We start from the raw sequence: 56,321 nt of genomic DNA on the forward strand, positions 1-56,321 counted from the left end.
TGAAGTCAATGACTGATAAAGGAAGCTAGGTTGAATAGAACACAGCTAAAAAAGATCGCAGAGTTTAGCTATAAAACAATGTTTCGTCAGGCACCACAGCTCAGTGAAATTCATGAAACTTTTTATGGTTGGGTGGTTTTCCTCGCATCTGAAAAAGCCAAGGTTGTGGTGAAATTTACCCGTGAGATTGGGCGGCAGGCTAAGGAGATTAAGGGGCTCGAACGTCTGCGACAAGCGTTACCATGCCCAGTACCGGAGGTTTTGTATTTCGGACGGGAAGAGGGTTACGAATTTATCATGCTGGAGTGGTTGGAAGGAATTTCGGCCCATCAAATACCCAATGATCCCATCGCTATAAACCGTTTTTCTCAAAGCTATCTTACGCTTTTGCACACTTTGCATGAGATCAATGCCCCACAGGGATTTGAATCAGAACAGGGACAATTTCACACCAGTTTGCCTACGGCTTTTTCAGATTGGATGGGGTCGGTATACCGATACATTATTAGTGAGGTTTCACCTTTTTCTCCGGCCCAGAAACAAGCTTACCAATCTCTCTGGGCGATGAAGGAAGAAATTCTGTCCACAGCATCGCCGGTATCTTCGTTAATCCATGATGATTGCCATATAGGGAATATTCTGGTTGACCCGAAAAGTTTTGAGGTCAGCGGCGTGCTTGACCCCTGTGATGTTGGGTTTAAGCACCGGGAAATGGATATCTTCCATCTTTATGATGTGAGGCCTGAATTAAGGCTAGCCGAACGCTACCAGCAAGACGTGAGCCTGCCTCCGGGGTTTGAAATTAGGCGCTGGTTCTTCAGCCTGTGGGATGATGCTAAACACAGCAGAAATATGGGCTGGTATGATGAAGCTTGGATACAGAACAAACTGTCTACATTTAATCAGACAGCGAAAGCAGAATATGGCACAGTGTTGTTTTAGTACAGTTGTTAGATTGTGATCAAGCGAATCAATTTTTGGATGATGCCAATGATTGACCGTACTATGTTATAAATAATGTCGAAGTAAGTATCTGGTCGTATTGCGTATCTTGATGTTGTAGGGATGAAGTGAATGAGAAAGTCGGCAGTATATTTTGCGCTAGTATTGCTAGCGGGTTGTGCCCAGCAGTCAGGACAACAGACAGTGCCTACGCCCGTACCAGAAATTGGCGGAGGCGTTACAGAGCAACCAGTCACTCCGCCGGTTGTTGAAACTCAGCCTCCAGTGATCCCTGAGTCGCTCCCTGAGCCAAAACCTGAACCCGAGGTTAAGCCAGACCCCAAACCGCAGCCGGTTGTAACCAAGACTGATGACGGTAAATTAATCTTGGGTAGTGAGGAATGGCTATGGATAGCCCAAGCACAGCAACACATTCGAGCCAAGGTCGATGGTGGTAAGTCACTTTCTTCTATTGGTGTCAGCAATGTTCAGGCATTTGAACGGGACGGCAAGGATTGGGTCAAGTTCAGTGCAGGGGGGCAAGAGGTTGAATTGCCGGTCGAGCGTTGGCTCAAGAAGAAAAGCGATTCGCCTCAGGCTGTTGTTAAATTGAGGGCGAAATTGGGTGAGCTCAATGAGCTAACCGAGTTTGCGCTCACGGCTGGCAAAGGGATTGTGCTGGGGGTGAACTTTATCCGCGATGTTGCTGTGGTAGACAGTAATCGGAAGTATGTTCAACCCAAGGTGAAGTAATTACGAAAACGGCTGAGTTACCTTCAGCCGTTTTGCTTTTTGCCTTATGGCGTTTCAACCGAGACTTCATAGCTGGTGAATTTGCGGATGTTTATGACGCCGGTGTCAAAAATCAGGTACTGGCCTTTGATCCCCAATAATATGCCTTCGACAACTGGCTCTTTGTCGAAGTTGTGCGACGCTATTTTTTTCGGGTACTCAGTGACAGGGTACTGGATCTCTACGATCTCTTCTTCAAGCTGTTCTACCGCATCCTCCCCGTATAACTCAAGCAATTGATTAACCTTTTGGGCTACCTCCGGCAATAGGCGTTGGGCCTCTTCCTTAAGTGCGATAGGTGAATTATCCCCTTTGAGCATTGCCCGCCAATTGGTTTTGTCCGCCACTAGCTCGGCTAGTGCTATTTCGGCAAGGCCGGATATTTGGCGCGTTTTTACCTTCAAAATAGGTAATGCTTGTGTTGCACCCTGGTCAATCCAGCGGGTTGGCAATTGGGTATGACGCGTGATACCGACTTTTAAGCCGGATGTATTCGATAGGTAGACATAATGGGGAACCATACAGTTCTCCTCTCCCCATTCAGGTTCACGGCATGTCCCTTGAGCGAAGTGGCAAGTTTCCGGTTTCATGATACACATGTCACAACGTGCTAATTTCTTCATGCATGGGAAGCAATGGCCTTGAGAGTAGCTTTTTTTGGTTTTCTTTCCGCAGGCATCACAATAGATATTGCCTGTGTGGGTGAGCTTGAGGTGCTTGCCAATCAGTGGGTTGAGTGGAAGTAGTTCATCGCCAACAGGCAGGTGGTATTCAACCACATTGCTGAGTTGGGATTTCATTTTACTGAGTGTTCCTAGCATGACTTTGCTCTTTTTTATGTAATGTAAATAAATGTAATCTTCAATGCCGGGTTGTTTACATGTCTGTAACCCGCTGTATCATTTCACATATGCTACCAAGTATGCAAAACCCAAGGGTGAATGCTTGGTTCGCTATAAATGGAATAATAACAAAGGGGAAGAAGTCATGAAAAAAATTCTTGTTGCAGGAGGTGTTATGCTTGCAGCCAGTGTATCTGCAACGCCTTTTGAAAAGCCCGAAGATGCAATTGAATATCGCCAAGCCGCTTTTACCATGATCGCGACTAACTTTGGTGATTTGGCAGAAATGGTTAAGGGACGCAAAGAGTGGGATCAGCAAACATTTAGCCAACGCGCCCAGTTTATTTCGCAGTTGTCCTATATGCCAGAAGAAGCTTTTAAAGTGGATGGAACGGATAAGGGCCAGACCAAAGCCAAGCCAGAAATTTGGTCTGATTGGGACGGTTTCAGTGTTAAGCTGGACAAGTTTCAAACCGATATGGCGAATTTAGCTAAAGTATCGCTAGACGGTGACGAGCGAGCGACGAAGCGTGCATTTGGTGAAGCGGCTAAAAATTGCAAGTCTTGCCATAGTGATTATAAGTATCGCTAAGCCTTGGCTTCGACGGCGTTAACGCCGGTAAGATAAAATGCAAGGAAGGTAGGTGCCAGACGTATGTCTGGCATTTTTGATCATAGCAGGTAAGCCACGACCTCCTGGCCGAGGGTAAAATAGACAACCGTGCCAATAATGAGGAAGATCCCCCAGGCAAAAAGACCGTTGGTCATCTTCGGTGCACTGTTTGTTCCTATGGCCTTCCTTCCCGTCAACATGGGCGTGACGAGGTTATCTTTGCGTAAAAAATAGAGCATTATCGCAGCAAGGTGTACGCAGATGGCACCAAGGATGAGATTGAAATTTACTGCATGGATCTCGGTGAGAAAGCTGCTTGTTTCACCGCTGATAAGATAGGCAAAGGGGCCTTCAGATATAATATCGTCGTTAGCGAATAAGCCTGTTGCCAGCTGGGCGATGAGCAGCAGCATAAAAGCAACGACCATATAAGCGCCCGCAGGATTGTGGCCTGCTGATGGGGGATTCGTCTGCTTATTGCCCCTAGTGCTAGTTGCCAAATATTGGATCACAGCTCGGGGAGATCGCACGAAGCGATGGAACTGAGCCGTTTCACTGCCGATGATGCCCCATATCAGGCGAGTAGCTAACAGCGCCAACAATAGATAGGCCAGGCTAAAATGCCAGTCCATTAGTCCTTCGGTGCCGGTATACCACAAGCCTCCGACAGTAAAAGCTTGTAACCAGTGATAGCCACGGATAAAACTGTCCCACACCGCGGGCTGGTTGCTGAGCGTCATGACTGATTCCTTTCGTGTAATATGCATGGGGTTTTGCTTTACGTTATTTAAACATATTGGTGGCAATAATTAACTTGTCTTTTCATTTGTTTACAGTTGTGGTTTTTTTCAAGCGCCATAAAAATAGGCCCCTTTCGGGGCCTAAAGTGTAGTCATGAATGCTTGTGTTAGCGGTTTTCTATCCGGTTATAATCAAGTAACCCAGCTTCAATTGGGAACATACGCTGGTTTAGCTCGTTTAACTTATCACTGAAAGACCAGAAATCCGGGCTGGTTCTACGCAAACCATACCGGTCGAGGAACTGGCGGTAATCCTCCTCGCTCTGAATGGTGTTTATCTGATTGGCTGCATCTTTTAGATCCGCCTCTTGCAGATACCAAAATGCCCTTGGATAACTGCCCAGTAGTCCTCTGACCAAAGTGACATTATCTTGCTCGTATAGACGGTTCGACTCCTCATCGAACAGGCTAGAGATATTTTTATGTGCGCTATTGCGGATCAGGGTAAACAGCTCAGCTTGTCGGCCTGATTGGGCGGGCTCTACCATAATGAATGTCACTTCGGGCAATAAGCTCGCTTGAATTCCGCTAAGTCGGTTCAACTGGTATAAGGCTTGCGAGTTGTTTGCGTACATGCTTGATTGGGTGAAATCATAGCGGTCGGGTAATACAACTTGAAGCTTTTGTTGCAACATGCCAAATAGCTCATTCTTCGGCTGAGGTGTATGGAAGCTAATACCTGTTGGTTGTTCAAATGCGTTTATATCACCCTGAAGATAATCACTCAGGTGCTTGCCTGCTCCCTGATACCAGTAGGCCAGTTCTTGTCGGCGAACATCAGCCGGAAGGAGAGAGAGGAAGTTAGACTCGCCTTCCATACGTAAGAAGTCCATATACATACGCGTGACCAGCTGGTGGCCAAAGTTACCGTATACGTCGAAACCCGCCACCAGCAGGTAGTGGATACGCTCGAGTAGGGAATAATCAATAACCCAAGCGGTCTTGGGATGATCTCCCACGAGTCCCTTTGTTACTGTGGCACTGTCAAAATGACGGAACACCGTAAGGCTAGCATTGTCGTTGTAGCCGTCACCATCCCAGATCAAGTCTGTTGTGAGGTGCTCGCCATTCTCGAACGCATCGTTGAGAAAGGCGTTCTTTGCTTTGAGGAACCGCCCTTGTTGCTTGGCGTAAGAAATCCAGTTAGATATGGGCAGGGTGTTACTTTCGTTTTCAGCCGGTAAGCGTAAATTCTCTGCTTGTGATGCGTAAAACTCATCAACCGATGGGGTATTGGCCATTGCAGGATCAACAAAGAAGACCCAGAAGTGATCATTGATAACGTTCAGCGCGAGCTGCCCACGGCATACCGGTCCTTTGATAAAGCCCATGATGGTATTCTGTGCATTGTCGATCATGAAGCGGTATCGGCTATCAACCGGTATTTGCTTAAAAGCAATCAGCGGGTTAGCTGCAATCTCCGGGTCGTAGCTAGGCAGTGAGGTTACTTCATAATCTGGTTCGATAAAGAGCGTATGCAAACGGGCAAGCTTGGCATGGTTCAGTGCGTAAGGCATATGTGTTTTGTCGACAATACTCTCTCTTACCGGCTGGAATCGATAGTAGACACGGTCGACGCCCGGATCATCGTAAGGGCGTCGAGTGGCAATGAGATCAATGGGTGTGCCTGGCGCAGTACGAGAACGAACGAGCTTGAAAAAAGTCGGCTGCCGTTCGTCGGAAAAGTAGAGATGGGAAACAAACAAGTGCTCATAGATGTAGCGGCTAGCCAGTTGTTGCTTAAGGCTACTTCCATTGAGTACAGTCTCCCACTCGGCAACTTTACCGAGGGTTTGTTGACCGGGTGCCGGTGCCGCTGTCATCATGCCACCATTGGCCAGCCAGTCCATCAACACCTGATTCTCTTCATCACTGATTTGGGGTAGGCCGTAGGGCATTCCCCACTCTGGGTAGCTTTGTTCATAGGTAGCCATTTCCTCGATGGTCGGACACTGTTGATCACGATCCAAAGAAAAATCCCACTCATCGTGATTGAGAACTTTCTGATCTGGTAAAGGGTGGGCCTGTTTTAGCTGCAGCATCCTCGCCATAACCCCAGCTTGGGTATTGGCTTCTTCCGATTGCACACGTTCATTCAGCACCGGATTAAAACCTTTCTCGCGCCATTCAGCCGTTGATTGCGCATCAATAAACATCCGGGTGGTATTGGCCGCCAAAAGGCGGGTGCCTTCATAGACTTTTTGCTTGCTGGCTCCTCGGTCGATCCCTTCTGCAGATGACAGTTTCAATTGACAAGGCGCATCGTAGCAGGCGTGGCAAACCACACAGCGATTTTCAATAATGGGCTTGACCTCGTCTAGATAGTGATTGGCAATGGGAGAGTCGGCCGGTGCTAACCTTTCTTGGGGCTGGGGTTTGCCATAAAGCTGATCCAGGGTAAGTCCGGCATAAACAGCGCAACCCGAGAAAAATAGCGTCAGTATCAATAGCAACGAATGTTTTCGGTGTTTGTTTTTTATACTCATTCTGTATTGTTCTTTTGTTCTACACCAGCAAATCGCGCTGGGTTAAAAGCTAATGTTATGGTTAAGTCTACCAAAACACATATCTTGCTTGTAAAAATGATTGGTTTTTATTGAATGGTGGCGGAATGCTTTCAAGAAAGCAGCCCGTTAGAGCTGCATTCAATCTGTAATATGCGGATTATTGATTCAGAAGCTGGCGTTTGTAGTTGAAAATTTTGGCGTTCTTTTCACTGTTGTGAACCCAGTATATTCCCACCTGATCATTGAGGACCAAATCAATGAAAGGTTGCTGGTAAAGTAGGTAACTATAGCCAATCGTTTTGCCTAGAAACTGCTTTTTTACCTTGCTTTCGATGCGTATTGCCGTTGATGTGTCTTCATTGACAAACTCATTGGGTTGGTATGCCCAGTGATACATGATTGGCTTCACTTCAATTGTAGAAATAAACGGGGACTGATTTTCTACCACGGTTAAGGTTGCCGAGCTGATCGACATTGCATGGTGGTAACCCGTATCTTCTTCAGAGATAAAATTCAGGTATGAGAAGTTCAGTTTATTGTCTTCATCCTTGGTGATGTAGTAATACACCACCTGCGAATCGATACCTGAATTATCAAGGAAGTTGAGGAAGACCTGAGAAGTGGGCTCTCGGGCCAGTTCTGTTTGAATTATCGGGTCTTGTCGTGATAGCGGTAGCTCTTGGAGCACGTTCAACTTGAATTTCGACCACCCATCTTCGCTGATTTGGTAGGAAAAATCAGTATGTGGAAGGCAGTAGTTGTTCTCGCCGAGGCGACACCACGCTAGAGAGTAGGAATCATCACCTTTGAAGGCATAGAGTTTCACATTGTCTAATTCTGGTGCATTGTCGATTTGCTTATAAGCATGGTGAAGATCATCAAGTTTAGCTTGGAGTTCGACAATATCTTGTTCGCTGGTTGCTACCAGTGTGACCATGCTGTTGAGTAACATGCTGGTCCGGGTAATGTATTGAGGTTTATCTGGGTATTTATAGCCAGTCAGCCAGAGGTATACGCCCACTAGTATCAGCGCGGACATGAAAGCGGCCATTGCAAGATAAGGTAGGTACGGCGCGGTGTTTTTTATGACTTTTGATGCCGATAGTTCAGAATACTTCTCGGTAGTAATTTGGGTGATCTGGTAGCCGACACGAGGAAGTGTCTCGATGATCTCGCCTTTGGTTTTTTCCTGCAGTTTTACTCGCAGGCTTCTTATGGCTTGGAACAGAGAAGCTTCAGATACAACGCGGTCTGGCCAGCCGGCTTTCAGCAGTTCTTCTTTTGTGACAGCGCGATTAACATGCTCTATAAGGTAAAGCAGAATGTATTGCTCAGAGAGATTGAGCTTTTGGCTGGTTGTGTCTGACTTTATGACCCCAAGAGCAGGGTTGAAAATAAGCTCATTGGTAAATTTGAACTGTTTTTGGCCAGGCATTGATATCTCAGAACCTTTTTGGTCTTATATTTTAGTAGCTTACTGGCGTTAAGTGTTATATCTAATAGATGACGCCTAATTGATTTAAGCCGAACATATTACCATGAAAAAAAATAATTGGTACGCGAAAAATCGCTCCCCAAAAAAAGCAGGGAGAGCACAAAGGCCCTCCCTGAACATTCAGACAAATTGCATTGAAGCGAGTTGCTTATTTCTTGAAGATCTCTTGGAACTCACGCTTCATTGGTGGGTTACGACGAGCTTTTTTCAACTGCTTACACATGTCTTTGACACAGTTGTGCAGTACTTTATCAAGCATTACTGCTTTGTAGTCTGTGTACTCTTCATCCGTCATATCCGAAGGCTTTTCTGTTTCTTGCATTTCGCCAAGAAAATCAACACCTGAGTAGCTCTGGCTTAGTGCGATCAGGGCGTGGAACTGTTCGAAGTTGTCCAGTACGTTTTGAGCACTTGCTGGTAGCTGATCCCAAGCTTCACGTGAAGTTGGCTCAGATGCTTTGTAAACGTTAATTAGCATGTCAAGAAGCTCTTCTGGCACCTCTTCAAACTCAACAACTTGACGGAGTTCTGGTGAACAATCGTCAAGAGTGAATTTTACTTCTTCAATCGTTTGATCTTCTTTTTTCTCAATATCAGACATAGCTAATTCCTAAAGCATGATTTTGGTTAAGGGAGGGAATCCTATAGCCCTGTATCTAAAAGTCAACAGGTATGGCCAATCACCCTGATGACTTTGGCTATAAGATACCGGAACAACACAACAAATCACGTTAATTTGCTCACGAATATCCGCTTTATGCCTGGTGCAGCCATGATTGGACTCGATGCCTGTCCACAGCGGAATTAATCGCCGAATACCTTGAAAGTGGAAGTTGTAACTTAGTTGCATAAACTTATGAACCAAAACCTTAAAGCTATCGCATTGTGTGCTATAAATAGCTTAAGGAAAATCCAATACCTCAATAGGATGCTTAGATGGAAGCGATGCGGATACTACTGGTAGATGATGTGCATCTCGAGAGGATGCAGTTAGCCATGCGGCTACAGCGCCTCGGGCATGTGGTTGAAGCTGTCGCTTCAGGTAAGGAGGCTATCGAGAAATATCCTTTGTTTGATCCAGATTTATTACTGCTGGATGTCAGCATGCCTGACATGAGTGGTACAGAAGTCGCCGAGCAAATCCGAATCAAACATCCTGATTGGGTGCCAATCATCTTCTTGAGTGGTCATGACGAGCCTGAAATGATCGCGAAAGCGATTGATATGGGGGGGGATGACTATATCGTTAAGCCCGTGAATAACATCGTACTGGCGGCAAAACTTAAAGCTATGCAGCGTATTGCTCATATGCGTCATCAGCTCAAAGATACAACCAAGAGCCTAGAGCAAGCCAATGAAAAGCTTTCACAGCAAGTTAACGAGGATGGTTTGACCAAGCTCGCGAACCGGCGTTATCTTGATACAAAATTGACCGAATTTATCTCATGGCATGGCCGTAATAACTTTCCACTCACTTTGATCATGCTGGATGTCGATCATTTTAAACTGTTTAATGATCATTATGGCCACATTGAAGGTGACCGATGCCTACAAATGGTTGCGACGGAGCTGAAGAAAAGCTTCAGCCGAGCCGGTGAGCTGGCAGCCAGATACGGTGGCGAAGAGTTTGTTGTAGCACTGAGTAACTGCGATAAGACTCGAGCGGTTAGAGAGTGCGAACGGTTAAAACAATGCATACAGAAACTTGAAATCCCCCATTCAAAATCGACTACGGCGGATATAGTGACGGTAAGTCAAGGTATGGTGTCCTGGGTTCCAACGGGATTAGAAACGGTCGATAATATGTACCAAATTGTTGACCGTGTACTTTATAAGGCAAAGGAACAAGGACGCAACCGCTTCGTTGCCGCAGAATTTACCTAAGCTCTCTTCTCTTATTCTTTGATCCAGTTAACATTTTATGTCATATCAAGCGTTATTTGGCTGTTTTGCAGCCAAATAACTTGTTGCCTGCTTGCTGTCGCTCACTGCAATGATAATCTGCTATTTAAAGGGTAAGACCCTGGCAGTGTACATTCTCTTGAGTAGAAGCCATCCGATATACAATGACGTTCTTGTTTTCGGCTATGCTCAATGGAATTTGTATTGTAAGAAGAAAAAGGGTGAGGGGAGATCATGGATATTTGCTTTTCGCAGACAGAAGCGCGCGTGTTAGGTTGCTTGCTTGAAAAAGAGGTAACTACACCTGATCAGTACCCATTAACATTGAATGCACTGACAACGGCTTGTAACCAAAAAAGTAATCGCGAGCCTGTGATGTCGCTTGATGAAGCTACGGTGCAAGACACGCTGGAAGCATTAAAAACAAAGCGATTTGTTCAAGAAGTCACCGCGGGTTTCGGGAGTCGAGTGGCTAAATATCAGCACCGATTCTGCAACACGGAATTCAGTACTTTCCAGTTCAGTAAGCAAGAGAAGGCAATTATCTGTGTGATGTTGCTGCGTGGTCCTCAATCGCCTGGAGAGTTGCGTACCCGCACCAATCGATTGTGCAACTTTGCCGATGTCAAAGAAGTGGAAGTCGTACTGAGTACTCTATCAGAGCACCCGAAAGGGCCGTTTGTTATCCAATTGCCTAAAGAGCCGGGCAAGCGCGATTTCCGCTATATGCATCTGTTCAGTGGCGAAGTTGACATTGAAGCGTTGCAACAGCAAAGCGCTGCGGTAGGAAGCCCATCGTCACCGTCTTCTGAGCGGCTGACGGCCTTGGAAGACGAGGTTGCAGAGCTTAAGAAAGAAGTGGAAGAGCTCAAGGCAATGCTTGAATCTTTAACTTCATAAGTGTCCAATAAGCGATCTATGTTGCCAGCCCAGCAATTGCTGGGCTTTTTTGTAAAGGTAGTAACTTAGCATGACGGGGTCTGAAAGCAACCAACCTGCCAATTGCGATAACCAACAAAATAAAATGGGTGAATGGTCGGTCTATTTAATTAGGACAGCTGCCGATCAGCTGTATTGCGGTGTGACGACCGATGTAGAAAGACGGTTCAACGAGCACGTTTCTACCAAGCGGGGAGCCAAATTTTTGAAGGGCAAAGGCCCACTGCAGTTGGTTTGGTCGGAGTGTGTCGGTGATAAACGACTGGCCATGCAGCTTGAATATCGTATCAAGCGCCTATCGAAGTGCAAAAAGGAGCAGTTAGTTGCTCGTGGGCTTAGCGTATTTAGCTTGGTTGAGTCATGAACTATAGTCGCTGAGAACACGTACCAATAGATAATGTTTGTCTTTTTTTAACTTAAATTCAATTGTTGGTTGATTTTTGCGCGTATGTCAGGCAATTGAAATTGAACCTTCTTCTTGTTCAAACTACACTGCGTTTATCATTTTTATATTATTATTTTATTTTCCCAGGATAATTTTATGGCACTTAAAGCCACTATCTACAAAGCCCAGTTCAATGTTGCTGATCTAGATCGCCATGTTTACATCGACCAGCAGCACACCTTGGCGTGCCACCCATCAGAGACCCTACAACGTTTGATGCTTAGACTCATAGCATGGGGGTTTAATGCTGATGAGGAATTGCAGTTCACTAAGGGGCTTTGTGAAGCCGATGAGCCAGCGCTTTGGCAGAAAAACCTTAGTGATGAAATTGAACTATGGATTGATCTGGGCCTGCCAGACGAGAAGCGTTTGAAGAAAGCTGCTCACAAGGCAAAAAAAGTCATTATTGTTGCTTATGGTGACAATGCGGCCCCGGTTTGGTGGAAGCAGCATCAGGCAAAAGTCAGCCAGTACGGTAATATCTCCGTGGTGTTTTTCAATGACGAAACGCTAGCGGAATTAGAAACACTGGTTGAGCGAACTATGAACCTTCAGCTAACCATTGAAGCTGAACAGGGCTGGTTGATGGCCGGTGATAAAAGCTGTACCTTGGCGCCAGAGTGGTGGCTTCGCTAATACCGCTCTATCGCTGTCGAATGTCACGCATCAGTCACAGAATCCTTGCATCATAGCCTTTTAGGGTACGTTTTCGCGATTTCAGCAATAAGGAGTATTGCAATGGCATCAAGTGTGCATGCTTTAGCAACAAAAGTGTGGAATTATCATCATCTTAATCACACGCTCTCGCCAAGCGACTGCATTTTTGTATTATGTAGTAACGACATTCGAGTCGCCGAGCATGCAGCAAGATTGTTTCTCGATGGCTATGCCCCATACATCGTTTTTTCTGGCGGTGAAGGTGAATTGACGCGGGGGATGTTCAAGGGGTCAGAGGCTGAAGCGTTTGCAGAAGTGGCTATGGATATGGGTGTGCCGGAGCATGCCATTCTGATTGAGCCTCAATCCACCAATACCGGTGAAAATGTCCAGTTTACCCGAGCCTTGCTTGAGGTGAAGGGGTTAGATCCTTCCTGTTTTATCATCGTGCAAAAGCCGTTTATGGAACGGCGTGCTTACGCCACATTCCAGCAGAACTGGCCAGGTAAGAAGGTACTTGTATCTTCGCCGCCGATTGGTTTTGACGAATACCCCAACGAGACGTTGTCATACAGTGATGTGATTAATGTCATGCTGGGAGATCTGCAGCGAATAAAGGTATATCCGTCTTATGGCTATTCGGTTGAGCAGGACATTCCTGCTGAAGTTTGGCTGGCTTATCAACAGCTAGTCGAGCTGGGCTTCAAGGAGCACTTGATTGGGTAAGGTAGGACTGATCGTTCTTTGTGTTTGAAAAAGCCCTGTCATTCGACAGGGCTTTTGGTTAGGGATATTGATATCTATTGTGCGGCATTCATGCCCTGTTCCCAGAAAGCAATTTCCATACGTGTTGCAGTTTTGAATATTTCACATAAGCGCTGGCCACGCTTACTTGCAAGCGGAATTTCTTCCAGCATAGCATCCAAGCGGCGAATGGTTTCTGCGACCCCAGATTGATACTCTTCACCCCTGTAGAGTTCAACCCAGCTGCGATATGGGTTGCCTTCAAGTTTGGTTTCAGACCACTTTTCTAGCCGCTGTCCCACAACCGCATAGCCAATAGCGCATGGTGCCAGAGCGGTAAATAGGTCGGTGCGATCGCCAGCCATACCCGTATCTAATACATAACGGGTGTAACAGACGGTGCCGAAATCTTCGGGCTCAGCTTCCATCTCTGTAGCTGACAGACCCCAGGTTTGGCAATACTCAATGTGATGATTCATCTCTGACTCGAGCAATGCACTTAAGCCAGGCAGCGGCTCACGCATTTCTGCCAAGGTCGAGGATTTGAAGATAGCGAGGGCGTATGCTCGGGCATAGTGTTTTAAGAACAAATAATCTTGTTTCAGGTAGTGGAAAAAAGCGTACTTGTTCAAATCTCCTGTCGCCAGCTGATTGACAAACTCGTGCTCGGTGTAATCGACCCAGTCTTGTTGGCAATGGTTGATCAGATCTTGATATTTCATGGTGTGTCCTTGTTCGCGAAATGAATTACGCTCAATACGTCAGCACGTAATCTTTGGCTTTTGGTAGTGTTTTGATGATGTTGTGCTGTTTCATGAACTCGGCGTATTCATCATAGCGCTTTAGCTCCACCGCTCCCGGGCGGAGAGCAAAGCGAGTAAGAGTATCTTCCCACGCTCGACGGTTTAGATCGTTGTTCAGCGTATCAGGCGAGTAGGCAACGAACTCTTTCCATGCCTGTTCCGGATGGTTGATCAGGTATACCGTCGCTTTTTCGATGGCTGTGTTGAACTTGTTAATGGTCTCTGGGTTGTATTTGTGCTTATTGGCAACAAAAATAAGCTCGTCGTAAGGTGGTACACCGTGCTCTTCCGGGTAGAAGGCCGTTGCGTCGTAGCCTTCGATTGCGAGTTGGTTAAGCTCGAAGTTGCGCAGGCCACCCCAAATGGCATCCACTTTTCCGGAAGCCAGCGAAGAAGATAGGGCCCAACCAACGTTGATTATCTTTACGCTATCCATATCCACACCTTCTGAGCGCAGCATGGTACCTACAGTAGCATCTTCGTTGCCGCCAATTGCGACGCCGATGTTTTTACCTTTCAAATCAGCCAGTGATTTAATTCCTGACTTGTCCAGGACGATCATGGAGTTAAGCGGGCCCGAGATCAATGTGGCTGAACGCACCAGAGGCAGGTCTGCGGCTGTGCTAGAGATAAGCGTGCTCTGGTAAGACACTGCAAGATCAATCCGACCTGCGGCCACCAGCTTATCTGGCACACTTGGATCCGCTGGTTCTTGAATTTGAACCTGCAAACCCTGTTCAGCAAACCACCCCTTTTCTTGAGCAAGAATAATCGGGCCGTGGTTTGGGTTGACGAACCAGTCCAGCATGAGAGTGACTTTTTCTTGTGCCGACGTGCTGAAGGATGCCAACATCAGTGCTGCGGCAGCAATAAGATGCGGTTTACCCGCGGTGAAGAAAGTGGTTTTCATTTTATTTCCTTGTTGTTGAGCGAAAAAAGCATTCCGTTAATAAACTATTGGCTCTGCCATGGAATGGCTTTCTTTAATAAAAAGTCGGTGATGAAGTAGAGGCTGATGGAGAAAAAGGCCAAGATAAACAATGCGGCAAACATTTCATCGACAAACATCCTCGCATTGGCTTGGAGCATGAGGTAGCCCAGCCCTTCACTTGAGCCGACCCATTCGCCGATGACTGCCCCAATGGGGGCAACGACAACCGCAACCCGTACCCCTGAAGCTAAAGCAGGCAGGGCTGCGGGCAGGCGGATTTGCCATAGCTGTTGCCAGCGGGTAGCCCCCATGGTCGTTGCTAAGTCAAGGTAACCTTTGGGGGTATGGCGAAGCCCGTCATAGCAGCAGGTGGTGACGGGGAAAAAGATGATCAAAGCTGCCATGACAACTTTTGATGCCATGCCGTATCCAAGCCACAGCATGAGAATGGGCGCAATAGCGAATACCGGAATTGCTTGGCTGGTGATCAATACTGGCAGGAGCCAGCGGCGCAAAGGTTCGAATAGCAGCATTTGCAGGGCGAAGAATAGCCCCATTGCCAAACCAAGGAGAAGGCCAAACAAGACTTCAGTCCCAGTGACAAGCGTGTGATGCCAGAGCACATCGGCACGTTCGACCAGCTTGGACAGCACAGCGACAGGACCAGGCAAGATAAAGGGGGGGAGGTCAAACACAATTACACCGGTTTGCCACAACCCCAAGATGATCGCAAAGCTGGTGACAAAGCGTGCTGTTGGATGAGACAGCAAGGTGTTTTTGCCCTTACGCGATCCTCGCTTAACCGCTTGTTGTTCTAGCAAGGGGTTTGACAGCTTTGACGTTAGTGTTGGCTCAGGCATAGTCATTCTCTAGCTCGTTGATAATTCCCTGCTGGTGGGCGGCAAGTTCACCATCAAATAGCCTTGGTGGGGAACAAGCCGGTACCGGTAAGGCCCGAACCGAAGCCGGTGAGCCTGCCATCATATAGATATGGTGCCCAAGACGAAGTGCCTCTTGCGGATCATGGGTTATCAACAAGACAGTTTTCCCAGCAAGCAGGCTCGCTGACAGTGACTGTAATTTATGGCGGGTTACGGCATCGAGTGCTGAAAAGGGCTCATCCATCAATACCAAGGGCTTGTCTTGCATTAAGGTACGGGCTAAAGCAACGCGCTGGCGCATTCCTCCGGAGAGCTGGTTAGGCATTGCCTCGGCTTTGTCGGCCAGCCCCACGGCATCGAGCAATGCCATGGCTTTAGGTTTATTGGCTTCCTGAACAGAACCAAATCGGGTACTTAAGCACACATTGCTGATGACATTGAGCCATGGCAGCAGCAGATCTTGTTGTGCCATATAGGCAATATTGCCAGCCAGCGGCAGATCATTGCTGGTGGTTATTGAGCCGCTCCAGGCAACATTTTCCTCAAGAAGCCCTGCTAGGTGGCGAAGCAGAGTAGTCTTCCCACAACCACTTTTACCGAGCAGGCAGGTCCATTGTCCAGCCGGAAGCTTAATATCTAGCTGGTTGAACAGGGGAGAATGGCCATCATTGTACCTGAGTGTTAACTGCTCGATACCGACTGTCATTCCCTTGGTCTGAGTCGTCAGAGTCTTATTCATCGTGTGTGCTGTTTCCATGCTTACTCGGGCTTGAAATGGCCGGCAAAGAAATGGTTCACCGGGCCATGACCAGCGCCAATCTGAAGAGCATCAGCATTTTCTATTGCTTTGGTAATGTAGGCCTTGGCATGCCTTACCGCTTGTTCTAGCGGGTAGCCCTGTGCAAGAAAAGAAGCGGTAGCCGCAGACAGGGTACAGCCTGTGCCGTGCGTATTGCGGGTCGCGATTCGCGGCGTACTCATGCGCACGACGTCATTTTCGAGGATCAATAAATCAGTACTGGAGGCGTCATTTTCCAAGTGGCCACCTTTGAGCAGAATCGAACGGGAACCGATTGCTCGTAAAGCAGAGATCATGTCAGCCATTTGATGTTCATTCTGTGGGAGGTCGGCTCCAATCAGCGCAGCAGCCTCAGGAAGATTTGGGGTGATCACATCGGCAAGCGGAAGCAGTTCGGACTTAAGCGTAGAGATGGCATCTTGCTCAAGCAGCAAGTCGCCGCTTGTTGCCACCATAACGGGGTCAATCACCAAAAACCTTGGTTGGTATTGGCGTAGCTTTGTCGCCACCATACGAATAATATTCGCATCACTTAACATGCCAATTTTTACTGCTTTAATGTCTAGATCGGTAAAGACTGCATCAAGCTGTTGCTCTACAAAAGCAGGATCAATGGCTAGGATACCGGAAACACCTTGGGTGTTCTGCGCTGTCAGGGCGGTGATTACCGAGCAGGCGTAACCGCCTGTCGCCGAGATTGCTTTGATATCGGCTTGGATACCGGCTCCACCGCCGCTGTCAGAGCCTGCAATAGTAAGGGTGATCGGAGTATTTGATGAAATTGGCATAGCTACCTCTAACTTTAGACGCAAGGTAGCCGTTGCCATCGCCCCTGGGCCGGGGACGGAATAGGACAGTTCAGCTAGTTCCCTACGCCATTATTAAATGGATCAGGTTCAACGGGTCCCACTACGTGGTCTCAGCGCTTGGCTCCCCGACTAACGGACAAATTTTGTCTACTCGGTCAAAAACAAATATTGACCTTTTAAAATATATTTCTGGCGCATGTGCCTGAAGATGCGAGTAATCTAAACATGTTTTTTACCATAGAGCAAACATGTAAGGAATAAAATGAGGAAGTGATGACGAAAAACAGGAGGGGAGACAGGCAGCCATGAGGTGGCTGCCCATTCAATTACATTTTTTTGCAGTATGCTGCGATGATAACCATGTTAGTACCTGCGGCTTTGCCTGTAATATGCAGTGGGTTATCTGTCAGGCGGATACCACGTACAGCTGTACCTTGTTTGATCACAAGGTTAGATCCTTTAACTGGCAGGTCTTTGATGATCGTTACGTTGTCACCAGCCTCGAGAGCAGTGCCGTTTACATCAACAGTTTTAATCGCATTTAGTTCAGCGAGTGCGATGCCTTTTTCTGCCCATTCGATCATGTCTTCTTCCATGTACATCATATCTAGCAGGTCTTGTGCCCAAGTTTCAGAAGACAGACGTTTAAGTAGGCGGTAAGCCATAACCTGTACCGCTGGCTCCTGGCTCCACATGCTGTCGTTTAGGCAACGCCAGTGGTTCTGATCCAGTGTTTCTGCGTCTTCGATTTCTGTACGGCAAGTACCGCATACCATCACACAGCTACCTGCGGTTTGGTCAGGAGAAGCAGGTACTTCGTAAACGCTCAGACTGTCTTCTGAACCACATAGTTCACACTTAGCGCCAGCGCGCTCTTTAACGATAGATTCAATGCTCATAGGAATATTCCAAGGAAGTGTAATGGTGTTCCTTACCCATACGGGTAATTGTTCGGTTTATTATGCCATTTAATTCTGAGAAGAAAAGGAATGAAGATCAAGATCACAATACTCTCATCTATTTACGGACAAAAAACAGCCGAATTAAAAAGTTAAGTAAAAATAATGCAACAAAATTGTAGGGTGTAATGTTGAAATGAGACTAAGATCTAAGAGCCTATCCAAGTAGTTATAGATAGAACAATAGGAAGCAGTTATGAAAAAGGCATTGTTTTTGTTTTCAGCTTTAGCACTGACTGGATGTGATGATGAGGATGTGGTTAATACGCTTACAGGTAAAGCCGAAGTGTTTGCCGTCACCGGAGCTGAAATTGCGGGAGCGCAAGGGTATACCAGTATTGAAAGCATCGAAAATACGTACCCGATCACTTTACCCGATGAGTTTCCCGCTGGCTCGGAAGCCGATTTGGATAACAAGCTGGGAACGTTAGGTATAGATATAGATGATACTGACTGTGGTGTTATAGATACAAGTGGAGATGTTTGCTTTGGCGCGGGGAGCAATACAGTTTGCGTACCGGATGAAGTGACAAAGCTCGGCATCAAACTCTATACCATTGATATGGGTGAAGTCAGGCGTGCATATGATAATGGGTTTTATCCTAAATTGGCCGCTGACTTTTTAGGTGATACCTACGCAAATTTTGATATTGAGCGAGTAAGCTGTGCAAGCATAGGTATGTAGTTTCCAGTTAGTTCTTAACAAGCAAAGTGAGCTAACCTCAGGCTCGCTTTGCTTTTTTTGTGGCTGTGTAATAAAAAGAATGATTATGTTTCATCCTGATCGCTCTATATCATTAGCTGCCTCGCAATTCGTTATCCCCACAGGTTTTGTATTTGTTTGATTTGTTATTTTTGATAAATAGCTATGGGATTGAATTGGTGGCAGATAATGAAAAGAATATGGCTTGGTGGACTTGCTAGTTTATTGATGAGTATTCCAGTAATAGGATACGGTACAGATATTGAAAGTTATGTTGTTGGCGGTACACCCGTCAGGCCGAAGGATGATTTGACATGGATGGCCTCATTAAGAAATACAACAGCTGACACTTCGCATTTCTGTGGCGGGAGCATAGTCAGCGAAAGATGGGTGCTAACAGCTGCTCACTGTGTGGTTCAGGGAGATATGGGAAGTGAATATACAGTGCCACCAAATAAATTAGCAGTGATGGTTGGCACTCTGGGCAGTGAAGTGACTGATCCATCCGATTTATATCAAGTTAGCCACGTAGTCGTACATCCTGATTATTCGCCTTATGCTGTAATTAGTATTTCCGTTGATGATGAAGGAAAAGAATTAAAAGAGGCCGTTAAATTAGCGCTGGATAATGATGTTGCATTACTTCGGGTTAATCGCTCTTTTCCATTTCCCAGGGTCAGTCCGGTTAAGCTGGCGAATGGTCAAACTGCCCAGAGATTAGAGTCTAAATTAAGTGGAGAATGGAATGAAAAAAGTCGACCAGAGAATGTAATGGTTGCTGGTTGGGGATCCACGAAGAGTGATGGGACAGGAATCTCTGACACCTTAATGTATGCTGATTTATCTTATCTGCCTATAGCTGACTGCTTTAATTTGCTGGAAAGAGGAAATGATGCACATTACGTTATTGATAGCCCAACAAACTTAACCAAAGTATGTGCTTTGCCACCTGATGTCTTGTTCGACCAAACTGGTGCCCCCCTAAACTATGGCCCTGATTCCTGTAAAGGCGATAGTGGCGGCCCCTTGGTGGCAAAGAACTCCGACGGCGATTGGGTTCAACTTGGCATCGTAAGTGGCGGGCCTGTAGGCAGCCCACTTTGCGGAGCGTATTTACGACCTGGGTTTTACGCTCGAGTAGGGAACTACTTCGAGTGGATTGAAAACATTGTGGGTACTATTCCTGAGGCGCCAGTAACTAATCCCGACTTTATTGAAGAAGGCAATAATGAAGGTGAGGGCGGGAGTGGTGCTGAGCCCGGTGATGGAAAAACGGATGAAGGTTGTGACCCTAACGTTTCAGGCATCAGCCCGAATAACTGCGCTCTCGTCGCTGGTGGTGGGGGAGCAGTGAATATTTTCAGTCTTGTCTGTCTGTTGATATTGCTTTGTTGCAAAAAGCGGCACGACTGAGATTTAGTCCAAATGAATCAGCCACCCCAAAGGGTGGCTGATTTCGTTAGCGGCAGAATGTTACTGGCTCTTTCCCTTCTGCTAACTGGATATGTGTGACGGCGGGTTGGGTTTCTGCAATCACCTTGCCGCCACGTACTGAGTAGCGGACAGGGACTTGACGTCGTACTGCATCAAAACCACTTTCAGCTGGAAGGATAAGCAGATTACCCGGCTTACCCAGTTCGATACCGTAACGGTTTTGGATGTTCAGGGTGTGAGCAGAATTTGTGCTAATCAGGTCCAGAGATTGATTGATTTGATCGTAGCCCATTACTTGGCATACATGCAGCCCCATGTGCAGAACTTGCATCATATTGGCTGTACCAAGTGGGTACCATGGATCAAAAACATCATCATGCCCAAAACAGACGTTGATTTCAGATGCCAGCATCTCTTTTACACGGGTGACACCGCGCCGCTTAGGATAGTCATCAAAACGGCCCTGTAGGTGGATGTTCACCAATGGGTTAGCTACGAAGCTGATCCCCGACATCTTCAGCAGACGGAACAGGCGTGAGGCATAAGCACCGTTGTATGAGTGCATCGCCGTCGTGTGGCTAGCAGTGACTTTGTCACCCATTTCAAATTTATGGGCAAGTGCCGCCAGAGTTTCCACGAAGCGTGATTGCTCATCATCGATTTCATCGCAGTGAACGTCGATGAGGCGATCATATTTGCGTGCCAGCTCGAATACATAATGAAGCGACTCTATACCGTACTCACGGGTAAATTCGAAGTGTGGTATTGCGCCAATGACATCGGCACCCAGTTTGACTGCCTCTTCCAGAAGCTCTTTGCCGTTAGGGTAGGATAGGATACCTTCTTGTGGAAATGCCACGATTTGGATATCTACCCATTCTTTCATCTCTTCTCGAACTTCCAGCATCGCTTTTAGGGCGATTAGAGTTGGGTCTGATACATCGACATGGGTACGGACATGCTGAACACCATTGGCGATTTGCCATTTCAGGGTCTGTTTGGCGCGCGCCTTCACATCTTCGATGGAGAGCATCGACTTACGCTCGGCCCAGCGCTCAATTCCTTCGAACAGAGTTCCTGAAATATTCCAGTTAGGCTCCCCGGCAGTTTGAGTGGTGTCAAGGTGAATATGAGGTTCACAGAAAGGTGGTACCGCCATACCGCCTTCACCATCAATAACAGTGCCTGAAAAGTCAATTTGCTCCTCAACTGGCTTGATTGAGTGGAATTTACCTTCATTAATCAGAATCTGATGCAGGCCATCCTTGCCTTTGATAGTGACGTTTTTTATTAGCATATTTGAGGTTTGCATCTTAGTTGTCCTTACGCGTTACTTGCACAGGCTGTGGGTTCGCGATTTAGCACCGGGTTAAGAATAAGGTAACTGATAGCGCCACCTAGTACCGCATTGATTGGTACGACGCCAGGCAAGAAGTGACCGGCAGCAACACCAACCGCAACACCAATAATTGCGGCCCAGTTAACTGTTTTGAATTCGGCATTTGCGAAATCTTTGTAACGATGACGGTTTTTCAAGAAATCTGCAATGATAATGCCGCCAATTGGAGGAATCGCCGCCGATAAGAAGGTTAACCAGCCTACGAAGTTATTGTACAGCCATAGCGCACATAGTGTACCGATTAAACCGTTTGCCATCGAAAGATACTTGCTTGGCAACCCCGTCACGTTTGAGAAGCCTAGGCCAGAAGCGTAAAGGGCATTGTCATTGGTAGTCCAAATATTCAGGCCAAGAACAATGATAGCGGGAATTAACAACCCTTGCGCAATCATTACTTCAGAAATATCGGACTGACCGGTTGCAGCAGCACCCGCCGCGCCAAAGATGAACATTAGCGAGTTACCGATAAAGAAGGCAATCATGGTGACCATGACGGCACCCATAGGTTTTTTGCCGAAGCGGACAAAGTCGGCTGTTAATGTACCTGCCGAAACGAATGAGCCGACAACGAGTGCAAGGGCCGTTGAGAATTCGATTGGGTTTTCAGGAGTAATGGCCTTGAGTCCGTCGACTCCTCCTGTACTGCCTACCGCCTCAAGAACCGAGTATCCGCCCAGCAATGCGATGGCAGGTACTGCTATCGCGGATAAAACCATCAAAGCGGAGATCCCAAAATATACTGTGGCCGTCATCAGCAAGCCAGAAACTAAAATCAGGATATTGGTATCAATGCCAGTGGCTTTTTGAACCGGAATCGCGAACATGGCGACACCAACGCCAAACCAACCGACCTGTGTACCGCCAAGCAGCAAAGATGGGAGCCATGAGCCTTTAGAACCAAAAGAGAATCGAGCAAGAAGATGAGTAGAGAGGCCAGATGAGGCGCCGATGTAGCCGAGGAAAGAAGTGTAGATACCGAGGATGAGGTTACCAATAAGAACAGCGAGGAAGAAGTCATCAAAGGAGAGTCCGGTTCCTAGGGTTCCTCCTGTCCACATACTCGCTGAAAAGAAGGTTAAACCCAGCATTACCATGGTAAGTGAAACCACCCCTTTACGTGCCGATTTTGGCACAGGGCCAAGACTGTAGTTGTTGTCGCCTGCCATTGAAACACCTCAAACGTCTTAAAATAATTGTACTGATTTATAGTTAAACGGCGCGTATTTTAGTGAATAAAAAACTGCTGTCAAATGGGTTTTGTTGATATTTTTGCTTTTATTGTTCAGTCCCAAATAATGTTATTGTAATTCAGCTGTTTATCTTTATTGGTATGGTTGTCTGTAAAAAAAAGAAAACGTTTTTATGGTGATTGTGCGAGTTTTAAATTGCCATAGGTGTATATAGATAAGGAATCTATATCCTACTTCGTGATTATGTCGATTATGTTTAAAGGTGGTGATATGAAAACGATTTCTTTTCGTGTTTTTTGCTCTTTCTGGTCCGGGGCTAAAGATGAATACTCCTTTTTCTATGCTTTTGGTTGTAAAAATGGCGCCTATGTGGTGCTTTTGTGTCGTAGTGGTTATTTTTGGTTGTTTGTTTTGTGGTTTTGAGCCGGTTTCAGGGGAGGGAACTTAAGGTGGTGGCGTGGGAGGAATATTAAGAACTAGGCTGTGGATAACTTTATTATCCACAAAACTTGTGAGTAACTCTGTGGGAAATGGTTGGGGGCTAATAGCCATGCTGGCTTCAGTAAAGTCAAGCCTTAGTTTCATGAAAATAATCTAAAAACTTAATGAAAAATAAAGGTTTTTGACGTAGCTCAATTTTGCTTCCCTCTGCTAAATATCAGGCTGATGGACGTTATGGCTGCGCGCATTTGCTGCGAGTGCCACAATCTTCTTGATTGAGTTGCATATAGATATGATAATGCTGATTGAATGATAATGATTTTGATTAGTGTGGATTTTTGTGTCTAAAATTCTCGTTGTAGATGATGATATTGTTCTTTGTGAACTGCTTCAGGAAGTTCTTGAAGACGAAGGGTATGAAGTCCACTGTGCTCATTGTGGCAAAACTGGCCTTGCTTATTTAGAGCAGCTGCCGGTTGATCTCGTTCTTCTCGATGTTATGCTTCCGTATATTGATGGCATGCAACTCGCGCGCAGGATATGCCAGCGTTTTGCGACACCAATAATTATGTTAACGGCATTAGGTGACGAAGCATCATTACTGGATGGCCTACAAGCTGGTGCTGATCATTATATGGCGAAGCCATTTAAAGTACCTGAATTGCTGGCTAGAATTAAAGCCACAATGCGTCGGGTTGGATTAGAAAAGCAGAGAAGCAGTAATTGCACCGCAGAAGTTGAGATTACTGAGCAACTAAGGCGAATACCTTTAACTGATACAGAAAGTGATTTGTTGGAGTATCTTGTTCGCCATAACGGTATTGTTGTTTCTAAGGCTGAATTACAAAAAGCCGTACTTAAGAAAGAATTGAGTCCATTTGACCGCAATCTTGACATGCATATAAGCAACATTCGTCGCAAAATAGTTCAATCAGGGTTGCCAAAGCAACATATAAAAACAGTAAGAGGCAAAGGGTATAGTTTCTTGGAAGTGATTGGGGCTTGAATAAATAAAAGAGTGGCGCAAGAAGCGCCACTCTTCAGCTTTATTTACTATAGGAACTAGCAATATTGTCAATACGCTGGTTAGCTCGCATTGCTTCTTGGTACGCAGCATCTGATGCTGCACGAGCATCGTTAACTGCACCAGCCATTTGATCTTGCTGGCTTTGTAGTGCGCCTACCTGATCAGAGAGCATATCAACTTTATTGGTTAGTTGCTGCATTTGGTCAACTTCATCTGAGCTAGAACAACCAATAAGTGTTGCACTCAGAATAATACCGGTAAGGATAGATAATGAACGGTTCATTTTTCTTTCTTCTCCTTTGTTTGCCACTACAGACTGAGTGTTAAAAGTTTCAGTCGGCAAGTTCATTATGGCAGAAGTTGCGCAAATTGCTGCTGAAAGTGAAGAAAGAGGCTGTTTTTTTTCTCTCAAAGATGAGAAAACCCGCCTGAGCGGGTTTATTTATGCGGTATTGGAAAATTACACCGGGACGTCTTCCTCGGCGAGAACGCGGTTGATGGCGTCGACCAAAATATTCGGGTTCAAGGTATGTTGTACTTTTTCAACCAATGTGCCATCAGCGCGAAGAAAATAAAAGTATGAGCTGTGATCAACCGCATATTCTAATGCTGACCCTTCCAGCTCCGTACGCATGTATAATACGCCATATTTTTCTGCCAACGCTTTAGTCTGATCGGCACTTCCTGTCATACCTATAATTTTTTTATGGAAGTACTGTGCATATTGGGCACTTTTCTCAGGTGTGTCGCGCTCAGGATCCAAGGTAATAAAAATTGGCCACAGCTTATCAATTTGCTGATTGTCAATTTGCTTGAGGGCCGCTGACAGAACGGCCAAGGAGGTCGGGCAAACATCGGGGCAGTGGGTATAACCGAAATAGATGACCCGAATACGCTGGTCATCAGGGTCATACAAGTCAACACTTTCTTTTCCGCTCTTGAGCAAGTTGATAGGGGCACCAGTTTGAGGTGCAGGTGCTTGTCGATCAACAATGGTGCTGGTAATAAGCCCTGCTGTCAGGGCTAATGCAAGTATTATCCATTGATACTTCACTTAATCATCCTTACAGAAAAATAAACTGGTTGCTGTGAACTACTGGTTGCTGGGGTAATTTGGCCAAGCCAAGTCATCTCGTCTGATACGCAAAATGGTAGCATCAACTCTCCTGAAAACTCATAAGTATCTGATTGACGGTGTAAAGATAGACGATAAACCCCCATCATCATCTCTCTTCCTTCTAAAGTCAGCTCGACCGTTTCGGTACTCATAGGTAAGGAGGGCCAACTCACTTGGATTTTAGCGGGTTTCATTGGCTTGATGATGTCTCGGTCTAGTTGAATGCGCCGACCTTCTATTTCACAGCCCTCTTTATCCAATGAACAGTATTGCGCTGACATGGCTGCTTCTTGTCCTGTTGAAAAAGTCACCCAATAAGCAGAAAGAGCAGGAGCCACATAATGAAAGAAGCCGTAGCTGCTTGAAAAAGCCGCTAGGGCAAAGAAAACATATCTATAACGTTTTGTTCGTACCACTGGCTGTATCATCTGCCTCTATTACAAGTATTTGTGAATTATATCACTGGCTTGGTTAATGATTTCGAACAGATGTTGAATTTTGTGAGGAGGGTAATGGGTGGGTTCGCCTTTGGCTGGTGTTGGTGTTAATCATGTGATGGTATGTTGGCAACTGTTTGTAAGGTTTAGAAAATCAGTTAATGGATTGAGCTTAGTCGCGCAATGTGTAATTGGGATCACTTTTTTAATATTATAAAAGGTGATGTATACCACAAAAGTATTATCTATTTGGAATAGTATCTTATTCATAAGGTTTATGATGAAATAAAAAACTACAAGGTAATGAAAATGAAGAAGAATGCTGTTTCAGTAGGTATGTTCTTAGCTGGTATGTGTTTGAGCTCAATGAGCTTTGCCGGCGATTTGCCTAATATCAAGATATTGGCAACGGGCGGTACCATTGCGGGGGCAGGCCAATCCAGCACCGAGTCAAACTACACATCAGGTAAGGTTGGGGTCGATGCGCTGATTGATGCAGTCCCTGAGATGACCAAGCTAGCAGACATCTCTGGTGAGCAAGTTGTCAGCATCGGTTCACAAGACATGAATGATGAGGTATGGCTGACACTAGCGAAACGTGTTAACGAACTGCTGGCGAAAGATGATGTTGACGGTATTGTGATCACCCACGGTACCGACACTATGGAAGAGACTGCCTACTTCCTAGATCTGACAGTCAAAAGTGAAAAGCCGGTGGTGCTTGTAGGGGCAATGCGACCTTCTACGGCGATGAGTGCTGATGGGCCGGTGAACTTGTACAACGCAGTGGTAACGGCTACGGATACTGAATCGGCTGGCCGCGGCGTATTAGTTGCAATGAATGATACTGTGTTCGATGCTCGCGATGTGACCAAAACCAATACCACATCAGTCAACACATTCCAGTCACCAAATACAGGTGCATTGGGTTACATTCATAATGGCGATGTGAAGTATCAGCGTAGTCCGGAGCGCAAGCACACAACAGAAACCGTATTTGATATTTCAAAAGTTGATAGCTTACCGAAAGTCGGCATTGTGTATAACTACGCCAATGCATCGGCACTGCCGGTGAAAGCCATGATGGAAGCAAACTATGACGGTATCGTCAGTGCTGGGGTAGGTAACGGTAATATGTACCACACCATTTTTGATGAGCTGGCTAAGGCAAGCAAAGACGGCACTATGGTAGTACGTAGTTCACGCACGCCTTCTGGTTCAACAACCTTGGATGCAGAGGTTGACGATGACAAATATGGATTTGTGGCTGCAGGCTCTCTGAACCCGCAGAAAGCCCGTATTCTACTAATGCTTTCTCTGACGCAAACTCAGAACTACCAAGACGTTCAGAAGATGTTCCAGTACTACTAAGAAAGCTCTTCCGAGATAAGATAAAAATGATAAAAAGCCGCCATTTTTTTGGCGGCTTTTCTGTCGCTATTTGTCTGCGATTTTTTCCAGCCCCCAGACTAAGCCGATTCCCAGCAGCATTGCAACGATGGCATAGCCAAGCAGGGCCGGTTGTCCTGTCACATGCTCAAAGCTGAAAGGCGATAGGTTTTGTTCAAGTAGAGGAATTTGTTCACCGCTGGAGTTGGTGCGCCAAGTTAATGTCTCTTTCCATGGCCAAATTTTGCTCAAGGTACCAATCATCAAACCAGTCAGGAAAGTCAGCGCGATATCACGGTAGTTCCGCAATACCCACGATAGAACATGGGAGAAAGTCAGAAGACCAATGGCACAGCCACAGGCAAACAAGCCCAATGTAACAATATCCAGTGATTTTGCCGCACCAAGAATTGGTGCGTACATACCAAGTAGCAGCAGGATAAAGCTACCTGATATTCCCGGTAAAATCATGGCACAAATGGCGATAGAACCGGCCAGTAGGATGTTGAAGTAGGTCGGCTCCAATGTTAGTGGGTGCAAAACGGTAATACCATAGGCAAAAGCCGCTCCGGCGGTAACCGAGAGCAGGCGCGTTAAGCCCCACTGGCTGATCTGCTTGAACATATGGATCACCGAAATAATGATCAGCCCAAAGAAGAATGACCATAGAGGTATCGGATGGGTGTGGAGCATCCAAGTTATAAAACGGGCCAGGGTAAAGATGCTGGTCAGGATCCCCGACAGCAACAAGATCAGGAAGGTGCCGTTAATATGCTCAAAGGCAGCTTTGAACCCCTCTTTACGCCAAATGCCGATCAAGCTTGGGTTTACACGGCGAATGCTTTCAAGAAGTGTGTCGTAAATGCCTGTAATAAATGCGATGGTTCCGCCAGAGACGCCAGGTACGACATCAGCCGCTCCCATTGCCATCCCTTTTAGGAAAGTAAACACTTTGCTCATACTTTTCCGTTTGTTACCGATGAGAAATAAACTGGCGCTATTATACCTACAATGAGTGAAAAAAAAGTCTTTTCCTGCAAGCGCAAAATGAATTTGGACACTTTTTTGACTTTACGGTTGCTATCCTCAACCGATTAATGACGTCATTGGGCTAGATGATTTGAGTTCGTTGAAAAATAAACGCTTTTTAAAGTTTGCCGTGGTTGGTGCGGGTGGCTTCCTGGTTGATGTGATTGCCACATACACGTTATCGAGGTTTGTAGCGGTTGAGTTGGCAAGGGCGATTGCCTTTTGGATTGCAGCGAGTTCAAACTGGTGGTTCAATCGGCACTTCACATTTGACCAAGCGCTGAGTCGCCCTTCTGTTCAGCAATGGTTGCAGTTCTTGAGCGCATCTTGTGTCGGATTTTTACCTAACTGGGGTTGCTACTGGTTGTTGATGAACACTGGTCTTGAGCAGGCCACCACTTCATTGATACCTATAGATAGTGCTATGTGGTGGCCTTACTTGGCGATGGTACCCGGGATAGTGCTTGGTATGGGGGTTAATTTTATTCTGTCTGACCGTTGGGTTTTTCGTTTGGCTGTAATGAGATAGTCGCTGTGCAACCTTGATACTGATTGGTCTCGTGGTGAAGATGCCAGTGATATTTCCGGCAGATATCCGCGGCAATTAATAATCCCAAGCCATACCCTTTATGTCCTGTTTCGTTGCTTTTCAACCCGGTGCCAGTGTCTTCGACCATAATTGCCGATGGAGTCATCCTAATGATGACATGGCCTTGTTCCGTGAAGGCGAAGGCATTTTTAATAAGGTTACCCAGTAAGATCTTAAATGCATTCTCAGGCATTTTGATTTCTATAGGCTGAGGGGCTTCGACATACCAGTCAACATGCTTTCCCGAGAGTAATGAGGTATGAGCACTGGCTATTTCCTCGAGCTCTTTCCTGTCAAGCTGACGGCTGGAAATGTTATCCATATCCTCTTCTCGTGTCAGTGACAGCAAGGTGGTAACGAAATCGTTCATTTCAGAAGTGGCTTGCTCGAGGCGCTTTTGTTGTTTAGCAACGAATGCAGGAGCATTCGATTGCCCCAAAAGTGATGTTGCACCTTTCATGACCATCAGTGGCGTACGTAATTCGTGGCTGGCATAGCGGTTGAAAGATCGTTCACGATTGAGCAATTCATTTATCTGGGTGACATAGAGGTTAAAGCTATCGACCAGTTGCAGGACCTCGCGGGAATTGATCCCAGATGGAGGGGCGATTGGGGATAAATCACCGGCGTTACGTGAATCAATATCATTGGCCAGCTGGGTTAGCGGGTTTGTCAGTCTTGCAGAGGCTTTGAGCACAACCACAAAACTGACGACAAGCAGCAGAATCGAAATGCCAAGTTGCTTTAGTTGATTGAGGAAGACCTGCTCTTCGCTTATTTCGTAGATGTAATCTGAAAATAACAAATAGAGGGTTTTGTCGGTCTTGTTGTCGGTGATACGGGTCTTCATGGCGAAGTATTCGGTGTCATCAGCGCCTTGACTCCTGATTTCAAAAGCTTTGTCCCATGGGGTATTTTCAGGGAAACGGACTTGCGGAGGGAGCTGCTTAGGATCCAGGTAAGCATGGGTAAAAGGGGGGATAGCAAATTGTGTGATGTTGCTCTGCTCCTGCAATACTTCTTCGGCAACGGCTTTAGCATGCTGTAGCCTATTATTGGCGTTAATTTGTTCAAAATCTTCCAAAGTGGCATCAAGCAGGGAAAAGTGCAGGGTGATGATGGCAAAAGCGATGATCGAAAAATAGGTTACCGTCAGCTGCTTGGCACTCTTCACGGTTTTCAATTGTTGCTTCACAGTTAATCCTCATCAACCAATTGGTAGCCCACCTTAGGGACATTTTTGATATATGCACGCTTGAAGGGTTTATCGATTTGGTGGCGTAATTGGTAGATATGGCTTCTCAGTACATTACCTTCAGGCTCATTGTCGCCCCACAAGGCCGCTATTAATTCCTGCTTGCTCACGACCTTAGGTGCCTTGATCATTAGCAACTTGAGGATAGTAAACAGGGTTGGGTTAAGGGCAAAGCTGCAGTTTCCTCGCTCGACCGTATGCGAGCTTAGATCAAGAGTCATTTCGCCAAAACTCAGTTGGGCCAATGCCGTTTCTCCCATGCGACGGCGGGTAAGTGCTTTGATACGGGCTTCTAAAATATCCAGATCAAACGGTTTAACCAGATAATCGTCTGCCCCATGGGAAAAACCTTCTAAGGTATCTTCGCGGGTATCTCGGGCCGTCAGCATTAGGATCGGCGTATCAATGCCACGCTCTCGTAATTTTTGACACACTTGGAAGCCATCCATCTTAGGTAACATAACATCAAGGATAATAAGGTCGTAATGATCGCTGCTACCAAGCTCAAAGCCGTGTTGGCCATTGCTGGCATAATCAAGTGTGTAGCCTTTTAGTTCAAAGAAATCAAAAATGACGCCAGCAATATCTTGATGATCTTCAACCAATAGTAATTTCATGAAGGTACCTAAACAAAATGAAAGAAGCGGTATCCTAGTAGAATGACCCTCTGCGTAACACATTATCATGGACAACAATGAGTGAAAAAAGTGTCAATGACCTTTTTCTGACATGCCTTTTAATACCCTAGTGCTCACTAGTTTTCTTATGCCATTTTGAGGTGAGCGATGTCTTCCATTACGGTTTTGTCCCAGCACAGGGAGCGGCAGTCATTTTTTAGGCAACAAACCCCGTTCATTACAGTCATCATTCCCATGTACAACGAGCAGGAGGTCATCAGCCGTTGCCACCATAGGGTGAGCAAAGCGCTGGATGAATTAGGCAAACACTGCGAAATCATTTATGTCGATGACGGTAGCACTGACAGCAGCTGGAAAAAAGCCAGTCACCTCCGTAGCGCTTACCACAGTGTGAAATCAATTCGCCTTAGCCGAAATTTTGGCAAAGAGGCCGCAATGAGTGCGGGATTAAAGGCGGCGACAGGGGAAGCGGCGGTGTTAATTGATGCCGATTTACAAGATCCTCCTGAGTTGATCCCTGAGATGGTGGCCCAGTGGCAAGCTGGATACGATGTCGTTGATATGCAGCGCGGCAGCCGCCAGGGAGAGGGGTGGCTCAAGCGTTTTACCGCTGCGGCTTTTTATCGGTTAATTAACCGACTCAGTGATATGCCTATACCAGAGAACGTTGGGGACTTTCGCCTGATTAACCGTCGTGTTATTGATGAGATCAACAAACTTCCAGAACGAACTCGGTTCATGAAGGGTTTATTTGCCTGGCCGGGTTTTAAGCGGATAACGCTTCAATTCGACCGTGATCCGCGCTTGGCGGGTGAAACAAAATGGAATTACCGCAAGCTGATGCATCTTGCATTTGAGGGGATTACCTCATTCAGTACCCGGCCATTACGCATTGCAACAGGCGCGGGACTGATTACTTCCTTTTCCGCCATGCTTTTGGCGGTGATTGTTCTGGCAAAAACCTTACTCTGGGGTGATCCCGTTGCCGGTTATCCATCCATGATGATTGTTGTTTTGCTGGTTGGCGGGGTACAGCTGCTGTCCATCGGCTTGATGGGGGAATATGTAGGCCGCTTATTTATTGAGGCCAAGCAGAGACCGCTGTTTGTTGTGATGGAAGAGAAACAGACCGTGCCTTCTGTTGTTCCAGAGGAAGTTCAGGTATGACTCAGTACCCGCAAGCAAAGCTATCTTTGACCCACTATGCCATATTGCTTACCGTTGGAACGGTACTTGTCAGGTTAGCGACCTTGGGTTTTTATCCGCTGATGGATACCACGGAAGCCCGTTATGGTGAAATGGCGCGAATCATGAGTGAGACAGGCAACTGGATCACCCCGATGTTTGACTATAACGTACCTTTCTGGGGAAAGCCGCCGTTGTTTTCCTGGTTGAGTGCCGGTGGATTTGAGCTGATGGGGGTGAATGAGTTCGCGGCTCGGGTGCCTCATCTTGCGGTTGGAATTGCCATATTGATCATCACTTGGCTACTCGCTGTAAAAGCCCGGACAAAGAATGAGGCATGGCTGGCTGTCGCTATTTTATCTACAACCACCGCATTTATTGTCATATCAGGCGCTGTTATGACCGATACTGCCCTGACGTTTGCCGTGACCTTGAGTATGGTCAGCTTTTGGTTGGCCTGGGAAAAAGCCAGTCGATTATGGGGGTATCTGTTCTTTGTTGGCTTGGCCATCGGGATGCTGGCAAAAGGACCGCTGACACTGGTGCTTGTGGGGATAAGCTTGGTGATGTGGCTGGCTCAGGAGCAAAGATGGCGCCGTATCCCTTCATGCTTACCTTGGAAAGGGGGGGTAGTTGTCTTCCTAGTTATTTCCTTGCCATGGTACATCCTGGCTGAATGGAAGACGCCGGGTTTCCTGAACTATTTTATTGTTGGTGAGCATATCAAGCGTTTCGTCGTTAGTGGGTGGGAAGGAGACTTGTACGGTTCAGCCCATGACGAAATAAGAGGGACTATCTGGGTATTCTGGTTTTTAGCAGCCTTGCCATGGGCGCCAGTTTTGCTCTATCAGATCATCCGTTTATTCCGTGAGGGGGGAGAGGTCGTTCAAAGTTCCGAGGGTTATATGGGTTACCTGTGGTGCTGGATGCTGTCCCCAATGCTGCTTTTCACTATGGCGGGTAATATTTTGCCTAGTTACGTGATGCCGGGCTTGCCTGCTCTTGGCTTACTGGTCGCGGGCTACCATGGTCAAAGGCCACTTTCTGACAAGGTCTTCAAGGTCGGTTTGATCACTCCCGGGCTGTTAGTAGTTGCCACAATATTACTGGCTAATAACTTAGCCGGGAAAGAATCAGAGAAAGTATTGCTTTCACAGTGGATAAAGCAGGTGGAAAAAGAAAAGAGTGAATTGATTTATATCGACAAGCGACCTTTTTCCGCGCAGTTCTACTCAGTTGGAAAAGCAAAACTAAACCAAGCCTCTTTGCCGACTTTATTGGCGGAACCTGCGGAAGATGTATTTTTTGTGGTGGAGAAAGGGCGACTCCCACCTGGCTTTTTGTGGGATAAATCGCGATGTGAATTACGGGCCGAGTCGAACAAGCGACAACTGGTGCACTGTAAGGCGGGATAATTTGCGCCACTGAGCAGTCTTTTGTTCGATATTTACGATGAAAAATTGTCTGGGTCGCAGATTACGCAGTCAGGAACTGGCGGTTTTGTAAAATGTGACATGTGAAGAAAAGCCCAAATATAAATTATGGAATGATGACTTCAGTGAAATAAAAATGGAGTCTGGTTATGTACCGTGATTTATTAGAAATCCCTGCGGAGCATCAGTTTATCCGTACTGATATGAAGTGGGATATAGGGAAAAAACAGGATATTGATACTTTTTGGTATGATGAGAAAAACCCTCTAGGAGAAGTAATTGCAAAGTACGTTGTCAAAGTGACCAAGTATATCTATCCACCCAAGCAGTCGGATATTAGTTTTCAGAAGTATTCCGCTGACGCCTTGTCTTTGTTGGCAGAGGGCGAATTGAAGCGGTAAAGGATCTGATGCTGAAGTTATTGAGGAAGTGGCTTATGGCCACTTCTTTTATTTTACAGCATGACTTAGTCAGTGTTTTCGAAATTTCCACTTCAGCATGAAGACAGGTTTGCAATCGACAGTTAGTTTCAATAATTGGTAGAAGGGTGTGACCAATATCAAGGAATGTATGCTGCTGCTATCAACCCGGTTGAATAAGATTTGTCTGAGGAATACACTAGCCTGGTAACAAGTTAAATGGAGTTTAATTTCAAGATGATACCGCTAGATTCCACATTGAGAGTGGTCAGACCAACAGATAATGTATCCCAAATTGCAGCTATGTATCGACAGGCACTAGGCTTTGATTTATTGAAGCAATTTGAAGATTATGATGGTTTCGATGGTGTCGTTCTGGGGCATAAGAAGCATCCATATCATATTGAGTTTGTGCACAAGGTTGGCTCGGCTGCGGGGACTGCCCCAAGTCACGAGCATCTATTGGTTTTCTATGTAGATTGCAGCCAGGCTTGGGAGCGAGCTTGCAGAAATATGATTGATGCGGGCTTTTCAGTGGTCGAGTCAAGTAATCCTTACTGGGAGCAGGTTGGTAAGACCTTTGAAGATATCGATGGCTATCGTGTCGTGCTGCAGAACCGAGATTGGGATTTCTAAGTTTCTGGTATTTTGACCAGTAGCAAAGCTCAAGTTGAAGAACTTGAGCTTTTTTAATTCATGGCGCAGTGCTTAATGATTCCGGCCAGAAAGCGACTGATAGGCGGATTTGAACATCAATGTAAAACCGGCCTGGGTGAGCTCTTTGGCTGAGATCTCTGCTTCTTCAAGTCTACGATAGCACTCATCTAATGCGAGAAGTACTGTATCCACCTGATTATTCTCTAATTGTTGTAGTTGCATAACATCATTCCCATCAAGATAGCTTGCTGATTAGGCATTTCGAAATCCTCAGCATTCCATAAAAGCATACGATTGCGAACATGAATGAAATCTGAATAGAGCATCCCGTTCTTTAGCTGACGCAAAAAGTTTCGACAAAGATCATATATGTCGCCAGTAAGCAATCTGTCATGGGACTGTCAGGCCTTTGTCAGAAATAGGTTGACAGAAGAAGGAGTTGCGCAATTTCAGAGGGGGCGAAATTGCGCGTCTAAATCGAAGGTTGGTTAAGCTCAGTAATTTTTGTCAATTTCTTCTAGCTTGTGAACAAATTCCTGGATCTGAGCTTCGTTATTATTGTGGAATTCAGTCGTTGTTTGGTTGATGACCGATTCGGGATCTTCATTCATGGTATGAAAGTGGTAGGTATTGTGGAAATTGATATCGAGGGTAACTTTATCGTCAGATAGGCTGACGCTGTAGCCATCAGGTGACTCAGTACACTTAATATCTTCAAGTTGGCTGCCAAACTCAATGGTTTTACCTTGGCTCTTAATTTTCTCGTAGACACTGAGCAGGGTGCGTACATCGACTCTGTTTTTCATTTCGACCTCCATCATGCAACTAAGATGCATGTTCATGCAGGTTTTCTGTCAGGCATGAACAAGTATACAAAACGAAGTTTTCCTACCTTAAATTTAGGCGTTCACAGAGAGACTGCAAAAGAAGTCAAAAAAGGATTAATCTAGATCAACGACCGGATACGATGAGCTTCACATTATTGAATTTTAAACAAAATGAAAATGTTGCAAAATCATGATGACGGAAGTGAGTTGAAGTGTTAGCTTGATAGATATGAATGTCAACTAAACGGAATTTTAATCATGTTTAAGCAACTTGCCGAAGCGCAGCTCGATCCCATCCTATCGCTTTCTATTGCTTATCGCGACGATCCCCGAGAGGAAAAGGTTGATCTTGGAATTGGTGTTTACCGCAATAGCCAGGGTGAAACTCCCATTATGCAAGCGGTACAGTTAGCGCAGCAGCAAGTACAAGCTAGCCAGAAAACAAAAGCCTATGTTGGTCTTGCCGGAAACGAGCAGTTTAATCAATCGATGATGGATCTCTTGTTAACCGGGACATCAGCCAAGCCAAGAGCTGCTGCGGTACAAACGCCAGGTGCTAGCGGGGCATTACGGATGCTGGGTGACTTGATCCACCTTGCAGAGCCTGACACCACCGTATGGATTTCCAACCCTAGCTATGTCAATCACAAGCCAGTGATGGAAGCCGCCGGGCTGAAAGTTCGTTATTATCCATACTTTGATACGGCGACAAAGCAGGTTAATAGCGAGGCCATGCTACAGGAGTTGGCGAAAGCTGGGCCTAAGGATGTGGTATTGCTGCACGGCTGCTGCCACAACCCAACTGGTGCCGATATTTCTTTTGCCGACTGGCAGGCCATAACCGCACTGGCCAATAAGAATGGCTTTATGCCTTTCGTTGATATTGCTTATCAAGGCTTTGGTGATGGTTTGGAACAAGATGCTGCTGGCTTGCAGTTTATGGCTGACAACATCGAAGAAATGGTGATTGCCACGTCTTGTTCTAAGAATTTTGGTTTGTATCGAGAGCGTACCGGAGCGGCAATCTTGGTCGGTGAAACTCTGAAGGAAGCACAGAAAGCCAAGGGGCGAATTCTTAACCTTGCTCGTTCAACCTATACTATGCCGCCTGATCACGGGGCAGCGTTGGTTTCGACTATCTTGCACGATGACGCTCTGACTCATATTTGGAAACAAGAACTTAATGAAATGCAACAACGTTTGCTGACGCTGCGTGCTGGCTTGGTGAGTGAGGTGCAGGCGTTGGGCTCAAATCAATTCGACTTTATTCAGCAACACAAAGGGATGTTTTCGGTGACGGGGCTTTCACCAGAGCAGGTTGGTCAATTGCGAGATGATTATGCAATCTATGCAGTAGGCGATGGCCGTATCAATATCGCTGGCTTGCAAGAGCAGCATCTAGGTTACTTGGCACAAGCTCTACTGGCCGTTTCCAATTAAGTGCTGTAATACCCCAACAAAAAAATGGCCAGCTAAAAAGCTGGCCATTTCTGTCTGGGATCGATTTAAAATATGGCTATCGCACTGATTATGCGGCTAGGGTATGTCGCTGGATAAATTCAATTGAGTGGTGGTTGAACTCGTCCGGGCGCTCTACGTTGCAGACGTGGCCGCAGTCTTCAAATTCAGTGAGATAACTGTGCTTATGTTTGTTGACCATCTCTTTAACAGGCTTGATGAACATGTAGTCATTGCCACCCATTAAATAAAGTGTCGGAATTGGTAGCTCTTTTTCTTTGAAGTACTTCATTATTGGATTGACGTCGGCAGCGAGTTTGAACCAGCGTTTAAACTCATTCTGGCAGAGCTTCTTGGCATCATTGACAAACATCAGCCGTGATTCTTTCTGTGTTTTTTGCGGCATCACAATGTAAGCAAATAACTTGTACAACCACATGTAAGGTATGAAGTGTTTGCACATATTTCCCGCGGTGACCAATAACTGTGAACGCGTGTTTAGGCGTGTTACCGCGCCGCCGAGCACCATAGTTTTTACCCTTTCTGGTGCGAGCTCGGCCAAGTTACGAATAATAATTGTACCCAGAGAAATGCCGACGAAATGCGCCGATTGAATTTTGAGGTGATTTAAAACCTGCACGATGTCTGTGGTGACAGACTTGAACGTGTAAGGGTTTTTCATCATGTCCTGGAACATATTGTTGGATCGACCATGGCCTCTGAGATCGAGAAGGAGCAGGTTGAAGTGCTGCTTATAGGCCTTTATCTGCTTGAACCAGATAGAAGAGCTGCCGCCTGCACCATGAACAAATACAACCCAATCTTTGCTGGTTGGGTGACGGTAAGTTTTATGAAACAACAAAGTATCTGACATGTATCGACTCATCTTGATTTTCTGCGGGCAGTATAGCACGGTGCACCCTGAGACTTAGCTCCGATGTGTGACGCTTTGTAAAGTTGAGACTCAGGGAAAGGTTAACTTATGGAGAGTGAGGTTAATGATAAATATCTAACCTTTATTGTTGTGACTAATATCACGAATTTATGCTGTTTTTGATGGGCTATTATACGACAAATAGTCAAAAGTGGCATAACCCAAGGGCTATGCCGGATTGTGCGGTGTTCTGTGGCCTTATAGCAGCTGAATACGATCCACTTCAATTTCTGGCGTATTGCCACCTTCGTATTCGCCATACAGGCGGAGTCTGGTTGTGGCATTAATGGCGGCAGGCATATTGATATCATCATCGATTTCAACTTGGATCTCTTTGGTTCCATCGCTGAAAATAAACGTGTCGGCGTTGATTTGTTTGATCAGGTGCCCTTCGACAATTGTCTCTTTTTCCGTAAACATGCTGGTATCACTTAGCAGATCAGCTACGCTAACTGTTTCTACGGGGCCAGAATAGTTCAATGTCATTTCATTTTTGTTGTGTTCGCTAGCAAGTGCTGCGGTTGGCAGAATGATAGCGGCAGTGGCAATAGCAAAAACAGTATTCTTAATCATGATTCGGTCTCCTTGTGTTGATGGTTCTATTAAACACAAGTTGATCTGAATTAATGATGAGTTGCTTATTCAGAAATGGTTCATATTGGCTATTTGCTCTAATTTGCCAGTGGGTAGGTAAAGAACAAAAGGTGTACCAAGTTAAAGGCAAAATGGATCAAGACAGCGTACAGCAGTCTTCCGGTCCAATGGTAGGTAAAGCCATAGAGCAGACCGGCAAGTGTCGCGATGGCAATGAACCAAACACCGCCAGAAAAGTGAGCAAAACCGAACAGTAAGCTCGCAATACTGATCCCGACGCTAGGGCTAAAGCGTCGGGCCAAGCTGTGCTGAATATAACCACGAAACAAGGCCTCTTCGGCGACGCAAGTAAATATCAAGTTATTGAGAATAAACAGCCAAATCCAATCAGGTACCGATTTTTCAGGATGAACGATCCCGGTACCCCATGCAATCAGAGGCAAGGCTAAAAACAGTACCGCAAGGCTCACTATTTGTGGGCGGGTTATTGACCTATCATGCTTGAGCATCGTCGGGGAAAGCAAAAGCAACCCGAATACGATCAATGGCTTGTCCAAATTTAAATACATGGTAAATGGAATGCTGCCGGAACCTGTGACCGCTTTTTCGACGACCAGCAGGTTATCGAAGCCTGGTATGAGATGCAGAGCGAGAAAGAGCGCCCATGTGATAACGAATATGTGGCACAGAATATTGTATCCGCTTTTCTGGCGATGGCTTAGTTTGGCGACAGCGAGGCCAAGTACAACGATAGTGAGCGCGAGCGGAGAGATACGGGAAAAATATAGTGCTGTTAAGGCTGTAATGCTCAGCATCGCAGGCCAAACCTGTGGCCTAACGAAAAGACTAAGTACAGTGCCAGCAAGTGCCAGCCAAACAAGACCGTCGGGCCATAGGTTATTGAGATGAAACATAGTATTGTAAGCTGAAATGAGCGTTATAATAAAATGTTATGGTAACTAAAAAAATCAGATTTTTCATTGCGATAATGACATATTACATCTGGATTTGGGTGAGCATGGACAAGCATTAGGTGGGGGAGTGTCATTGCTCTCTTGCTTGAGAATGAATACAAGGTTGATGAATGACAATTGAGTTGGTATTGGGTGGGGCTCGTTCGGGGAAAAGCCGATATGCTGAGTCTACAGCCCAAGCGAGTGGCAAGCCGGTTATCTATGTCGCAACGGCGACCGCAGGAGATGCGGAAATGGCTGAGCGTATTGAGCGTCACAGGCAAGACCGTCCCCACCAATGGAGAGTGGTTGAAGAGCCGGTGGCTTTGCCAAAGACCATCGCTGAGCACTCTGTTCCGGGGAGCTGCTTGCTCGTTGACTGCTTGACGTTGTGGCTGACTAACTGCCTGTTCAATCAAGATTACGACGTTGTTTGGCAGCAAAAAAAGGACGAACTTCTTGCCGCTCTAAGTCGTGCTAAAGGAGATATTATCCTTGTCAGCAATGAAGTCGGGCAGGGCATAGTGCCAATGGGAGAGATGTCCCGGCGCTTCGTTGATGAAAGCGGATGGTTACATCAGGCAATAGCCAAACAGGCGGACAGGGTCACATTTGTGACAGCTGGCATCCCGCAGCATTTAAAGGGGGCGTAAATGGCTCGATGTATGAAAACAAGGGTTGATATCTTGCGCCATGGCTTACCGGAGGGGCACGGCTGCTTGCGTGGACACACTGATTTCCCAATTACTCCGGCGGGCCTGGAGCAAATGCGAAGTGCTGTAAAAGGGCTGGATGATATTGAGCAAGTGATCACTTCCCCTCTGCAGCGATGCTGTGACTTTGCCAATTTGTTCGCACAGCAGTTTACTTTACCTTGCCAGCAATTCAGCCACTGGAAAGAGATGGACTTCGGTGAATGGGATGGTCAAAGTCAGGATAGCCTCTGGCAGCAGCACGGTACCATCTTGGAGAAATACTGGCAAAACCCCTGGTTATCGACCCCGCATGGTGGGGAAGACTTGAAAGCATTCGATATACGCATTCAACATGCATGGGAACATTTGCTTGCTAACTTTTCTGGGCAAAATATCTTGCTAGTTACCCATGCTGGGGTGATGAAACAGCTGATGCGGATTTTATTGGAGATGCCTAGAAGCACGAGTTATCTTCATCGTATCGATTTACCCTACGCCGCCCGTTACCGTGTTACGGTAATGACAGATGAAAATGGCATCCACTGGCCGCAAATCCAGTGGCCAGTCACACAGCAGTATTAAGCGAGAAGAAATGCAATCAACAACCAAGGCCCTGATGGTACAAGGCACAACTTCTGATGCAGGAAAAAGTGTTTTGGCTGCAGGCTTGTGCCGGGTATTGGCGCGAAAAAATATCAAAGTTGCCCCTTTCAAATCACAAAACATGGCCCTCAATAGTGCGGTAACTAAAGATGGCGGCGAGATAGGGCGAGCACAGGCCGTCCAGGCTCAGGCGAGTATGATCGAGCCTACGGTACATATGAATCCGGTTTTGCTTAAACCAAATACCGATATCGGTGCTCAGGTTATCGTACAGGGTAAGGCTCTGGCTGATATGGATGCGGTGGGATACCACAACTACAAAAAAGTTGTCTTGGGCCCCATTATGGAGTCTTTCAGTATCCTACAGCAGGAATACCAGACGGTTATTATCGAAGGAGCTGGCAGCCCTGCCGAGATTAATTTACGCGAAAATGATGTTGCCAATATGGGGTTTGCCGAAGAGGCTGATGTTCCGGTGATCATCGTTGCCGATATTGACCGTGGTGGTGTATTTGCTCACTTGTACGGTACATTGGCCTTGTTATCGGACAGCGAACAAGCACGGGTGAAAGGCTTTGTGATTAACCGTTTCCGCGGCGATATCAAACTGCTTGAATCTGGCTTGGATTGGCTTGAGCAGAAAACCGGCAAGCCGGTATTGGGCGTACTGCCCTATTTGCATGGTTTGATGCTGGAGGCTGAAGATGCTATCGATGTTCAGCAGGTAGATGCCGACGGCGATCAGTTGAAAGTTTCGGTGCCGGTATTAACACGAGTGAGCAACCATACTGATTTTGACCCTTTGCGCATGCATCCACAGGTAAATCTGCAATTTATCGGTAAAGGGCAGCAAATTCCGCCATCTGATCTTATCATTATTCCAGGGACTAAAAGTGTTCGCAGTGATTTGGACTACCTTAAGGAACAAGGGTGGGACCAACAAATCGCCCGCCACCTTCGCTTAGGCGGTAAGGTGATGGGGATATGTGGTGGCTATCAGATGCTTGGTGAATCTATTGCAGATCTTGATGGCATTGAAGGTGAGCCCGGAACCAGCCGAGGCTTGGGGTATCTACCGATCGCAACAGTCTTAGCACCTAACAAGCAGCTAAAGCAAGTTAGAGGCAGCCTGACGATGCCAGGGCAGGACAGTGTTCCTGTCAGGGGGTACGAGATCCATGCCGGTGTGACTAATGGCATAGATCATGAGGCGCCGATTCATCTAGCCGATGGCTTTGATGGCAAATTGGGTATCGATAATCAAGTGTTTGGCACTTACTTGCACGGGATCTTTGAGCATAAAGCAGCCTGTGATGCCATTTTAAAATGGGCGGGCCTAGCTGCAACGTGCACACCGGATTTTGATTTGATCCGCGAGCAAGGTATAGACCGAGTTGCTGACATGCTTGAAGCGCATATGGATTTTGACAAGCTATGGCCGGAGTGGTCAGAACAATTGGGTAGGAAGGGGAGCTAGTGTTCCCTTTCGTTAACCAATGGGCCTAGTGCTAAAGTACCGCTAGGCCCTTAGAAGAGGGATGAATATGATTTTAGATGTGTCACCGAGTATTAAAACTCAACGTCTTTACACCAGGCCATGGGATGAAGACGATCTTGCTGGTTTATACCGGATAATGTCCAATCAATCAGTTCATACCTTTACGGAAGAAGAGCCTTGGTCTGAAGAAAAGGCACGGCATGAGTTGAAGAAATACCATGTTGAGTCCTCAATGCTAGATGGGCGCCGTGGCTATTTTAACTGCCCGCTGATCCTATCTGGTTGCGATACCTTGATTGGCCGAGTGGGGTTGCATCCCTATGGCGACAACGATTCAACCGCTGAGATTGAATGGGTGATCTGCGAAGATCATTGGCATCAAGGGTACGCTACAGAGATTGGCCGGGCGATCCTCGAATATGGTTTTCGAGAGGCTGGCTTTCATAGCATTATTGGCTTTACCTGTATTCGCAACATGTCGGCGCGCCAGGTAATGAAAAAAATAGGGATGGAACATATAGGAGACAGGGAGCTTCATAACAGGAAGCTAAGTGTGTTTCAAATCAAGAGGGAGCCATAAACCGGCTCCCTTCATGTTCACCTGTCCCCCAATCTTTAGAAGTATCGCGATGAAGCTATCTTGTTTGATGATGTTTTTGGGTATGTTTTTCAAGTTTGCCAAATAGCACAGACAGGCTGAAACATAGGACAAGGTAGCCCGCCCCCACCAATAACCAAATTTCGAAAATCAATCCTGACGAGTTAGCTATCTCACTACCGACAAAGGTTAATTCCTGAACAGAAATCAGCGAGATAATGGATGAATCTTTGACCAAGGAAATGAACTGGCCAGCGAGAGGGGGGACGATCCCGCTCAAGGCCTGAGGGAAGATGACAAACCTGAACCGATCTAACCGTGTTAAGCCCAAGGAGTCAGCGGCCTCCCATTGCCCTTTGGCAATGGCGTCTATGCCTGAGCGGACGATTTCGGCAATATAGGCGGCGGCAATCAGCCCAACACACAGCACCCCAGAGAATAGGTTCTCCCAAAGCTTGGCTGGTCCGAATAAGAAAGACTGCCAGTAGCCGATATCGCTTGGGGTGTCTCTTAATATACTTTCCAGTCCCAAAACCGGAATTAGTTGGCTGGAAATGAAAAAATAAAAGATAAATACGAAGACTAGAGGCGGGATATTCCTGACCAGTTGGATATAGGCCTGGGCTGGGAACCTAAAGACAAACCAACTGGACCGGCGCGCGAGGCCAAGCAGCAAGCCAAGACTGCCAGCAAACAGCATCCCCCACAAACTGAGGCGCAAAGTGGCAATGAGCCCCTGAAAAAAATAGGGCAGTTCGCCATTTCTGCCTGGCGTCATGATAAGGGTAAACGCCTTGTGCCAATTCCACTGGTAGTGCACCCCGGCAGACGAGCGGTACCAAAGCCAGCCGATAGCCGCAGCGATCAGCAGCATTAACAGCCCATCGAGCTTGCCCAGTTTACATGCTACCGGGCTTTTTTTGCCCGGCATGGCTTGTATGTGTGAATGTTGCAATGGCTATTGTCCTTTTGCGATCTGGTTTTCCCAGTCAAGAGTGGTGAACCAGTAGTCATGGCGCTCTTTCAGCCAACCATCCTCGGTGCGGAGCAAAATCCAGTTGTTGAAGAAATTAAGCAAATCAAATTCGCCATGGCGGATTGCAAAAGCCTCCGAACCACGGCTCAGGCGCTCATCAAATGGAATATACAGCTTGTCCCTGTACTGGATGGCCATGTGTTCAGGCTTGGGGGACGATGCCAAGGCCGCGTGCGCATTGCCGTTGAGGACTTCCTGGAAGGCTTGGGCTTCGTCATCGAATTGGCGCAATTTTGCTTTGGGGAAATACTTCTTCGCGGTTTGCACGGTATAGGCACCACGGCGTACGGCAAGGGTAACGCTGCGTTTGTTGTAGTCCTCGAAACTGGATTTATCCGCCGCAAGCTCCGTGTGTGCGGCCAGTTGAACACCGGAGTGGGCGTATGGGCTGGTAAATAAGACACTCATATTACGCTCGGGGGTAATCGACATACCGCCGATAATCACATCGAACTTACCAGCAAGCAGAGCCGGAATGATGCCGTCCCAAGCGGTCGGGATAAATTCGATTTTCAGCCCTGCGTCTTTAGCCAGCTGCCGTGCCACATCGACCTCGAAGCCAACCAGCTCCCCTTGTTTGTCTCTCATTGCCCACGGGACAAATGTCGAGAGCCCTACACGTAATGTACCGCGTTCCTTGATTTCGACCAGTGTGCTTTTTTCAGCCGCAGTTGATACGGTGGCTATTGTTAAGGCTATAACAGCAACCAATGCTGAGAGTAATCGTTTCATGCTTCCTTTCTCCTTGTGCGGGTTAAACACATACTTTGAGTTAATGAGAGGGGGTATCGAGCCGATATGCTAACCAAGCAGCCAGGCCAGAGAGCGTGAGGGTGACGACAAGATAAATGCCGGCAACGGTAAACCAGACTTCAAATGGCATCGCGGTATCAGCGACGATATTTCGCCCTTCTGTTGTTAAATCGAAAATAGCCATAACACTGACAATCGAAGAGTTTTTGACAAGAGAAACAGCTTCATTGGTCAGCGGGGGTAAAATACGCTTGATGACTTGGGGCAAGATGACAAAGCGGTAGCTATCTAGAGCAGAGAGTCCGAGGCTATTGCTGGCTTCGAACTGCCCCCGATCAACACTGGTTAATCCTGCGCGGAAAATCTCTGCCGTATAAGCCCCCTGGAAAAGCGATAGTGCAAGTACTGCGGTTGTGAATCGCTCGAGGCCGAGTACGGGGCCGAAAACGAAATACAACAGGTATATTTGAACCAGTAAAGGCGTATTGCGGATCAGCTCGACGTATCCCCAGGATAAGCCACGGCCAATGACGGAACCAGACACACGGAGCAGTGCGGTCACCAGCCCGATGGCGAGGGTCAACAACAAACTGACAGCTGAAATCTGCAGGGTCACCCTCAGCCCTTCAAGCAATTCGGCGGGAAACCACTCTCCATCTTCGAAGAACCATAGGTATTGAGGGATCCGGTACCACTGCCAGCGATAGTTCATTGCCTCGGCACCGGTATCGAGCAACCAAAGCAAGAAAACAGCGACTAAAGAGACTTGCAGTAAACCGGTGAAAAAAGGCTTGGAAATACGTCCGATGGTCTTTAGCCCGGGGGATGGGCCAGCGACATTATGAACCATAGTTTATCCCTTAATAGCTGAGGATCTGCTCCAAGAACATTTGTGTTCTTGGGTGCTGTGGCGCATCAAACAATTGTGCTGGAGGAGCGACTTCAACGATTTCGCCTTCATCCATAAAGACCACGCGATCGGCCACTTTTCGGGCAAACCCCATTTCATGAGTGACACAAATCATGGTCATCCCTTCTCTGGCCAGTTCTGTCATTACATCCAGTACTTCGCGGATCATCTCTGGGTCAAGCGCAGATGTTGGTTCGTCAAACAGCAGGATATCAGGTTTCATGCATAGTGAGCGGGCGATCGCAACCCGCTGCTGCTGGCCGCCAGATAACTGCGAAGGGTATTTGTCTGCCTGGTGGGCGATATGAACACGCTCCAGATATTCCATCGCCAATTGTTCGGCATCGGACTTGGTTAGTTTTCGTGTCCGCCGGGGGGCAAGCGTAAGGTTATCCAGTACGGTCATGTGGGGAAATAAATTGAAATGTTGGAAAACCATGCCAACTTGGCCTCGAATGCGTTTTAGATGCTGTGCATCAAGGGGGCGGCCGGCAACGCTAAGTTGTCCTGCATCGAATTGTTCGAGTCCGTTGATGCATCTGATCAGGGTGGATTTCCCCGAACCTGACGGACCGCATATCACAAGCTTTTCGCCGCGAGAAATGTTTAGATTTATATTCTTAAGTGCCTGGAAATCCCCGTACCACTTATTGATGTTCTGAAACGAAATTACAGTTTCCTCGGTCATCCAGACCTCTCCCCAGACAAGCTTTGTATAGCACTATGTTATTGCTTTGTAATATATAATTCAAAGACATGAGTCGAATATAGACCGATAACTGTGAAATAAATGTGGTTTCATGCTGATTACGCATCTGGTTGATTATTATGTCGCCGATTTGAAAAAAAATCACCAAAATTGCTAATTAGCGTTTGCACTGCTCATAAAAGACGGATAAGTTAAAGTCAATTGGATTTGAAATATACTGTCAACTAAGTCTGTAATTATTTATTTACAGCTGGCAGGTGCGCAAACTTAGGAAGTAACAATGCATAAAACCGATGATGTTCGCATTCGCGAAATTAAAGAACTTCTCCCTCCGGTCGCCGTACTGGAGCGTTTTCCTGCAACAGAAAATGCGTCTGAAACGGTATATCAAGCACGTCAGTCAATTCACAAGATCCTAAATGATGAAGATGATCGACTGTTGGTCATTGTTGGCCCGTGTTCGATCCACGACACCAAGGCGGCACTTGAATACGGCCAGAAGCTAAAGGCGCTGCGTGAAGAGCTAAAAGGTGAACTTGAGGTGGTTATGCGGGTTTACTTCGAAAAGCCGCGTACCACTGTGGGTTGGAAAGGACTTATCAACGACCCATACATGGACAACAGCTTCCAGCTCAACGATGGTCTCCGTATGGGGCGAAAGCTGTTGCTTGATCTAACCGATATGGGCGTACCGACAGCGGGTGAGTTCCTAGATATGATCACGCCGCAGTACATGGGAGATCTGATCAGTTGGGGGGCTATCGGTGCCCGTACCACAGAATCTCAGGTACACCGTGAGTTGGCATCGGGCCTTTCTTGTCCTGTAGGCTTCAAAAACGGCACAGACGGTAACATTAAAATTGCCACCGATGCGATAGGTTCATCGAGCTCGCCGCACCACTTCCTATCTGTGACCAAATACGGCCACTCAGCGATTGTCTCAACGGCGGGTAATGAGGACTGCCACATTATTTTACGTGGCGGCAAAGAGCCTAACTACAGCAAGGAGCATGTGAAGGCGATTACCGATCAGCTTGAAAGTGCTGGCCTGCGCCAGAAGGTGATGATTGACTTCAGCCACGCTAACAGCCTCAAGCAGTACCAGCGCCAGATGTTGGTGTCCGAAGATGTCGGTAGCCAGATCGCAGAAGGTAATAAAGCTATTTTCGGGGTAATGATTGAAAGTCACCTTGTCGAAGGTCGTCAGGATATCGTCGAAGGTCAAGAGCCAACTTATGGCCAGAGCATCACCGATGCCTGCATTGGCTTTGGCGATACCGAGAAAGTACTTCGCCAGCTTGCTGCCGATGTGAAAAAACGCCGCGATAAGTAAGAAAGGCTTAATCTAGAAACGACCTAACAAGCCAGCAAGACAGCTGGCTTTTTACTGTAAAAAATACTTGATTGAATTTAAACATTTAACGCATGGGGTTTATAATTATATATAGGATTTGCTCTGTACAAAGGATTGTATATGCGGGAAAAATCAGTTTTATATAATGTTATATTCTATTTTCTTTGTTTCGGGTTAATATACTTTTGCTTTAACCTGCATTTTTCCAAAAAAAACATGTATCTACTTTATGATTCTAAAAGGTTTTATGTCGCCGGTTTAGTATTCTTGATTTGTTTTTTTATTGTGATATCGAACAGTATTAGAATAGGTATCATTACTGCGATACAGGAACTACCTCTGTGGTTAAAGTTAATATTGATTGTACTCGTGCTGAGTATGCTGATGTCTACTTTTAATAGCGATGATGTTGTTTTTTCAGCTCGTTATTTTTTGTACTATCTTGGTTTGTTTTTTCTATGCTGTGCTCTTTATAATACAGTAACAAACCAAGTTTCACAGATGTATAGGTTTTTTGCTGTTATATCTATATTGTTATTTTTATCGGTTGGAATGGCCTTTTGGCTAAGAATATATTTTGAGTTGGAAGTAAATATACATACTATTTTTAGCTTTTCCAACCCAAGATTTTTAAACCAAATCCAAGTTTGGTTGGTTATTCCATTGCTCTATATGTCAATATTAAATATTAAAAGAAATAAAAATATCATAATTTTAAATTTTGCTTTGATGCTTAGTGTCGCAGTAATTATTGCAACAGATGCAAGAGGGATCAGTATTGCGCTATTCTCTGTTGTAATACTGTGGTCTTTGATTGATGGGGCATGGCGGCGAGAAATACTTACTTTAAGCTTCAAAGTTGCAATATTGGGCTACATAATAAAATTGATAATATTGTCGCCGGTACCCGGCTTTATCTTTGGTGATGGGATACTCGATTTTGGAACTATAAGGACTGATTCTCCTGGAAGGTTACAACTATGGAAAGATTCATTATCATTAATTGACTTTTTGGGAGGAGGTGGGGGTTATTTTGTTTGTACTTCTGAATATAACGACTCGCCTAAGTTTGGCCATCCTCATAATTCTATGCTGCAAGCATTAATTGAGTGGGGAGCTTTAGCTGCAATCTCATATTGTTTACTATTAGCTTCATTGTTTTACAAAGTTATTACAACAAATCGAAGGATAGTGAGGGTATCAGGTTTAAGTCTATTAGCTGGTTTTGCATATAGTTTTGTATCTGGGGTTCTAGTTATGCCATTAAGCCAGTTACTTGCTGTTTTGTCTATAGCTATATTTTGGCATCGTCTTAAAGGAAAATCTCCTTCACAGAAAGGTAAATATACAAATAGCTTTTCTAGCTTACTCTTGATTGCTGCCTCTTTGATAGTCTTTTCTTTAATTGATATGGGAGGAGAGAGAATTGAAATGTATCAGTCTGGTTTTTTACAGAATGAACAGATTGAAAATGAAAGGGTAAGAATAGACTTTTGGCTTGGTCATAATTGTAGTTAGTTATGAAAAAGGAAAGCCACCAACTATGGTGGCTTAAATTTATCAATGATTGGTATCGGTAATAGAGTAAACGGTCGTTTGTGATTGGTTATTATATTGGTTGTTGGTCAGTTTTACCGGGGGGGATGTAATTTGTAATTTTTGGGCTCGTTTTAAATTAACTTGTGCTTTTTCATAGAAAGTGGGGCTGGTATTAATCGCTCTTTCAAGATAATTTATGGCAGATTCATAGTCGCCCTCTAACATTGCGAAGTAACCAACATCGTTTAAGGCTTTTTCTCTAGGCATGACATTGGATAGAGCATCGAACGCATCTTCATATCGTTTGGATTTTATGTAGGTTAGCCCTAGATTAGACCAAGCGCGCTTATTCTTTGGATACAAAGTCGTTGTTCGCTTATTGATAATTTCCGACTGAGCCAAGTTTCCATCAAGGTAGTATGAGTAGCCAAGGTTTGTCAGGGTTTTTTCTGAGCGGTTATTAACGTTTAGAGCAGTGAGGTAAATTTGTTGGGCGGATTTATGTTTAGCATCAAGATCAGCAATAATCCCCAAGCCTATATATGCATCTAGCGGCGAGCTACTATCAATGAGCAGCCTCTGGGAATATAAGTTGCGCTCGGGGTCCCAGTCTGATTTTCCTTGTCTTTGTTGATCCAGCTTAATTGCTTTGAGTAGCTGCTTTTTGGCGTTATCGTGTTCACCTAGTTTGAGTTCAACTACGCCGACGGATGCGGCATATTGAATATTGTCTTTATTGATTAGAGCGGCGCGGCTATATGCGAGTTTTGCCAGCTTGTAATTTTGTCTTTGTTGGTGGATATAGCCAATTTTGTAAAAGGCTTGATCGGAATTTTTTTGATCAGGAAAACTCAGTGCTCTGATGTACTGATACAGCGCTAAGTCGTAATCATTTGCTAAGTAGGCTTGATCACCGCGAAGAATAGCTTCTTGTGCATTTTCAGGGGGGAAATCACCGGTAAGCCCCAGCGTTGATTTCCCATCGTAAAGCTCATGATTGAATTCTATGTTACCTGTTGGCACTGTATCATTACTAGCACAGCCTATGATAAGTGATGATACTATAGACAGTACAATAAACTTCTTTTCAAAAAAAATATTAGCGCTCATCATTTTACTTCCTTTTACTTGGCTAACGGCCTGCAAACATATCCAATACTTTTACGATAGCAGGACCTACTGCAACTGCAAAAAAACCAGGCCAAATGCAAGTAACTAATGGAAAAATCATTTTTGTACCTATTTTTGCGGCTTCTTCTTCCGCTTTTTGCATGCGCCTGTCACGAAATTCATCCGCATATTCTCTTAATGTATCTCCCATGCTGGACCCGAGTTTCACCGATTGCGTAATAATACTGATAAGGCCTTGAAGCTCAATGAGTCCAGTTCGTTCAACAAATTGATTGAGCGCAACGGGGATTGAAATTCCAATACGAGCTTTTTGACCAACCAGCTGCAATTCTTGACTGAGTTCGGGCGAGACAGAATCGATTTCCTTTGCCACACGGTTGAGTGCGGCTTGAAATCCGAGTCCAGCCTCAGATGCTACCACTAGTAAATCAAGGGCGTCGGGGAAAGCATTTCTTAATGCTTTTGTTCGATTTTCGGCAAGGTTACGCAGAATAATATTAGGGATAAACGAGGCACTACCCACGGCTATTAGGGTGTAAATAACGACTTTTTGCGAGGTTAGTTCCGGAAAGAAGTTAGTAGCAATGACAGCTCCAATCAAAGCGAATAAAGATAAAATGATTTTTATTGCGTAAAAAGAAGTTAATGCTGAGCTTTTTTCAAAACCGGCATGCATTAGCAGTTCTTTGGTATTAAGTTGTTCAGCTTTAGATTTGGGAGTGACGTATTTTTCGATAGACTCCAGTGTTTTATCAATCTGTTTTGTTCCTGAGGAGGTGTGTCGGTTTTTGTTTGGTGCTGAAATAGTGTTCAAACGCTGTTTGAGTGGGTTAGAGAGGTTGTTGATTAATATCCCGATACTTACCGTTAAGGCAACTGCACTCAAGAATACAAATCCTAGCACAACCCATTTGGTCAGATCTTCATTGTCTAAGTAGGTGTTCAATACGCTGATGATATAGTCCATATCACACCTCGATTCGTAATAGCTTTCTTATCCAAAACAGGCCAAGTGTCATCAGTATTGCCGTGACGGTCAATACTGTCTGACCTCGTTCTGATTCCAGCAGAGGGGCAATGTAGCCTGGATTACTGATGTAAAGCATGAGGAAAAGTACAAATGGGACCATCATAAGTACCCATGCCGACATACGTCCTTCTGCTGAAAGTGTTCTGACTTTTCGCATCAGACGAAACCGGCTTCTGATCACACCTGAAATTTTATCGAGTGTTTCTGCAAGGTTCCCTCCGGTTTCTTTTTGGATTGTAACTGCACTATTAAAGGCCAGCACACTCACGGAGGGGTTTCGTTGCGCCAAGTTAGCGAGCGCGATTTTTAAATCAACGCCATAGTTGAGTTCAACGAAAGTTTTGCCAAACTCAACGGAAATGGGAGGGGACATTTCCTCACTGACTGTCTTCATCACTTCGGTAAATGGATAGCCCACTAATAGGGCTCGTTTCATTACATCTAGCGCCTCAACAAACTGCTCCTCGAAAAGTTGCAGCCGCTGTTCTGACTTTTGACGTAAAAAAAGGAAAAATCCCACAAGAATAATGACTGGAACGGTTGCTGCAAACCTTACGCTCTGTGTTAAAAAAAGCGTGGCAAACATTGAGAGAAACATGCTAACTGTTAACCAAATACCAACTTTGTAAGCTTTCCAATTAAGCCCAGCAAGTTCGAGTTTCTCACCCAGATATTCGCCAAAGGCATTGTTTTCTAGCCAGCGTTCAGTTGGTGACAGCTTGTCCAAATAACTTCTTCTCAACAGTGACTGCTGATGGACTTTGCCCGATTCTGCAATGATTTCGAGTTGCTTTTTTAACAGCCGGTTGCGATTAGCCCGTGTTCCAGATGCTGAAATAAGGATAGTTTGTGAGATAACAACGACCGCAACAAACAAAATGATGAGGTAAAGTTTTAGATTCTGATCCATTAGAAACCTCCGTTACTGTCGGAAGTGAAATATGAGTAAGGAAGTTCGATCCCCATATGCTTGAAGGTATCCATGAATGACGGTACATTACCCGTTGCCTGATATTTGCCGATGACATTACCATTTTCATCAATGCCTTGGCGGGTAAAACAAAACAGCTCTGTTAATGTGATGACATCTCCTTCCATAGCATTTACTTCGACAATGCTGGTAATACGTCGCTTACCATCTTCCATGCGGCGTAATTGGACAATGATATTGAGAGCCGAAGCAATTTGTGAACGAACATTCTTAATCGGCATGTTCCAGCCTGCTATGGCGAACATATTCTCAATTCGGCCAAGAGCATCCCGTGGAGTATTCGCATGTATTGTTGTCATTGAACCGTCATGACCGGTATTCATTGCTGCGAGCATATCGACAGCTTCACCTCCACGAACCTCACCGACAACAATGCGATCCGGTCGCATACGTAGTGAGTTGATAACTAATTCACGCTGAGTGATAGCGCCTCGTCCTTCGATATTGGGTGGACGAGTTTCCAAACGTACAACATGGGGCTGCTGAAGCTGGAGTTCTGCTGAATCTTCGATAGTTACAATACGTTCATTTTTGGGAATAAATGATGAGCATATATTTAGGGTGGTGGTTTTACCTGACCCGGTCCCCCCGGAGATTAGAATGTTTAAACGCCCCTTAACGACTGCTTGTAAAAAATGAGCCATCTCTTCATTGAGTGTTCCGTATTCGAGTAATTGTTCGATCTGGAGCTTTTCAACCGCAAATTTACGGATAGAAAGTGATGGCCCGTCGATAGCGAGCGGCGGAATGATGGCATTAACACGGGAGCCGTCTTTGAGTCGGGCATCAACCATGGGAGAGCTTTCATCGACCCGTCGTCCAACTTGGGAAACAATCCGGTCGATCACATTGAGAAGGTGTTGGTCGTCCCGAAAAAAAGAATTAACCGGTTCAAGTTTACCTTTTCGCTCAACATAAATTTGGCGGCTTGAATTAACGAGTATGTCCGATATGGACTGATCTTTTAACAATGGCTCAAGCGGACCTAGGCCTAATATCTCATCACCTATTTCTTCAATAACTCGTTTGCGCCCTTCTGCATTAAGCGGAACGTCCTTATCGAGTAACAACATACTCGACATTTCAGCGATTTGTTCATGTGCTTGCTCTAGGGGTAAACTTTCCAATAGCGACAAGTCGATAGTTTTGTATAGCTCATCAATGATATCTTCTTTGATTGCCTGTTCCTGTGGATTTGCCGGTTTGGCTTGTCGTGGTTGGTCTTCCAAATCCTGGGTTGGCAATGGTATATGAGTGGTTTGTTCTACCGTATTAACTCCCTTTTTTTTAAACATAGCTAGCTCCTTAGAAACGCAAATAAACGTTTAAAGCCTTTTTCTGGCTGAACTTCATGCCCACTCATCATATTGGCCACATCCTTGAGCACTTTCACGATCGGCTTTTTGTCAAAATGTGTTGCCAGTAGTTCCCCTAAATTTGTTGATGCACTGACTGACAGGTAATCATTGGGAACGAGCACAAGTTCGTCCACATGGAGGGATTTCTTTATGTCATCCGGCTTTATATCAATGTTTTTAGAGTATCGGTTGACGATGACATTTATTTGTTGCTGACTAAAACCGAACATATGTTTCAATTGCTTGATAAGGCCTGACGCCTCCTGAATGGAGGGAATATTTTGTTGAACAACAATAAAGATGTTATCAGCATTCGAGACCGCGGGCAGCGTACTGTTCTCTAGTCCCCTCGATAGATCAATAATAATATGCTCAAAATTATTGGTAACATGCTCTAGGAAGTCACGAAAAGCGTTAGCTTTAAATTCGGGAATGGTATCTATCAATTGCTCGGAGCGATTGGGGATGAATCTCAGCCCAGACTCGTGCTTGGTGAGTATTCCGGAAAGAGCGTATTCATCTAAGCTGTCAACTTGGGAAAGAGCTTCACTCAGTGTGAATTTGGGGTAGGTGGAAAGCAGCCCCGATGAAGACCCAAACTGGGCGTCGGGATCAATCAGTACAACTGACTTGTGTTCCAGTGCAATGATATGAGCAATTGAGGTTGAAAGAATTGATGCGCCCATTCCTCCCTTGGCATTGATGAACACACTGGTTTTTCCTTGCTTTCTATTTGCTGATTTTATCTCAGCGCAATTAACGATCAGTTGATCGAGTTCTGACTCATCAAATGGAATGGAAAGAACGTCTTTTATTTCAACTTTCAATGCATTGCGCAGAACTTCTGTTGTTGATTCCTTGGTGATCAGGATAATTGGAATTGTTTTCGAGATAACTTGCTTTACTCGGTTTGCTATAGCCATCCAATCCGCGTCACCATCAATGATGATCAGATCTGGTTTTTTGACATTTTCATTGTTTTTAACTTTGGCAATAAATTCTAAGTGACTTAAAGATGTGAAATGTACATTGCTCCATTGGGCAAAATAGTCGGTCAATGGCTTTAGAAATTTGTCACTGTCACTTATAAGCCAACCATTTATCGACACCGCCAGAGGCGGCTTCATGGATGAAGATAAGATGTCTGTTTCTGAGAGGTAGCTTGTAGTTTCCATATTCCACCCTAGCAGTCAGTGAATCCGGTCCGTGTAACGCCGAGGCTCTCTCTCGGTAGTAGTGTGCGAAAATCAGGAGCTGTAAATGTAAGATCAAACAGCGGGATCAATAATGAAATTTGATAATTAGTAATCCTCGCCTCGACAAACTCAATTTGATTGAAATTGACGGTTTGGGTGACATCTTCAGTAATTGTTTGGCCTAAGCTATCGAGGTAGTTAACTTCAATATTGTTGATGGTGAAACCGGGCAGGGGAACGTTATCAATGATCGCCGCGAGCAGGGTATCTTGTTGCTCAGTAGCTGACACTTGACAGACTGTTGCTAAACGAGCAGTTCGGCGCGAGGTTTCGTTCAAAGCATGCCAAGTAAAAAGCAAGCGTCCAAATTCGATAATGGCAAATATCAGGAGAAAGAACAGCGAAGCAACGATTGAAAATTCGACTAAGGTACTGCCATGCTGTTTATTATTCTTTAAACTGATCATCACAGAACCCTCATTGAGTAAGAGGAGACCAAGGTAAAATTAAGATCGATATCTTTTCCTGTGAAGTATCCCGGTATGAAGCTCATAACGGGTTGATATGGGTATTTTATCTCAACTTTTACATAATTTCCGGTCAGGGTTACTTCAACTTGGGATGTGCTCAGAGCGGGAATGATAGCTTCCGTCCCTCCGTTGATGGAGCCATACACCGCGAGGTTTTTAGTCAATGTGATATTGCTGTCATCTAACGTATATAAGCCGTCTGTGCCTTTGAATTCGCCTGATAGGAATCTGGCCGAATCTCTACTTATTTTCTCTAATTCGGCGTAAGTGTAAAAAGCTCGCCCTAACTCTACCAGCGACAGCAGCAGCAGCAGGAAAAAAGGTAGCAAGATGGTAAACTCGACCATCGCGACTCCGCTTTGTTGACTTTGAGTTTTCATTATGAGTCCCCGCTGTCAGGGTCGGCAAAAAGCACTATCTTGTAAGGACCTTCTTCATTCGGCTCATTGCTTGCGTTGCCGCTGTTGTTTCTGCAGTCTTTGATGAATTCCCCGATGATCCAAGAGCCATCACCGTTGCCTGAATTATCATCGATCGTGGTGGTTTCGCTTACTGGTTGTGAGATGAAAAAACACCCGAGTCCTTTAAGCTCAACTTCCATCCTGCCGCCATTCTTTGAGGCGGTACTGCAGTCTAAAATAGGAACGGTTACTATTCGGCGGAAATAACCTTTTTCTTGGCAAGAAGATGAATTGAGGCAGGACTCATAATTCTGTGATTCATATTTTCCCATGTAATCCGAATAACTGTAGAGATCACCGGCTGTTTTGTTAGGCTCATATTTGTTAGTTTCGGGGTTCAGCATTACCGCTGCTATGTTGTCTTTATCATACTCGGAATTGATATCTGGTATATAGTCCTCATCTTTCAGGCCGGGCACTTTAAAGCCTTCAAACCGTGAATCTAAGGCTAGGGTGGGGCCGACCATATTACCGGTTTCTGTAGTGATTTGTTCGCCTTCTTTAAGGGTAAGGCAACTGTCGTATTTGCCAGCTAAAGCCTCGCGGTACGCATCGGCACCGGTTTGGGGATTGCCGTCAGCATCGGTGAGGGTGATAGGCATAAAATTACCTGGGCCTAAGTCCGATGGATTTGTTGACGAAGCCTTGAGCACGTGGAGAGTCTCAGTGGAATACCCAGCGATGTTGTTTTCGCTGGAATCATCTCCAGCACAGATACTCAAGGGGACAATATTGCATGAGCGGCCCAGACTAGAACTTGGCCCAGCGACCGCAGAAGCTCTGGTGCTTAAGTCAATTTTCATTATCGAGACTAAGAAGTCCGGAATATCGACATTTTCGATGCGAACTCTGACATAGGGTGAATCTGTTGTCGCGGTACTTGGATCAAAAGGAAGGTTTTCGGAGAACTCGAAAGCTATCGTTGCATTGTCGAGTTCAATAGCCGTGTAACCGTCATAAC

The 56,321-nt window shown here is 45.8% G+C and carries 60 protein-coding genes and 1 riboswitch (1 of these 61 running past the window's edge); of the genes, 24 read left to right on the forward strand and 36 right to left on the reverse strand.

The genetic code is table 11. The annotated features are described in order from the left end of the window. Positions 1-30: 30 nt before the first annotated feature. Both PTW35_RS21065 and PTW35_RS21070 read left to right on the forward strand, forming a co-directional pair. Positions 31-942, forward strand: a complete 912-nt coding sequence (locus PTW35_RS21065; RefSeq protein ID WP_281028835.1) for a phosphotransferase — start codon at positions 31-33, stop codon at positions 940-942. A 132-nt stretch (positions 943-1,074) separates the two neighbouring features. Next, positions 1,075-1,695: a RimK/LysX family protein gene (locus PTW35_RS21070; RefSeq protein ID WP_281028836.1), complete on the forward strand. Its 621-nt coding sequence runs from the start codon at positions 1,075-1,077 to the stop codon at positions 1,693-1,695. Between the two features lie 44 nt (positions 1,696-1,739). On the opposite strand, the gene PTW35_RS21075 is transcribed toward PTW35_RS21070, so the two are convergent. After that, positions 1,740-2,555: a DUF2797 domain-containing protein gene (locus tag PTW35_RS21075; protein WP_044621215.1), complete on the reverse strand. Its 816-nt coding sequence runs from the start codon at positions 2,553-2,555 to the stop codon at positions 1,740-1,742. A gap of 166 nt (positions 2,556-2,721) precedes the next feature. Between PTW35_RS21075 and PTW35_RS21080 the strand changes: the two genes are divergently transcribed. Beyond that, on the forward strand, positions 2,722-3,168 hold the full coding sequence (locus PTW35_RS21080) for a cytochrome c (protein WP_044621927.1): 447 nt from the start codon (positions 2,722-2,724) through the stop codon (positions 3,166-3,168). A gap of 80 nt (positions 3,169-3,248) precedes the next feature. Here the strand turns inward: PTW35_RS21080 and PTW35_RS21085 are convergent, their stop codons facing one another. The 4 genes from PTW35_RS21085 to PTW35_RS21100 form a co-directional block, all read right to left on the reverse strand. Next, positions 3,249-3,929 (reverse strand): cytochrome b/b6 domain-containing protein, encoded by a 681-nt coding sequence (locus PTW35_RS21085; protein WP_281028837.1) that lies wholly within the window; start codon positions 3,927-3,929, stop codon positions 3,249-3,251. 167 nt (positions 3,930-4,096) lie between these two features. Beyond that, complete coding sequence (locus PTW35_RS21090) at positions 4,097-6,475, reverse strand: fatty acid cis/trans isomerase (RefSeq protein ID WP_281028838.1); 2,379 nt, start codon at positions 6,473-6,475, stop codon at positions 4,097-4,099. Between the two features lie 178 nt (positions 6,476-6,653). Continuing rightward, positions 6,654-7,931, reverse strand: a complete 1,278-nt coding sequence (locus tag PTW35_RS21095) for a winged helix-turn-helix domain-containing protein (RefSeq protein WP_281028839.1) — start codon at positions 7,929-7,931, stop codon at positions 6,654-6,656. Positions 7,932-8,139: 208 nt separating this feature from the next. Then, positions 8,140-8,592 (reverse strand): DUF3069 domain-containing protein, encoded by a 453-nt coding sequence (locus tag PTW35_RS21100; protein ID WP_039466580.1) that lies wholly within the window; start codon positions 8,590-8,592, stop codon positions 8,140-8,142. A gap of 335 nt (positions 8,593-8,927) precedes the next feature. Between PTW35_RS21100 and PTW35_RS21105 the strand changes: the two genes are divergently transcribed. The 5 genes from PTW35_RS21105 to PTW35_RS21125 all read left to right on the forward strand — a co-directional run bounded on the left by PTW35_RS21105 (position 8,928) and on the right by PTW35_RS21125 (position 12,660). Then, entirely contained in the window at positions 8,928-9,875 is a 948-nt protein-coding gene (locus PTW35_RS21105; RefSeq protein ID WP_281028840.1) for a diguanylate cyclase, read from the forward strand. Between the two features lie 252 nt (positions 9,876-10,127). Continuing rightward, a complete protein-coding gene (locus tag PTW35_RS21110) occupies positions 10,128-10,793 on the forward strand; it encodes a DUF480 domain-containing protein (RefSeq protein ID WP_281028841.1) in 666 nt (221 codons plus the stop codon). A 124-nt stretch (positions 10,794-10,917) separates the two neighbouring features. Further along, on the forward strand, positions 10,918-11,196 hold the full coding sequence (locus tag PTW35_RS21115; protein WP_281029116.1) for a GIY-YIG nuclease family protein: 279 nt from the start codon (positions 10,918-10,920) through the stop codon (positions 11,194-11,196). Between the two features lie 177 nt (positions 11,197-11,373). Further along, positions 11,374-11,913, forward strand: coding sequence for a YaeQ family protein (locus tag PTW35_RS21120; RefSeq protein ID WP_044621209.1), 540 nt, complete (start codon positions 11,374-11,376; stop codon positions 11,911-11,913). Positions 11,914-12,015: 102 nt separating this feature from the next. Further along, on the forward strand, positions 12,016-12,660 hold the full coding sequence (locus PTW35_RS21125; RefSeq protein ID WP_281028842.1) for a YdcF family protein: 645 nt from the start codon (positions 12,016-12,018) through the stop codon (positions 12,658-12,660). A 74-nt stretch (positions 12,661-12,734) separates the two neighbouring features. Here the strand turns inward: PTW35_RS21125 and tenA are convergent, their stop codons facing one another. From tenA to PTW35_RS21155, 6 genes are all read right to left on the reverse strand, one after another. Continuing rightward, a complete protein-coding gene (gene tenA, locus PTW35_RS21130; RefSeq protein ID WP_281028843.1) occupies positions 12,735-13,400 on the reverse strand; it encodes a thiaminase II in 666 nt (221 codons plus the stop codon). 31 nt (positions 13,401-13,431) lie between these two features. Then, a complete protein-coding gene (locus PTW35_RS21135; protein ID WP_281028844.1) occupies positions 13,432-14,391 on the reverse strand; it encodes an ABC transporter substrate-binding protein in 960 nt (319 codons plus the stop codon). A gap of 44 nt (positions 14,392-14,435) precedes the next feature. Continuing rightward, on the reverse strand, positions 14,436-15,278 hold the full coding sequence (locus PTW35_RS21140) for an ABC transporter permease (RefSeq protein ID WP_281028845.1): 843 nt from the start codon (positions 15,276-15,278) through the stop codon (positions 14,436-14,438). Continuing rightward, positions 15,265-16,032 carry an ABC transporter ATP-binding protein gene (locus tag PTW35_RS21145; RefSeq protein ID WP_281028846.1) on the reverse strand — a complete coding sequence of 256 codons (768 nt, stop codon included), beginning with the start codon at positions 16,030-16,032 and terminating at the stop codon, positions 15,265-15,267. The genes PTW35_RS21140 and PTW35_RS21145 overlap by 14 nt, the downstream gene beginning before the upstream one ends. Before the next feature lie 20 nt (positions 16,033-16,052). Then, positions 16,053-16,880: a bifunctional hydroxymethylpyrimidine kinase/phosphomethylpyrimidine kinase gene (gene thiD, locus PTW35_RS21150; RefSeq protein ID WP_281028847.1), complete on the reverse strand. Its 828-nt coding sequence runs from the start codon at positions 16,878-16,880 to the stop codon at positions 16,053-16,055. 62 nt (positions 16,881-16,942) lie between these two features. Continuing rightward, a riboswitch (TPP riboswitch) is annotated at positions 16,943-17,039 on the reverse strand. A 188-nt stretch (positions 17,040-17,227) separates the two neighbouring features. After that, the gene (locus PTW35_RS21155) at positions 17,228-17,800 is read right to left on the reverse strand and encodes a PhnA domain-containing protein (RefSeq protein WP_281028848.1); all 573 of its coding nucleotides are present in this window, start codon (positions 17,798-17,800) and stop codon (positions 17,228-17,230) included. Between the two features lie 256 nt (positions 17,801-18,056). On the opposite strand from PTW35_RS21155, the gene PTW35_RS21160 reads away from it, so the two are divergent. Next, complete coding sequence (locus tag PTW35_RS21160) at positions 18,057-18,545, forward strand: hypothetical protein (protein ID WP_281028849.1); 489 nt, start codon at positions 18,057-18,059, stop codon at positions 18,543-18,545. A 207-nt stretch (positions 18,546-18,752) separates the two neighbouring features. Continuing rightward, positions 18,753-19,976, forward strand: coding sequence for a serine protease (locus tag PTW35_RS21165; RefSeq protein WP_281028850.1), 1,224 nt, complete (start codon positions 18,753-18,755; stop codon positions 19,974-19,976). A gap of 46 nt (positions 19,977-20,022) precedes the next feature. Here the strand turns inward: PTW35_RS21165 and PTW35_RS21170 are convergent, their stop codons facing one another. Then, positions 20,023-21,309, reverse strand: coding sequence for a cytosine deaminase (locus PTW35_RS21170; protein ID WP_281028851.1), 1,287 nt, complete (start codon positions 21,307-21,309; stop codon positions 20,023-20,025). An 11-nt stretch (positions 21,310-21,320) separates the two neighbouring features. Further along, positions 21,321-22,562 (reverse strand): cytosine permease, encoded by a 1,242-nt coding sequence (gene codB, locus PTW35_RS21175; RefSeq protein ID WP_281028852.1) that lies wholly within the window; start codon positions 22,560-22,562, stop codon positions 21,321-21,323. Between the two features lie 805 nt (positions 22,563-23,367). Between codB and PTW35_RS21180 the strand changes: the two genes are divergently transcribed. Beyond that, the gene (locus PTW35_RS21180; RefSeq protein WP_281028853.1) at positions 23,368-24,033 is read left to right on the forward strand and encodes a response regulator transcription factor; all 666 of its coding nucleotides are present in this window, start codon (positions 23,368-23,370) and stop codon (positions 24,031-24,033) included. Positions 24,034-24,073: 40 nt separating this feature from the next. On the opposite strand, the gene PTW35_RS21185 is transcribed toward PTW35_RS21180, so the two are convergent. From PTW35_RS21185 to PTW35_RS21195, 3 genes are all read right to left on the reverse strand, one after another. Further along, positions 24,074-24,337, reverse strand: coding sequence for an Lpp/OprI family alanine-zipper lipoprotein (locus tag PTW35_RS21185; RefSeq protein WP_036821101.1), 264 nt, complete (start codon positions 24,335-24,337; stop codon positions 24,074-24,076). 177 nt (positions 24,338-24,514) lie between these two features. Further along, a complete protein-coding gene (locus tag PTW35_RS21190; RefSeq protein ID WP_281028855.1) occupies positions 24,515-25,108 on the reverse strand; it encodes an SCO family protein in 594 nt (197 codons plus the stop codon). After that, complete coding sequence (locus PTW35_RS21195; protein WP_281028856.1) at positions 25,105-25,599, reverse strand: hypothetical protein; 495 nt, start codon at positions 25,597-25,599, stop codon at positions 25,105-25,107. The genes PTW35_RS21190 and PTW35_RS21195 overlap by 4 nt, the downstream gene beginning before the upstream one ends. 318 nt (positions 25,600-25,917) lie before the next feature. On the opposite strand from PTW35_RS21195, the gene ansB reads away from it, so the two are divergent. Beyond that, positions 25,918-26,979: an L-asparaginase 2 gene (gene ansB / locus PTW35_RS21200; RefSeq protein ID WP_281028857.1), complete on the forward strand. Its 1,062-nt coding sequence runs from the start codon at positions 25,918-25,920 to the stop codon at positions 26,977-26,979. A gap of 66 nt (positions 26,980-27,045) precedes the next feature. Here the strand turns inward: ansB and PTW35_RS21205 are convergent, their stop codons facing one another. Beyond that, complete coding sequence (locus tag PTW35_RS21205; protein ID WP_281028858.1) at positions 27,046-27,957, reverse strand: DUF368 domain-containing protein; 912 nt, start codon at positions 27,955-27,957, stop codon at positions 27,046-27,048. Between the two features lie 229 nt (positions 27,958-28,186). On the opposite strand from PTW35_RS21205, the gene PTW35_RS21210 reads away from it, so the two are divergent. After that, complete coding sequence (locus PTW35_RS21210; protein WP_281029117.1) at positions 28,187-28,555, forward strand: GtrA family protein; 369 nt, start codon at positions 28,187-28,189, stop codon at positions 28,553-28,555. Here PTW35_RS21210 and PTW35_RS21215 read toward each other — a convergent pair. Both PTW35_RS21215 and PTW35_RS21220 read right to left on the reverse strand, forming a co-directional pair. Further along, complete coding sequence (locus PTW35_RS21215) at positions 28,509-29,810, reverse strand: HAMP domain-containing sensor histidine kinase (protein WP_281028859.1); 1,302 nt, start codon at positions 29,808-29,810, stop codon at positions 28,509-28,511. The two genes, PTW35_RS21210 and PTW35_RS21215, sit on opposite strands and share 47 nt — an antisense overlap. Positions 29,811-29,812: 2 nt before the next feature. Then, positions 29,813-30,487 carry a response regulator transcription factor gene (locus PTW35_RS21220; RefSeq protein WP_281028860.1) on the reverse strand — a complete coding sequence of 225 codons (675 nt, stop codon included), beginning with the start codon at positions 30,485-30,487 and terminating at the stop codon, positions 29,813-29,815. Positions 30,488-30,655: 168 nt separating this feature from the next. Here PTW35_RS21220 and PTW35_RS21225 point away from each other — a divergent pair, with 168 nt between their 5' ends. The 4 genes from PTW35_RS21225 (at position 30,656) to PTW35_RS21240 (ending at position 34,181) form a co-directional block, all read left to right on the forward strand. Next, positions 30,656-31,675: a glycosyltransferase family 2 protein gene (locus tag PTW35_RS21225; RefSeq protein ID WP_281028861.1), complete on the forward strand. Its 1,020-nt coding sequence runs from the start codon at positions 30,656-30,658 to the stop codon at positions 31,673-31,675. Continuing rightward, positions 31,672-33,108, forward strand: a complete 1,437-nt coding sequence (locus PTW35_RS21230; protein WP_281028862.1) for a glycosyltransferase family 39 protein — start codon at positions 31,672-31,674, stop codon at positions 33,106-33,108. The genes PTW35_RS21225 and PTW35_RS21230 overlap by 4 nt, the downstream gene beginning before the upstream one ends. A gap of 167 nt (positions 33,109-33,275) precedes the next feature. Beyond that, positions 33,276-33,527 carry a hypothetical protein gene (locus PTW35_RS21235; protein WP_281028863.1) on the forward strand — a complete coding sequence of 84 codons (252 nt, stop codon included), beginning with the start codon at positions 33,276-33,278 and terminating at the stop codon, positions 33,525-33,527. A 255-nt stretch (positions 33,528-33,782) separates the two neighbouring features. Further along, a complete protein-coding gene (locus tag PTW35_RS21240; protein WP_281029118.1) occupies positions 33,783-34,181 on the forward strand; it encodes a VOC family protein in 399 nt (132 codons plus the stop codon). Between the two features lie 72 nt (positions 34,182-34,253). On the opposite strand, the gene PTW35_RS21245 is transcribed toward PTW35_RS21240, so the two are convergent. Together PTW35_RS21245 and PTW35_RS21250 are read right to left on the reverse strand one after the other, a co-directional pair. Next, complete coding sequence (locus PTW35_RS21245) at positions 34,254-34,424, reverse strand: hypothetical protein (RefSeq protein ID WP_162845547.1); 171 nt, start codon at positions 34,422-34,424, stop codon at positions 34,254-34,256. Between the two features lie 272 nt (positions 34,425-34,696). Next, the gene (locus PTW35_RS21250) at positions 34,697-35,008 is read right to left on the reverse strand and encodes a DUF3081 family protein (RefSeq protein ID WP_039460922.1); all 312 of its coding nucleotides are present in this window, start codon (positions 35,006-35,008) and stop codon (positions 34,697-34,699) included. A 279-nt stretch (positions 35,009-35,287) separates the two neighbouring features. On the opposite strand from PTW35_RS21250, the gene PTW35_RS21255 reads away from it, so the two are divergent. Further along, the gene (locus PTW35_RS21255) at positions 35,288-36,469 is read left to right on the forward strand and encodes an amino acid aminotransferase (protein ID WP_281028864.1); all 1,182 of its coding nucleotides are present in this window, start codon (positions 35,288-35,290) and stop codon (positions 36,467-36,469) included. Between the two features lie 88 nt (positions 36,470-36,557). Here the strand turns inward: PTW35_RS21255 and PTW35_RS21260 are convergent, their stop codons facing one another. From PTW35_RS21260 to PTW35_RS21270, 3 genes are all read right to left on the reverse strand, one after another. Next, entirely contained in the window at positions 36,558-37,361 is an 804-nt protein-coding gene (locus tag PTW35_RS21260; protein ID WP_281028865.1) for an alpha/beta hydrolase, read from the reverse strand. A gap of 258 nt (positions 37,362-37,619) precedes the next feature. After that, complete coding sequence (locus tag PTW35_RS21265) at positions 37,620-37,991, reverse strand: NirD/YgiW/YdeI family stress tolerance protein (protein WP_044621920.1); 372 nt, start codon at positions 37,989-37,991, stop codon at positions 37,620-37,622. A 101-nt stretch (positions 37,992-38,092) separates the two neighbouring features. Further along, positions 38,093-38,830, reverse strand: a complete 738-nt coding sequence (locus PTW35_RS21270; RefSeq protein WP_281028866.1) for a type II CAAX endopeptidase family protein — start codon at positions 38,828-38,830, stop codon at positions 38,093-38,095. A 269-nt stretch (positions 38,831-39,099) separates the two neighbouring features. On the opposite strand from PTW35_RS21270, the gene cobU reads away from it, so the two are divergent. The 4 genes from cobU (at position 39,100) to PTW35_RS21290 (ending at position 42,344) form a co-directional block, all read left to right on the forward strand. Further along, the gene (gene cobU / locus PTW35_RS21275) at positions 39,100-39,621 is read left to right on the forward strand and encodes a bifunctional adenosylcobinamide kinase/adenosylcobinamide-phosphate guanylyltransferase (protein WP_281028867.1); all 522 of its coding nucleotides are present in this window, start codon (positions 39,100-39,102) and stop codon (positions 39,619-39,621) included. Positions 39,622-39,633: 12 nt separating this feature from the next. Next, positions 39,634-40,245, forward strand: a complete 612-nt coding sequence (locus PTW35_RS21280) for a histidine phosphatase family protein (protein WP_281028868.1) — start codon at positions 39,634-39,636, stop codon at positions 40,243-40,245. 10 nt (positions 40,246-40,255) lie between these two features. Continuing rightward, the gene (locus PTW35_RS21285; protein WP_281029119.1) at positions 40,256-41,743 is read left to right on the forward strand and encodes a cobyric acid synthase; all 1,488 of its coding nucleotides are present in this window, start codon (positions 40,256-40,258) and stop codon (positions 41,741-41,743) included. A 61-nt stretch (positions 41,744-41,804) separates the two neighbouring features. Further along, on the forward strand, positions 41,805-42,344 hold the full coding sequence (locus PTW35_RS21290) for a GNAT family N-acetyltransferase (RefSeq protein ID WP_281028869.1): 540 nt from the start codon (positions 41,805-41,807) through the stop codon (positions 42,342-42,344). A 55-nt stretch (positions 42,345-42,399) separates the two neighbouring features. On the opposite strand, the gene PTW35_RS21295 is transcribed toward PTW35_RS21290, so the two are convergent. From PTW35_RS21295 to PTW35_RS21310, 4 genes are read right to left on the reverse strand one after another with little or no spacing between them, the layout of a single operon-like run. Beyond that, a complete protein-coding gene (locus PTW35_RS21295) occupies positions 42,400-43,293 on the reverse strand; it encodes an amino acid ABC transporter permease (RefSeq protein ID WP_044621187.1) in 894 nt (297 codons plus the stop codon). Positions 43,294-43,320: 27 nt separating this feature from the next. Beyond that, the gene (locus PTW35_RS21300) at positions 43,321-44,130 is read right to left on the reverse strand and encodes a transporter substrate-binding domain-containing protein (RefSeq protein WP_281028870.1); all 810 of its coding nucleotides are present in this window, start codon (positions 44,128-44,130) and stop codon (positions 43,321-43,323) included. Between the two features lie 40 nt (positions 44,131-44,170). Then, positions 44,171-45,001 carry an amino acid ABC transporter permease gene (locus PTW35_RS21305; protein WP_281028871.1) on the reverse strand — a complete coding sequence of 277 codons (831 nt, stop codon included), beginning with the start codon at positions 44,999-45,001 and terminating at the stop codon, positions 44,171-44,173. 10 nt (positions 45,002-45,011) lie between these two features. Then, on the reverse strand, positions 45,012-45,749 hold the full coding sequence (locus PTW35_RS21310; protein WP_281028872.1) for an amino acid ABC transporter ATP-binding protein: 738 nt from the start codon (positions 45,747-45,749) through the stop codon (positions 45,012-45,014). Positions 45,750-46,050: 301 nt separating this feature from the next. Here PTW35_RS21310 and aroG point away from each other — a divergent pair, with 301 nt between their 5' ends. Both aroG and PTW35_RS21320 read left to right on the forward strand, forming a co-directional pair. Beyond that, positions 46,051-47,103 carry a 3-deoxy-7-phosphoheptulonate synthase AroG gene (gene aroG, locus PTW35_RS21315; RefSeq protein WP_281028873.1) on the forward strand — a complete coding sequence of 351 codons (1,053 nt, stop codon included), beginning with the start codon at positions 46,051-46,053 and terminating at the stop codon, positions 47,101-47,103. A 405-nt stretch (positions 47,104-47,508) separates the two neighbouring features. Beyond that, positions 47,509-48,642, forward strand: coding sequence for an O-antigen ligase family protein (locus PTW35_RS21320; RefSeq protein ID WP_281028874.1), 1,134 nt, complete (start codon positions 47,509-47,511; stop codon positions 48,640-48,642). A gap of 42 nt (positions 48,643-48,684) precedes the next feature. On the opposite strand, the gene PTW35_RS21325 is transcribed toward PTW35_RS21320, so the two are convergent. The 8 genes in view from PTW35_RS21325 to PTW35_RS21360 are tightly spaced (at most 19 nt apart) and all read right to left on the reverse strand, a layout consistent with a single transcriptional unit that may run on beyond the window. Further along, a complete protein-coding gene (locus PTW35_RS21325; RefSeq protein WP_281028875.1) occupies positions 48,685-49,776 on the reverse strand; it encodes a Flp pilus assembly protein TadD in 1,092 nt (363 codons plus the stop codon). Positions 49,777-49,795: 19 nt separating this feature from the next. Next, positions 49,796-50,761 (reverse strand): type II secretion system F family protein, encoded by a 966-nt coding sequence (locus PTW35_RS21330; RefSeq protein WP_281028876.1) that lies wholly within the window; start codon positions 50,759-50,761, stop codon positions 49,796-49,798. A gap of 1 nt (position 50,762) precedes the next feature. Next, the gene (locus PTW35_RS21335; RefSeq protein ID WP_281028877.1) at positions 50,763-51,734 is read right to left on the reverse strand and encodes a type II secretion system F family protein; all 972 of its coding nucleotides are present in this window, start codon (positions 51,732-51,734) and stop codon (positions 50,763-50,765) included. After that, positions 51,734-53,110 carry a CpaF family protein gene (locus tag PTW35_RS21340; RefSeq protein ID WP_281028878.1) on the reverse strand — a complete coding sequence of 459 codons (1,377 nt, stop codon included), beginning with the start codon at positions 53,108-53,110 and terminating at the stop codon, positions 51,734-51,736. The genes PTW35_RS21335 and PTW35_RS21340 overlap by 1 nt, the downstream gene beginning before the upstream one ends. A 2-nt stretch (positions 53,111-53,112) precedes the next feature. Continuing rightward, positions 53,113-54,348: an AAA family ATPase gene (locus PTW35_RS21345; RefSeq protein ID WP_281028879.1), complete on the reverse strand. Its 1,236-nt coding sequence runs from the start codon at positions 54,346-54,348 to the stop codon at positions 53,113-53,115. A gap of 8 nt (positions 54,349-54,356) precedes the next feature. After that, positions 54,357-54,836: a TadE/TadG family type IV pilus assembly protein gene (locus tag PTW35_RS21350; protein ID WP_281029120.1), complete on the reverse strand. Its 480-nt coding sequence runs from the start codon at positions 54,834-54,836 to the stop codon at positions 54,357-54,359. Beyond that, positions 54,836-55,279 (reverse strand): TadE/TadG family type IV pilus assembly protein, encoded by a 444-nt coding sequence (locus PTW35_RS21355; RefSeq protein WP_281028880.1) that lies wholly within the window; start codon positions 55,277-55,279, stop codon positions 54,836-54,838. Before PTW35_RS21355 ends, PTW35_RS21350 begins: the two co-directional genes overlap by 1 nt. Beyond that, positions 55,279-56,321 carry the 3' portion of a Tad domain-containing protein gene (locus PTW35_RS21360; protein ID WP_281028881.1) on the reverse strand. It continues 253 nt past the right edge of the window, so the window shows 1,043 of its 1,296 coding nt (coding positions 254-1,296); the start codon falls outside the window, past its right edge — the gene reads right to left on this strand; its stop codon occupies positions 55,279-55,281. The genes PTW35_RS21355 and PTW35_RS21360 overlap by 1 nt, the downstream gene beginning before the upstream one ends.

Origin of the sequence: Photobacterium sp. DA100 (genome assembly GCF_029223585.1) — a bacterium.
Lineage (GTDB): Bacteria > Pseudomonadota > Gammaproteobacteria > Enterobacterales > Vibrionaceae > Photobacterium.

Bases quoted from the DNA above. Each gene is read 5' to 3' on its own strand.
- PTW35_RS21105 (WP_281028840.1), top strand. From the start codon at position 8,928: ATGGAAGCGATGCGGATACTACTGGTAGATGATGTGCATCTCGAGAGG.
- PTW35_RS21165 (WP_281028850.1), top strand. From the start codon at position 18,753: ATGAAAAGAATATGGCTTGGTGGACTTGCTAGTTTATTGATGAGTATT.
- PTW35_RS21350 (WP_281029120.1), bottom strand. From the start codon at position 54,836: ATGATCAGTTTAAAGAATAATAAACAGCATGGCAGTACCTTAGTCGAA.
- PTW35_RS21075 (WP_044621215.1), bottom strand. From the start codon at position 2,555: ATGCTAGGAACACTCAGTAAAATGAAATCCCAACTCAGCAATGTGGTT.
- PTW35_RS21115 (WP_281029116.1), top strand. From the start codon at position 10,918: ATGGGTGAATGGTCGGTCTATTTAATTAGGACAGCTGCCGATCAGCTG.
- PTW35_RS21080 (WP_044621927.1), top strand. From the start codon at position 2,722: ATGAAAAAAATTCTTGTTGCAGGAGGTGTTATGCTTGCAGCCAGTGTA.
- PTW35_RS21270 (WP_281028866.1), bottom strand. From the start codon at position 38,830: ATGCTGAGCATTACAGCCTTAACAGCACTATATTTTTCCCGTATCTCT.
- PTW35_RS21135 (WP_281028844.1), bottom strand. From the start codon at position 14,391: ATGAAAACCACTTTCTTCACCGCGGGTAAACCGCATCTTATTGCTGCC.
- PTW35_RS21320 (WP_281028874.1), top strand. From the start codon at position 47,509: ATGTCTACTTTTAATAGCGATGATGTTGTTTTTTCAGCTCGTTATTTT.
- PTW35_RS21110 (WP_281028841.1), top strand. From the start codon at position 10,128: ATGGATATTTGCTTTTCGCAGACAGAAGCGCGCGTGTTAGGTTGCTTG.
- PTW35_RS21225 (WP_281028861.1), top strand. From the start codon at position 30,656: ATGTCTTCCATTACGGTTTTGTCCCAGCACAGGGAGCGGCAGTCATTT.
- PTW35_RS21230 (WP_281028862.1), top strand. From the start codon at position 31,672: ATGACTCAGTACCCGCAAGCAAAGCTATCTTTGACCCACTATGCCATA.
- aroG (WP_281028873.1), top strand. From the start codon at position 46,051: ATGCATAAAACCGATGATGTTCGCATTCGCGAAATTAAAGAACTTCTC.
- PTW35_RS21245 (WP_162845547.1), bottom strand. From the start codon at position 34,424: ATGCAACTACAACAATTAGAGAATAATCAGGTGGATACAGTACTTCTC.
- PTW35_RS21085 (WP_281028837.1), bottom strand. From the start codon at position 3,929: ATGACGCTCAGCAACCAGCCCGCGGTGTGGGACAGTTTTATCCGTGGC.
- PTW35_RS21100 (WP_039466580.1), bottom strand. From the start codon at position 8,592: ATGTCTGATATTGAGAAAAAAGAAGATCAAACGATTGAAGAAGTAAAA.
- cobU (WP_281028867.1), top strand. From the start codon at position 39,100: ATGACAATTGAGTTGGTATTGGGTGGGGCTCGTTCGGGGAAAAGCCGA.
- PTW35_RS21290 (WP_281028869.1), top strand. From the start codon at position 41,805: ATGAATATGATTTTAGATGTGTCACCGAGTATTAAAACTCAACGTCTT.
- PTW35_RS21305 (WP_281028871.1), bottom strand. From the start codon at position 45,001: ATGGTTCATAATGTCGCTGGCCCATCCCCCGGGCTAAAGACCATCGGA.
- PTW35_RS21220 (WP_281028860.1), bottom strand. From the start codon at position 30,487: ATGAAATTACTATTGGTTGAAGATCATCAAGATATTGCTGGCGTCATT.
- thiD (WP_281028847.1), bottom strand. From the start codon at position 16,880: ATGCCAATTTCATCAAATACTCCGATCACCCTTACTATTGCAGGCTCT.
- PTW35_RS21095 (WP_281028839.1), bottom strand. From the start codon at position 7,931: ATGCCTGGCCAAAAACAGTTCAAATTTACCAATGAGCTTATTTTCAAC.
- PTW35_RS21240 (WP_281029118.1), top strand. From the start codon at position 33,783: ATGATACCGCTAGATTCCACATTGAGAGTGGTCAGACCAACAGATAAT.
- PTW35_RS21300 (WP_281028870.1), bottom strand. From the start codon at position 44,130: ATGAAACGATTACTCTCAGCATTGGTTGCTGTTATAGCCTTAACAATA.
- PTW35_RS21260 (WP_281028865.1), bottom strand. From the start codon at position 37,361: ATGTCAGATACTTTGTTGTTTCATAAAACTTACCGTCACCCAACCAGC.
- tenA (WP_281028843.1), bottom strand. From the start codon at position 13,400: ATGAAATATCAAGATCTGATCAACCATTGCCAACAAGACTGGGTCGAT.
- PTW35_RS21310 (WP_281028872.1), bottom strand. From the start codon at position 45,749: ATGACCGAGGAAACTGTAATTTCGTTTCAGAACATCAATAAGTGGTAC.
- PTW35_RS21170 (WP_281028851.1), bottom strand. From the start codon at position 21,309: ATGCAAACCTCAAATATGCTAATAAAAAACGTCACTATCAAAGGCAAG.
- PTW35_RS21140 (WP_281028845.1), bottom strand. From the start codon at position 15,278: ATGACTATGCCTGAGCCAACACTAACGTCAAAGCTGTCAAACCCCTTG.
- PTW35_RS21205 (WP_281028858.1), bottom strand. From the start codon at position 27,957: ATGAGCAAAGTGTTTACTTTCCTAAAAGGGATGGCAATGGGAGCGGCT.
- PTW35_RS21090 (WP_281028838.1), bottom strand. From the start codon at position 6,475: ATGAGTATAAAAAACAAACACCGAAAACATTCGTTGCTATTGATACTG.
- PTW35_RS21285 (WP_281029119.1), top strand. From the start codon at position 40,256: ATGCAATCAACAACCAAGGCCCTGATGGTACAAGGCACAACTTCTGAT.
- PTW35_RS21120 (WP_044621209.1), top strand. From the start codon at position 11,374: ATGGCACTTAAAGCCACTATCTACAAAGCCCAGTTCAATGTTGCTGAT.
- PTW35_RS21335 (WP_281028877.1), bottom strand. From the start codon at position 51,734: ATGGATCAGAATCTAAAACTTTACCTCATCATTTTGTTTGTTGCGGTC.
- ansB (WP_281028857.1), top strand. From the start codon at position 25,918: ATGAAGAAGAATGCTGTTTCAGTAGGTATGTTCTTAGCTGGTATGTGT.
- PTW35_RS21145 (WP_281028846.1), bottom strand. From the start codon at position 16,032: ATGAATAAGACTCTGACGACTCAGACCAAGGGAATGACAGTCGGTATC.
- PTW35_RS21070 (WP_281028836.1), top strand. From the start codon at position 1,075: ATGAGAAAGTCGGCAGTATATTTTGCGCTAGTATTGCTAGCGGGTTGT.
- PTW35_RS21235 (WP_281028863.1), top strand. From the start codon at position 33,276: ATGTACCGTGATTTATTAGAAATCCCTGCGGAGCATCAGTTTATCCGT.
- PTW35_RS21160 (WP_281028849.1), top strand. From the start codon at position 18,057: ATGAAAAAGGCATTGTTTTTGTTTTCAGCTTTAGCACTGACTGGATGT.
- PTW35_RS21295 (WP_044621187.1), bottom strand. From the start codon at position 43,293: ATGCCGGGCAAAAAAAGCCCGGTAGCATGTAAACTGGGCAAGCTCGAT.
- PTW35_RS21325 (WP_281028875.1), bottom strand. From the start codon at position 49,776: ATGATGAGCGCTAATATTTTTTTTGAAAAGAAGTTTATTGTACTGTCT.
- PTW35_RS21280 (WP_281028868.1), top strand. From the start codon at position 39,634: ATGAAAACAAGGGTTGATATCTTGCGCCATGGCTTACCGGAGGGGCAC.
- PTW35_RS21195 (WP_281028856.1), bottom strand. From the start codon at position 25,599: ATGATACAGCCAGTGGTACGAACAAAACGTTATAGATATGTTTTCTTT.
- PTW35_RS21340 (WP_281028878.1), bottom strand. From the start codon at position 53,110: ATGTTTAAAAAAAAGGGAGTTAATACGGTAGAACAAACCACTCATATA.
- PTW35_RS21255 (WP_281028864.1), top strand. From the start codon at position 35,288: ATGTTTAAGCAACTTGCCGAAGCGCAGCTCGATCCCATCCTATCGCTT.
- PTW35_RS21155 (WP_281028848.1), bottom strand. From the start codon at position 17,800: ATGAGCATTGAATCTATCGTTAAAGAGCGCGCTGGCGCTAAGTGTGAA.
- PTW35_RS21345 (WP_281028879.1), bottom strand. From the start codon at position 54,348: ATGGAAACTACAAGCTACCTCTCAGAAACAGACATCTTATCTTCATCC.
- PTW35_RS21125 (WP_281028842.1), top strand. From the start codon at position 12,016: ATGGCATCAAGTGTGCATGCTTTAGCAACAAAAGTGTGGAATTATCAT.
- PTW35_RS21330 (WP_281028876.1), bottom strand. From the start codon at position 50,761: ATGGACTATATCATCAGCGTATTGAACACCTACTTAGACAATGAAGAT.
- PTW35_RS21250 (WP_039460922.1), bottom strand. From the start codon at position 35,008: ATGAAAAACAGAGTCGATGTACGCACCCTGCTCAGTGTCTACGAGAAA.
- PTW35_RS21185 (WP_036821101.1), bottom strand. From the start codon at position 24,337: ATGAACCGTTCATTATCTATCCTTACCGGTATTATTCTGAGTGCAACA.
- PTW35_RS21355 (WP_281028880.1), bottom strand. From the start codon at position 55,279: ATGAAAACTCAAAGTCAACAAAGCGGAGTCGCGATGGTCGAGTTTACC.
- codB (WP_281028852.1), bottom strand. From the start codon at position 22,562: ATGGCAGGCGACAACAACTACAGTCTTGGCCCTGTGCCAAAATCGGCA.